The following is a 57,671-nucleotide window of genomic DNA, read 5'->3' on the forward strand; positions in this document are numbered from 1 at the left end:
TCGAGTATCTACCGGCAACCTTTGTCGCCGGTAGCGGCTTGAGTGACTGGAAAATAGGCTATGAGTGGGCCTTGGCGCTCACCGCACTTGCCGCTGCAGCTCTGCTACTTGGCGCAAATAGCTTACCCGAAGGCACCAATGCGGGCTGGCTGGCCGCCGCGGCAATGGCCACCGGCCTCTCAGAGTTATGCTTTACCCTGTATGCCAGCGCGTATGATGTTTTCAATTTGCTAGGTCATCTTTATAAGATGGCGGCTTACGCCATGATCTATCACGCCATCTATTCATCACGCATGACCTACCCCTATCAGCAGCTGAAGGAAATGAGCACCGCGTTGTCAGAAGCTGAGCAACGCTGGCAATTTGCATTGGAAGGCTCTGGCGCAGGGGTCTGGGATTGGAAGCAGGACAGCGATCATGTTTTCTATTCCACACAGTGGAAAGCGACGCTAGGCTTCAAGGAAGATGAAATTGGTAGCAGTTTCGATGAGTGGAAATCGCGCATTCATCCCGACGATATGCCGCGAACGCTTGATGATTTGAAGCAGCACTTCGCAGGACATAGCGCAGAGTATCGCAACGAGCATCGTATGCTGACTCGCAGTGGCGAATGGAAGTGGATTCTTGACCAGGGACGCGTCGTAGAGCGCACTGAAGATGGCCGCCCGCTTCGCATGATCGGCACTCATAGCGATATCGACTGGATCAAAGAGCAGCAACAGCGACTGATTACCAGTCGCGCCCGACTGCGCTCCATTTATCATTCAGCCCCGATCGGCATCATCGTTGCAGATTGCAATGGCATCATCGCAGATGCCAACTCCGCCATGCACAACATGCTCGGAAAGGATGGTACTGAGCTATTCCAGCAGTCGCTATGGGGGTTGTTCTCGCTCGAAGAAGTAAGTCGCATGAAGCGGGCATGGGGTCAGCTACAGCGTGAAGGCGGCAGCTTCCAGGATGAATACCATATGCAGGTCGAGCGCGGACATATGTTCTGGGCTGAAGTGACCCTCACCCCACTCGAAGGCGAAGACCGCACCCTGGTACTGATCAACAATATCGAAGACCGTCGCCGCGCCATCGAGCTGCTGGAAGAAAACGCCACCCTCTATCAGGAAGTCTTCAGCACCGGCAACGCCATCAAGCTACTGATCGATCCGGAACTTGCGGAAATCATTGATGCCAACCCCGTTGCCGCGGAATTCTATGGTTACAGTATTGGCGAAATGTGCGGCATGCCGCTGAGCCGCATCAATGTGCTGGCGAGCCAAGCAATATCCAAGCGCATCCGTGCAGTGGTCAACCGTACCGACAACCACTTTGAAGCCAGCCATCAGCTGGCTAATGGCGAGTTGCGTGATGTCGAGATATTCACCGGCCCAGTGGATTTGAACGGCCGCACTCTACTATTTTCCATCGTGCACGACATTACCGATCGCAAGCGAGCTCAACGCGACCTGCAGACTGCCAATCTCAAGCTGTCACGCCTGTCGGAGAGCCGTAACCAGATTCACCATCTGGCAGAATGCCTGCTGACATGCTCTCAGCTCGATGACATCATCACACAGCTTAACGTACGACTCCCAAGTCTATTCGCAGGCAGTGAGGGTAGCGTGACATTGTCTGTTCCTGATGATGCATACCAGACAATGCACATTAACTGGGGCACGCCACCCACCGAGGCGTGCCTGGTCAGCCATTCATTGAGCGTAGGCGACACCGAAGCCGGCAAGTTCACTCTGCAGATTCCTATCGATGCAGAAAGCCAGGAGCGTTTACGCCCACTAGCGGAAGATGTCTGCCATCTGATCATGCTGGCACTGGCAGATTTACAGCTGAAGCAGGGGCTATCGCACGAGGCACGCAAGGATACGCTCACTCGTCTGTATAACCGCCGCTATCTCGATGAAGTCCTGCCACAGAAGCTTGCCGAAGCGAGTATCGGCAATCCACTGTCGCTGGTAGTGCTGGATCTGGACCACTTCAAACAGGTCAACGACACCTACGGACACGAGATGGGCGATCAGGTGCTGACAAGGCTGGCCACGCTGATTCGTGAATCTCTGCGCAGTTCAGATGAAGCTTGTCGTTATGGAGGTGAGGAATTCGTTATTCTGATTCCCGGTGCCAGTGCCGCCGTCTCACGCGCCAGAGTCGAAGCCATTCTCGCAGCCTTCGGGGAAGAAGTCTTTGAGAGCGAGACTCAACCACCACTGACAGGATTGGGCTTCTCTGCCGGTGTGGCCAATGCACCTCATGATAGCCAGACAACCGATACGTTATTCAAGATGGCCGACAAGGCGCTTTATCAAGCCAAGCGCGCCGGGCGAAAGCGCGTCATTTGCTACAGCAGCCTGCCACCATCACAGGATAGTCTGGCATCTGCGGACAGCTGACCCATTTATTCTAGCGCTTGCAACGACTACGCCGGCCATCATGGCCGGCGTAGTCGTTTTTTACTCTGGCCCTCTCATGGGTTGCGACCTCCCCTCTATCCTGCCGCAACGTGGAGTCCATCGAGTACTTGTCAGTCCCAATCCACACGCGTGGTCTTGCAGCCTAGACAGCGCGCAAAAGTTGCCTGAGCCGGAGTAGCGACCAGCACACGCGCAGTTTCATCAATGTTCTGCCCCATCGCCGCGAAGGGTGCCGAGACAACAAACAGTGCAGCCCCCACCACGGTTGTCGCCAACAACAATGGCCGTCCGATCAAGGCATCCGCCACCATCATGCCAGCACTAGGCGTATCATCGCCCTGCTCGCTGGGTAGCTCGATGGCGTATGCCGGTGTTGCCAGCACCAGAGTCATACCAGCAGCTGCAATTCCCTTGCGCAGGCGCGCGCTTCGCTGAAGAATCATGTGTTTCATACTCAGGTCCCTTGCGTCCGGACGCTCCATGCGTCCCTGTTATGGATCATCACTCCAAGTGCAATATCTGCCATGAATAACGACAGATAACTACCTCGCCAACCAACACATAGCGAGCCGTGCAACCAGGGGCATTGAAACTAGATTAGCGCTCTAGCGACAATACGCCCAGCTCTTGCAGACCACGCTTCTATCAACACCTGTCTCGCGAGCTGTTTTAATGCTCAAGCCTTGATGCCCTTGCCATGCGCGAGCCATCGATCTTTCGGACGCCCAATGACTGACTCATTACCACGTACCACTTTGACATCGCGATTATTCCGCCCTGCTGATCGTCATCTATGGCAACTGGCATGGCCGATTATCCTGTCCAATATCTCGGTACCGCTGCTCGGGCTGGTGGACACCGCAGTAGTAGGTCATCTGGAAGATGCTGTCTATCTGGGTGCCGTCACATTGGGTGCTGTGCTGTTCAGCTTCCTCTATTGGGGCTTTGGATTTCTGCGCATGGGCACGACTGGCATGACGGCTCAGGCCCATGGCCGTGGAGACTACGACACGCTGCGCACCTTGCTCGGGCAAGGCATCATGCTCGCACTGGTGATCGGCGGCTTGTTGCTGTTACTAGGGTCACCGCTGATATCACTAGGCTTGAGCCTGATGGAGGCTAACGAGGCAACACGTGAACTCGCACATGGCTACGCGAGCATTCGCTTGTGGTCTGCTCCAGCGGTGCTGATGAACTATGTAATATTGGGCTGGTTTCTGGGGCTGGGGAATTCTCGTGTCACGCTCGGCATTCTTGTACTGACCAACGCCATCAACATCCTGCTGGATCTGGCCTTTGTGCCGGGGCTGGGCATGACAAGCGATGGCGTGGCACTGGCCAGCGTTATCGCCGACTACTGCGCATCAGGTGCCGGCTTATGGCTAGTCGTCCGCCAACTTGCCCGCATGCCGGGTCACAGCGAGCGTGCCGCACTTTTCTCGCTTGCTGCATGGGGGGAGTTGATCCGCGTCAATCAACACCTTTTCGTACGTACCCTGTGCCTGCTTGGCGCTACTGCTTACTTCACCTCACAAGGCGCGAGCTTCGGTGACAATATACTGGCGGCCAACGCTGTGCTGCTGCAGTTCGTGATGATCACCTCGTATGGCCTTGATGGCTTCGCCCAAGCCGCGGAGTCAGAGGTTGGTCGCGCGGTGGGCCAGAATGACTGGCAGCGCTTCGCTCGTAGCGTCGGTGCAGCAACCCGTTTTTCACTGATGACTGCGACGGGCGCCAGTGTACTACTCTGGCTATGCGGCCCACTCCTGATCGGACTGCTGACTGACCTCCCGGAGGTCCGCGCCCTTGCGATCACCTATCTCCCCTGGATGGTCGCCATGCCATTGGTCGCGGTGTGGAGCTACCTGCTGGATGGCATCTTCATTGGTGCCACCGCCACGCGCGAGATGCGCAATACGTTGGTCATCTCACTAATCGCCTTTGTGGGCCTCTGGCCGTGGCTTGAGCAATACGGCAACCACGGCTTATGGCTGGCCTTCCTGCTATTTACTGGCGTCCGTTCGGCAGTACTCGCCGGCTATTATTTTCATCATCGCCGTCATCGCTGGTGCTGATGGAGGGTTGATACAACGCAGACTCCGCTTCAACACCTTGAAAGACCCGTGGGCTACTCGACCATCGCGCGATACTCACCTGTCGTGAGATAGATTAATGTAAGCATGCCAACCCAACTCCCATACCGATCAAGAAAAAGACTCAGGGAGCATCACATGCTGCAATTCCTATCCCGTCCAGCCGTCAAGCTGGTCGAGCGCTATCTGCCAGACCCTTACATTTTTGTATTGCTCCTGACCTTCATCGCAGCCGTCGCCGCCATGCTGATCGAGCAGCGCTCGCCCGTCGAAGTGATGCGCTATTGGGGCGATGGCTTCTGGAGCCTGCTGACCTTCTCCATGCAGATGCTGCTGGTACTGGTCTCTGGCTTCATGCTGGCCAACACTCCACCAGTCAAGAAAGGGCTTTCAAGGCTGGCCGCGCTGGCAAAATCACCAGGCAGCGCCATCATTCTCGTCACTCTCGTCTCATTGGCCGCCAGCTGGATCAACTGGGGCTTCGGGCTCGTCATCGGGGCATTGTTCGCCAAGCAATTGGCCAAGGTAGTCAGAGTTGATTATCGCCTGCTGATTGCCAGCGCCTATTCAGGCTTCGTGATCTGGCATGCCGGCCTCTCTGGCTCCATCCCACTGACCATCGCGACTGCTGGACACTTCACCGAAGACACCATCGGCATCGTGCCGACATCCGAAACCATCTTTGCCTTCTTCAACGTGGCCATCGTCATTGCGCTGTTGATCATCATGCCGTTGGTCAACCGCGCCATGATGCCCTTCGAGAACGAAAGCGTTTACGTCGATCCAGCACTGCTGGAAGAAAAACCGACCGTTGTCAGCGATCAACCTCGTCCGGCAGAGCGCCTTGAAAACTCGCCCATCCTGGCTTGGGTTATCGGGCTATTCGGGATTGCCTGGCTGGTGGACCATTTTGTATTCCGTGGCGGCGGCCTCAACCTGAACGTGATCAACTTCAGTTTCCTGTTCCTTGCCATCGTACTGCACGGCACACCGCGCAAACTGCTGGACAGCCTGAATGAGGCCATCAAGGGCGGTGCAGGTATCGTCATCCAATTCCCCTTCTACGCCGGCATCATGGCCATCATGGTCCAGTCCGGCCTGGCGGCAACGCTGTCCGAAGGCTTCGTGTCTATCGCGACTGCTGATAGCCTTCCGTTCTGGTCCTTCATCAGCGCCGGTATCGTCAATCTGTTTGTACCTTCCGGCGGCGGACAGTGGGCCGTGCAAGCGCCAGTCATGATTCCGGCCGCTCAGGCACTGGGAGCTGACCTGCCGCGTGTCGCCATGGCCGTGGCCTGGGGTGATGCATGGACCAACATGCTGCAGCCGTTCTGGGCACTACCGGTACTGGCAATCGCTGGTCTGAAAGCCAAGGACATCATGGGCTTCTGCCTCGTCCAGCTGCTGGTCACCGGCGTCATCATTTCACTGGGCCTGACTCTGCTGTAGTCCAGCAGCACGCTTCACACACCACGCAAGCCCGCACGTTGCCCCCGCCCTATTTGCGGGGGCAACGTCGTTCATGGGCTGCTTATATGCCGCAAACGAGGTGCCAAGCCGCTCTGATTCCCTCAGACTAGGGCATACAACGACACTCGAGGCCGTTCCCCGACGGTGACTTGATGCCTCCTGACTCCTGCCCCACCCAAGGACTTATCGATGAGCGACCAGCACCCCGACCAGCATGACGCACTGCCAGGCCAACACCAGCTGATCATGACGGAGCTGATGACTCCTGACATGGCCAACTTCAGTGGCAAGGTTCATGGTGGCGCGATTCTCAAGAAGCTGGATGAAGTGGCATTCGCCTGTGCGAGTCGCTACAGCGGCAACTATGTGGTCACCCTGTCGGTAGACCAGGTTCGTTTCAAGCAGCCCATCCACGTCGGCGAACTGGTGACGTTTCTCGCCTCCGTCAATCATGTCGGCCGCTCTTCCATGGAGATCGGCATCAAGGTGGTTGCCGAATCCATTCAGGGCCGCCTGATTCGCCACACCAATAGCTGCTATCTGACCATGGTCGCAGTGGACCCGGATGGTCACCCCGTACCGGTACCGCCACTGAACCTGGAAACCCAGGAGCAGAAACTGCGCTTCCACAAGGCAGGAATCCGCAAGAAGCTGCGCAAGCAGGCCGAAGAAGAAGAGAAGCGTCAGGAATCGATGGAGTTCTGAGAAACTATCTCAATAGTCAGCGCAAGATGCGGAGTGCAGATGGTCAGCGGCACGGCGATACTTGCCAGAAACCTGCATGACCACGAACTTGGCATAGCGAGATGAGCGATGACGGCAGCATATTCCGAGACCGACAGCGTACAGGCGAACAAGACAGCCGCTGATGAGGCACTATGGCAACGCGTGCTATCGCGCCAGGGGAATCCCGGCGAGACCATACGCTACGGAGTCATCACTACTGGCATCTTCTGTCGTGTTGGCTGCCCGTCGCCCTCTCCTCTGCGTGACAACGTGCGTATCTATCCGGATAACCAGACTGCGCGTGCCGCTGGCTTGCGTGCCTGCCGACGCTGTCATCCGGAGTCAGAACGCGAGGTCGGTGCTATCGAATCCAATCACTGGCTGCTTGCTACCTGTCGTCAACTGGAAGCCGCCATCGCTGCTGGTGAGACCGCGCCATCATTGGCCACGCTTGCGACACGTGCCGGGCTCAGCACCAGCCATCTCCAGCGTCGCTTCAAGACACTGCTGGGCCTGTCACCGGCCGAGTACGCCAGCGGGCTACGACAGCTGCGCTTCCACGATCTGCTTGAACAGGGTAGCAGTGTCACTGACGCCATACTCGCGGCGGGATATCGCTCGACCAGCCGCGCCTATGCCCGCGCGGATGGCATATCGCCAAGCGTGCGTCAGCAAGGGGGCAAAGGTGAAACGTTACTGGGACTCCACTGGCCCTGCAGCTTCGGCGTTCCCGAGCAGCACTGCTGGCTGAGTGCAGGGATCAGTGAACGCGGCGTCGTGGTCATCCAGCTGACAGACAGCCGCGAGGCCGGACAGCAGGCATTGGAAGCCCGTCTGCCAAAAGCCCGTTGGCAGCATATCGATCCTCAGGATGAGAATGGACAATCACTGCATGCGGTACTCGGTGCTCGCCTGCTGGCGCTGTGTGAGCAACCGGAGATCAGTCACGCCTTGTTCCTTGAGCTTCCACTGGATATTCGCGGAACAACCTTTCAGCTCACGGTCTGGCAGCAACTGAATGCCACCTTGAGCGGCAATACACTGACCTATCGTCAGCTGGCCGAAGCGCTCGGACGCCCGACTGCCAGCCGCGCAGTGGCGAATGCCTGTGGCGCCAACCCACTAGCGCTACTGACACCTTGCCACCGTGTAGTGCGCGGCGATGGCGGGTTGGGCGGTTATCGTTGGGGCGTTGAGCTCAAGCAGGCTCGCCTGGTACAGGAAGCTGAAACCACTCTATTACCTGAACCAGAGCTGAAGCCTGAGCGCTAAACCCTCCCTTCTCATAGCGTCATGCAACGCAGTGCCGGTGGCGCCAGCAGTACCTCCCGTACGATCTCTAGCGCATTGGCGAGTGCCTCGCGGCTCGCGGCGGCACTCAGGCATAGGCGAAGTGCCTGTGGTGGCGGCTCATTGCCGACACAGAAAGGTTCAGCACTAGTGACGTGCACACCACGCGCAGCCAACGACTCGACCATTGCCTGACTGCGCTGCCCTTCTGGCAATGCTAGCCACAGATCGAACGAAGAAGGACGTGACGACAACGACCACTCATCCAGCACGGAGCGCGCCAGCCGCTGCCGCGCCCGCACCTCTTCCACCTGCCAAGTAATCAAAGGCGCAGCGTTGCCGCTGGTCAGCCAAGCGCAAACCGTCTCAACCAATAACGGTGCCACCATCCAGCTATGGCTGCGAAGAGTTGCTCCAAGACGTGGAAGCAATGCCGGCGGAATACGTAGAACCCCCAACCGCAAACCGCCTGCCAGAATCTTCGAAGTACTGAAGACATATAGCGTCCGTTCTGGTGCTAGCTGATAGAGCTGCGTGCCACATTCCTCGGGTGGTAGATACTGCACACCATCTTCCAGAATCCAGAAATCGTACTGTCGTGCGAGCGCCACCAGCGCCTCACGCCGCGCGTGCGACAACTGCGCACCGCCCGGATTGTTCTGCTCGGCCATCACATAGACCATTCTCGGCACCTGCTGACGGCATAGACGTGCCAATGCCTCGATGTCCATACCCTCTTCATCCAGCGGTACTCGCAATAGCTTCAGGCCACGCTCGGTGCTGGCGGAAATCAGTCCGGGGTAGGTCAGCGCACCTGCGACCAAAGCTTCACCCGGGGCCAGCAATGCAGACAGCGCCAAGGTAATGCCATTCTGGCCGCCTTGCGTCAGCATCAACTCCTCGGCGGCAACCGGCATGCCCAGCTCCCCCATCCAATTCGCCAGCAGACGCCGCTGACTGTCGCGCCCAAAGGCATTCTGATAGTCGACGCAATGCAGGAGTGCTTCCTGTGACTGGCTGATCGATGTCAGTGCATCTGCCATGCCTTGCTGTCGCGCGGGATGCGGTGGCGGCAGACTCATGGTGAGGTCAATCGTGTCGAGCGACGCCTCGATAGCACCCTTCACATCTGCAAACATGCCAGTGGCAGCACCTGCGCAGAAGACGTGGCCAAAGCTTTCGGTAGAGACACGTTGTGCACTGATGCCTCCGTTGATGTAGGTGCCACTACCGATACGCGCTGTCACCAACCCATGACGCTCAGCCTCAGCATAGCCACGTGTCACCGTACCGACTGTCACACCCAGTGCATCAGCCAGTCGTCGTTGAGGTGGCAATCGTGTGCCTGCCTGCAACTGGCCAGACACGATATCCAGACGAATGGCATCCGCCAGCGCGCGATAACGCGGCATGGTGGGATCAAGCGTGGGCACCCAGATTGTCATGGTGACAAAAAACCTGTTGACGATAATTGTCATCAGATTATGCTCAAAAAGTGGCAGCATCAAGCGTGAATCTACATGAGGCGTTGATCAAGGCCATAAATTGAACCCATACAAATAATATTCAAAGACGCCACCTAGAAATAATATCGCCCAACCCTCCCTCACCCAGCTCTTGCTACCAAGGACACTCATGGAATCCCTCGCCTTTTTGGCACCCGCTACGCTGTACATGTTGTCGATGACACTGACGCCAGGCCCAAATAACGTGATGTTGACGGCATCGGGGGCCAATTACGGCTACTGGCGTACCCTGCCACATATTTTCGGCATCATGATTGGCTGCCTGGTGTTATTCGTTGGCATCGCGCTGGGGCTGGGACTGATCTTCGAGCGCTACCCGATTGTCCAGACACTGCTCAAGGTGCTCGGTAGCCTTTACCTGTTATATCTGGCCTGGAAGATTGCCACCGCACCACCACCTGACTTCAACAGCCAGCAGGATGCGCGACCGATGACCTTCATGGCGGCAGCACTGTTTCAGTTCGCCAATCCCAAAGCCTGGGTGATGGGTATCGCACTGATGGCGGGATTCCTGCCGGAAGATGGCCCGGTATTGCTCAATGCCGTGCTGTTGGCGGGTTTCGCCGAGCTGGTCGCCCTGCCATGCATCTCGCTATGGGCTGGCTTTGGTACTGCCATTGGCCGCCTACTGCGTACCGAGCGTTCCTGGAAGATATTCAATCGCATGATGGGCGTGCTGACTGCTTCCTGCGTCGTTTTCATTCTCCGTTAGTGGCCATGTGCAAGCGCACTTTCGAGCAGGCATGAGATAACACTCAGGCTAATCCATACATCGTACGTGTCGAACACTGTTCGCATTACCACTGGTTTCACGTGCGATGTTCGCTAGACTGTCGAGACGCCTATTCCACGCTCGCACAGGACGCCTTCCCTCATGCTGACCCTCTACGGCGATCGCCGCTCCGGAAACTGCTACAAGGTCGAGCTACTGCTGCATCTCCTCGAACGCCACCACCACTACATCGAAGTCGACATCCTCGCCGGCGATACGCGCACGCCGGAATTCTTGACCCGTAACGTCAACGGCAAGATTCCGCTGCTGGAACTGCATCGTGGTGAAACGCTTTCCGAATCCAATGCCATCCTTCATTACCTTGCTGATGGCAGCGACTATCTCCCTGAAGACCCCTTCTTGCGTGCCAAGGTGCTGCAGTGGCAGTTCTTCGAGCAGTACAGCCACGAACCCTTCATCGCCACCGCACGCTTCATCAACCGCTATCTTGGCTTGCCGGAAGAACGTCGCACAGAATATGAAGCCAAGCAGGAAGGCGGCAATCGTGCCCTTCGCGTGATGGAACATCACCTGAAAGACCATGACTGGCTGGCAGCCGACCAGTTCACGATCGCTGATATTTCACTTTATGCTTATACCCATGTGGCGGACGAGGGAGGCTTCGCGCTTGAAGACTATCCTGCCGTACGCGCGTGGCTCGGACGTGTGGCGGCTCAGCCGAAGCATTTCGATATTCCCCGCGACTGAAGTCACCTCCCTTGCTGACCAACGAACACTTACCCTTTAAAGCTCACCCTTCTCAACAGGTCTACCGATGCTCTCCGTCACCTTTCGCGCCATGACACCCGCCGATCATCCGGCTTTCATGAACATGATGAAGGCCACCACGGGGGTGGTGATCCGCAAGGCAGACGAGTACGCCGCCGTCGCGCGCTATTTGAACCGTAATCCCGGCATGAGCCACCTGGCCTTTGACGGCGATCAACTGGTCGGCTGCGCAATGTCAGGTCATGATGGTAAGCGTGGGTATCTGCAACACGTCATGACAGCGCCACAGGCGCAAAGTCAGGGCATCGCACGAACGCTGGTGGACCGCTGCCTTGAGGCACTGTCTCGCGAAGGAATCGATAAGGTACATCTCGATACCCTGCACGATAATCATCAGGCACACCGCTTTTGGGAGCGGCTGGGCTGGTCCAATCGTAATGCGGAAATCGTACGCTTTTCGCGCCTGCTGGTAGATGACCCCAATGCCTGAGGCAGGCTTTCTTTTCTGATAATTACCGAGCAAGGAGCTCTGACGTGCAATTTCTTGAAAACGATGATCTTGGCAAGCTGATCCTGCGCCTGACACTAGGCGTACTACTGCTGTTTCATGGCCTATCGAAGCTATTGGGCGATGGGGGCACCTTGAGCTGGATTGCTCAGCAGCTGGAAGGCATGGGCATCCCCGGCGTGGTGGCGTATGGCGTCTATATTGGTGAGATAATCGCGCCCATCATGCTGATACTCGGCTATCAATCACGCGTGGCAGGACTCATCGTGGTAGGCAACATGCTGTTCGCCTTTGCCATTGCACACATGAGCCAGCTGATCAGTCTGTCGTCATCTGGCGGATGGGCACTGGAGTTGCAGGGCTTCTATCTCGCGACAGGCCTGGCCGTCGTCTTCCTTGGCAGCGGCCGCTTTGCGGCACAGGAGGACTGATGGCAGCGCCCGTTACCGCCAGCACTTATTGTGAGAACGCTCCGGAACATCCGTTTCACGGGCCGTACCACGATCACGAGTACGGCTTTCCGGTCAGTGATGACCAGGTACTGTTCGAGCGCTTCGTGCTGGAAATCAATCAGGCGGGGCTGTCATGGCTGACAGTACTCAAGAAGCGCGAGGCCTTCCGCAAAGCGTTTGAGGATTACGACATCGCGCGTATCGCAGCCTATGACGATGAAAATCGCGCGCGCCTGCTAGCCAATGCCGGCATTATCCGTAATCGCCTCAAGGTCAACGCCGTCATTCATAACGCCGGTGTTGTGATGGGCCTCAAGGAAACACATGGCAGTTTCATAAAATGGCTGGATGCTCATCACCCGCAGCCATTGCCTGCCTGGGTCAAGCTGTTCAAGCGTACCTTCCGCTTCACAGGCCCCGAGATCGTCAATGAACTCTTGATGAGTTGTGGCTACCTGCCCGGCTGTCACCGCGATGACTGTCCGGTGCAGTCGCGTGTGCTGGCCGCGAAACCACGCTGGGCCGATACCGGCGCTCTTGAGATCATCCACGGCGATGCCTGACGCTGTTGAACCATCCATTACGCAGTACCTCACACCTCTCTCTCACGCTGCATAGGTAGACGAGCATGGACTCCCTTACTCAGGTCTGCCTCGGAGCTGTCGTCGGCGGCGCCGTCATGGCACCCGCCATTCGCCGCCTGCCCAAGGAGCGCTGCGGGACTGCGCTGCGTTACGCCCTACTCGGCGGCGCAGTACTCGGCACCGTTCCCGACCTCGATGTATTTATCAACTACGGCGACGCCGTGGCCAACTACACTCATCATCGTGGTTTCAGCCACTCATTGCTCATCTTGAGCCTAGTAGGACTGGTCCTCGGCTGGGGGCTTTCGCGACGACCACGATTGTTGGTATTGGGGCGTAGTCGACTTATCGTCTATTGCGTCCTGTGCCTCATCACGCATCCGCTACTGGATGCCTTCACGACCTATGGCACCCAGTTGCTGTGGCCATGGCCCAGTCGACCGATCAGTCTCGCTAGCGTATTCATCATCGATCCGCTCTATACCCTGCCGCTGCTGATTACCGGTGTGTGGGTTGCCATCCGTGGTCGAGCAGGGCACCTGTTGAGCGTGGGTCTGGTGCTGTCGAGCCTCTATCTGGGCTGGGGACTGACCGCCAAGAACTGGGTAGATATTCGCATGACACCGGTGCTTGCGCGGCAAGGTTTCAGTGATGCGCCACGCATGATCCAACCGACACCGTTCAATAGCCTGCTATGGCGTGTCAGTATTGTCACTCCGCAAGCAGACCACGAATGGTTAGTCAGTGTATTTGACTCCGACGCTCGGCTGAATCGCTTGGCACGCCGTGACTTCCCACGCCAACCAGCGCTGGATGCCGCTGTTGCAGGCATAGATGATGGCCAGCGCCTGCGCTGGTTTGCGGCTCCCTTCCTGCGTGCGTCGCGTGAGACAACTGACACTGGAGGCGTGATGCTAGCCGTTACTGATACCCGACTCGGCTCACCTGGCTACCACCCGTTCAGCTTCGCATTGGCGCGTGAGACGTCAGCCGGAGAATGGGTGTCGCTAGACGCCAGCCAACGCCTACCTAGCCCACGCGTCGATCGCGCGGCATTTCTTGCCCTATGGCAAGCCATTCGCGACCCTGATACCCGCCAGCATCAGGCAGCACATCCTGCAACGCCGCGTCACGACGCTGGCTGACTTCTGTTGTAGTGTTTGCCCGAACGCAACAAAGCAAAACGCCCGCCATGGTTCCCCATGACGGGCGTTTCTATTGCTACCGCGAGATGAAGCAAGGCGTGCCGATCAGCCTAGATACTTGATCATCACCCCTGCCGCGACCGCTGAGCCGATGACACCCGCCACATTCGGCCCCATCGCATGCATCAGCAGGAAGTTATGCGGATTGTACTCAAGACCCACCTTGTTCGAGACTCGCGCCGCCATCGGCACTGCCGAGACACCTGCCGAGCCGATCAATGGATTGATCGGGGTCTTCGAGACCTTGTTCATCAGCTTGGCCATCAAGACACCACAGGCAGTGCCGATCCCGAAGGCGACGACGCCCAGTGCCAGGATCCCCAGCGTCTCGACCGCGAGAAACTTGTCAGCCTGCAACTTGGAGCCGACCGATAGCCCGAGGAAGATAGTGGTGATGTTGATCAAGGCATTCTGTGCGGTATCCGACAGACGCTCCACCACTCCACACTCACGCATCAGGTTGCCGAAGCAGAACATGCCCAGCAGCGGCGCGGCATCCGGCAATAGCATCGCAACCAGAATCAGCAGCACCAGCGGGAACAGGATCTTCTCGACCTTTGAGACCGGCCGCAGCTGCGTCATGACCAGGCTGCGTTCCTTGGCCGTGGTCAGCGCACGCATGATCGGTGGCTGAATCATCGGCACCAGTGCCATGTAGGAGTAGGACGCGACGGCAATCGCTCCCAGCAGCTCGGGCGCCAACAGGCTCGCCACATAGATGGATGTCGGGCCGTCTGCCCCACCGATGATGCCAATGGCAGCCGATTGCTGCAGGCTGAAATCCATCACGCCCACCGACGTCAACGCGACAGCACCTAACAGCGTCGCAAAAATGCCGAACTGCGCTGCCGCACCGAGAAACAGCGTTTTGGGATTGGCGAGCAACGGGCCGAAGTCCGTCATCGCGCCAACCCCCATGAAGATCACCAGCGGTGCGATGCCGGAAGCGATCGAGACGTTATAGAAACTATAGAGCATGCCATTATTGAAACCGGCATCCAGCGCCATGTTACTGGCCAGCTGCTTGAGTACCATCGGCACTTCGCCATGCAGTGCCTTCTCAACTACGTGACGCGCCTCATCCATCGGTAGGCTTGAGATATTGACGTTAAGCGCCTGAGCCATCGCACTGATCAGTTCAGGCTTGCCCAGATGCGCTGCCTGCTCAGCAGCCGATAGCGCCAGCCCTGCCTCAGGAATATTGGCCAGGATGCCGCCGAAACCGATCGGTACCAACAGCAATGGCTCGAAGTTCTTGCGAATCGCCAGGAACAGCAATAGCAGCCCAATGACGATCATCGCCAGCTGGCCGAAGCTCATGTTATAGAGCCCCGATCCATGCCAGAGGTTAAGTATCTTGTCCATGTCGTGTCGCCTTGCAGATGAACATCACGATCCGGCCCGCATATTACCTGCGGGCCGGACACACCGGCTTACAGGGTGATCAGGGCGTCGCCGACACTGACACTGTCGCCTTCCTTGACCTGCACCTTGGAGACGGTGCCGGCCTGGTGAGCGCGAATTTCGGTTTCCATCTTCATTGCCTCAAGAATGATGACCACATCACCCTCGGCTACGCTGTCTCCGACACTGACATTGACCTTGAAGATATTACCCGCCAACGGTGCATTGACCGGCTCACCCGAGGATGTCGGTATAGTCGGTGCTGTCGCAGGAGTCGTTGCCGCGCCACTCGCCTGTACCTGAGTGATATCCCCTCCCTCAGCAACTTCGACCACGTACTGCTTGCCGTTGACGTTCAAGGTGTAGGTCTGCGGACCACTGACCGCTGCGCCAGGAGTCGGGGCAGATGCCACTGCCGGAACCGCGACCTCACCCGGTGCCTGCGGAGCGGGTTCAAAAGCATCCGGATTACCACGATTACGCAAGAACTTGAGACCAATCTGCGGAAACAGTGCATAGGTCAACACATCATCGGTCTCGCGCTCACCGCCTTCCAGCGTAATGCCCTCTTCGGTGGCCTTGGCCTTGAGCTCTGTACGCAGGCGCTCCATCTCGGGCGTCAGATTATCAGCGGGACGACAGGTGATCGGCTCAGCGCCGTCGAGTACTCGTTGCTGCAACTCACTGTCATAGGCCGCCGGCGCCGCACCATACTCCCCCTTGAGCAACGCCTGAACCTCCTTGGAGATTGACTTGTAGCGCTCGCCCATCATCACGTTCATCACCGACTGGGTGCCAACGATCTGTGAAGTCGGCGTGACCAATGGGATATAGCCCAGATCCTTGCGTACACGTGGAATTTCGGCGAGAACGGCATCCATCTTGTCACCAGCGCCCTGCTCCTTAAGCTGGCTTTCCATGTTGGTGAGCATGCCACCCGGTACCTGCGCGATCAGAATGCGCGAGTCGATGCCCTTGAGACTGCCTTCAAAGGCGGCGTACTTCTTGCGCACCTCGCGGAAGTAACCCGCGATGTCCTCAAGCTTCTCAAGGTCAAGTCCGGTATCACGCTCGGTACCTGCCAGCATCGCGACCACGGATTCCGTCGGACTGTGGCCGTAGGTCATCGACATGGAAGAAATCGAGGTATCGACGTTATCAATGCCAGCCTCAATCGCCTTGAGCGCGGTAGCCGTCGACAGGCCGGTCGTGGCGTGACACTGCATATGAATCGGAATCGACAGACTCGCCTTGAGGCGCGAGACCAACTCAAAAGCGGTGTAAGGCGTCAACAGGCCAGCCATATCCTTGATCGCCAGCGATTGGGCACCCATCGACTCAATCTTCTGTGCCAACTCGACCCACATCTCCAACGTATGCACCGGGCTGACGGTATAAGAAATAGTGCCTTGGGCATGCTTGCCTTGATCAAGCACTGCCTTCAGAGGGCGTTCCAGGTTACGCGGATCATTCATCGCATCGAAGACACGGAATACATCAACACCACTGGTCGCCGCACGCGCGACGAAGGTATCCACCACATCATCGGCATAGTGACGATAGCCAAGCAGGTTCTGTGCACGTAGCAGCATTTGTTGCTGAGTCTTCGGCATTGCCTCTTTCAGCGCGCGAATACGCGCCCAGGGGTCTTCTCCCAGATAGCGAATACAGGCATCAAAGGTGGCGCCTCCCCAGCTTTCAAGAGACCAGAAACCGACGTCATCCAGTTTGGCGGCAATCGGCAGCATGTCATCGAGCCGCATGCGTGTGGCCAGCAATGACTGATGCGCGTCGCGCAGTACAACATCCGTAATGCCCAGCGGTTGCTTATCCATGAGTGATCCCTTGTTCTTTTACTGTAGATATCAAATTCGACCACAGCAGCATGCCAGCCTTGGCGGACATGCTGCTCAATAGGTGGGCAAGGGAGAACACCTGCCCCGTCGATCAGCCCATGATAGAATCGTCGGGCCTACCTGCCTGAATCCACCCAGGTCGCTAGTGTCTATTGCGATCTTGGCGGAAGCGATGGATAGCGGCAGTCATGACAGCGGTCAGTTCACCATCATCCGCTTCCATCGTTGCTGCAGGTGCCTTGCTCGCGCGCGGCGCGGCAGGGGCTGGTTCAGGCGCGAAACGGCCTACCAGCCTGGACATCGCCATCATGGCGACGACCAGCAGACTCAGAAACACGAATACGAACCCCATCCCGAACACCATCAGGTTCAAGCCTTCACCGAGCAGATCATTCTCTTGCATGCCAGTGCCCTCGATACTGTCTTATTGTCGAGCTGTCTAGTTATTGAACAGCCTTGCCGTACATACCTGACTGGTCGTACGTGCCATCGATAGGCGATACAAGACGGACACAGCTATCCGCCGGCAGCCCCTGTCGGTGCGCTCATGCAGTAGCATTAAACGCTTGTTGGTCGCTCTAAAGTGCCTGATTCCACGGCAATTGCAATGACACCATCGTTGACCTCACAAGCCTTCGCGCGGGCCGGCCGCATCGGTATCGCGCCAATGGAAGGCGTAATTGATGACATCACGCGCGAATGCCTGACTGGCATTGGCGGCTATGACTGGTGCGTGACGGAGTTCGTTCGCGTGACTCACGTCAAGTTACCGCCTCGGGTATTCAAGCGTATCTGCCCAGAGCTGCTTGAGGCGTCGCAAACGCATACCGCTCGCACGCTTCACGAGACGCCTGTTGCTTTGCAACTGCTAGGCGCCGATCCGGTTGCACTGGGAATCAATGCCAGTGTTGCCGCGCGATTGGGTGCCCCGAGCGTCGATATCAATTTCGGCTGCCCCGCCAAGACCGTCAACCGCCATGATGGCGGCGCGGCATTGTTGCGCTCACCTGAGCGTGTATTCCGCGCAGTAGAAGGGGTTCGTGATGCCCTCAAGGACACCGGCGTACCGGTCACAGCCAAGATTCGCCTTGGCTTCAATGATCGCCGCCTCGCTCTCGCCTGTGCCCAGGCCGCCCAGGCCGGGGGGGCAACACAACTGGTCGTGCATGGCCGTACCAAACAGGAGGGTTATCGTCCTCCAGCACACTGGGAGTGGATCGGGAAGATCACCTCAGAGCTATCGATTCCGGTCGTCGCCAATGGGGATATCTGGGACATGCACTGTTATTGGCGCGCACGCTCCCTGTCTGGTTGTCGTGATGTGATGCTAGGCCGTGCTGCATTGGCAGACCCCTTTCTCGCCGCGCGTATCAAACACTGGCAGGCCACAGGCGAACGGCTACCTGAGACGAACTGGACACAACGAGCCCAGGTGCTGCTGGCACACGCCGAACGCTGCGCGCATCTGCCGGACAAGGTCATGGTGCCATTGCTCAAACAGTGGATGAACATGATGCGCCAGAGTGGCAACTCTGAGGCAGAAGCGCGCTTCCAGGCCATCAAGCGCCATAAAGGACGCGCAGAATTCTTCTCAGGCCTTGTCGCTGGTACAGCGCTGACACTAGCACCTAGTTTACTGACATCTGTCACGCGGATGCCTGAGCCAGAATCCGAAATCACATTCGCGTGATGGATACGACGCTCTACCCTCTCTTTTACTGAAGATATTCAGCACTGGTTGGAGCAATCACAAAAAAGGCGCCCTTGTGAAAAGGGCGCCCATAGCAATCACCCACCGATGAATAGGCAGGATGTAGAAGTGAATAGACTTTTCTTGCAGACAAAGAAAAACCCGTCTCATCGAGACGGGTTTTTCAATTGGTGCGCCCTGGAGGATTCGAACCTCCGACCGCCTGATTCGTAGTCAGGTACTCTATCCAGCTGAGCTAAGGGCGCTTAAACCTTTAAACTTGTGGCCTGAGTCTCTCAATGAGATTCAACAGGACTTTCTCTTGCCTAGTGCAATGGTGCGCCCTGGAGGATTCGAACCTCCGACCGCCTGATTCGTAGTCAGGTACTCTATCCAGCTGAGCTAAGGGCGCATCTTACTGCATTTGTACCTAATGGTGGAGAGAGAGGGATTCGAACCCTCGATAGGGCTATAAACCCTATACTCCCTTAGCAGGGGAGCGCCTTCAGCCACTCGGCCACCTCTCCTCATCAGGTACGGCGCATATCTTACTCATTTGATTAGGCTTTGTCTAGCCTCTGCGTCAATTTTTTAGCTTCGATGCCAAGCATCTCATACCTAATCAACCACAGGCTCAGGGCTGCGCTAGCCTGAGCAATCTCCCCGCATGAACCAAATCAAGACGATGGCATGCCTGTCGTCGTGTCTCGTTCGAGGGAGCGAGCATATTACCCGACCAGAAGCCGACTGTCTCCCCCTCTGACACGAAAAATTCCATCTTTTTCCCTTACGGAACACCGACTTGAGATCAGGCGTCATCCAAAAGACACGCATGGCATCGTACTCGACGCATCCGCACCTTCAAAGACAAGAACACGAACGCCAGCCATGGGGACAAAATGGCTGGCGTTCGTGTTTGCACTACATCTGGCCTGTGCAGCTATCAGGTGCATCACGCCTTCAGGCGATGGTGTCACCATTATCTTCTTTCTCGCGCTGAATACGCTGATAGATTTCTTCGCGATGAACGGCAACTTCCTTGGGAGCGTTCACACCGATACGCACCTGATTACCTTTCACACCTAGAACGGTAACGGTGATGTCATCACCGATCATCAGCGTTTCACCCACTCTACGGGTCAGGATGAGCATGACTGATCTCCTTGTCAGTAATTCATACGGCTTGGACTGCAACGGGATATGGACGGCGAACGACGGGACGAGCCGAGCACCGCTAAGCATGAGGTCCGGATTATGCGTTATGCGTGCTCCGACGGCCAATGCCACTCTCTCATCACAACCGATAAGCTCGTTGAATGAAAGCGCCCGACCCACCACTCATCTCCCTTGGAAGGGAAGAATGATGAATCGGGCGGCATTCATTCGATTCCTAGTGCTCCGATAGCTTCCCGAGTATCGAGCAACCACTATCTCAACAGATCATAATTAAAATGTTGATAACAATAGCTTTTATCTAAACCCACCGGGGCGCCACACGAGATACCGGACGAAACGGCTAGGCCGTTTCGTCGCTGACAGACTCTGCATCCAAACCAAAGGCAGTGTGCAGAGAGCGTACTGCCAGCTCCATGAACTTCTCATCAATCAAAACAGAAATCTTGATTTCGGAAGTAGACACCATGCGGATATTGATGCCCTCTTCTGCCAATACTCGGAACATCTTGGAAGCTACACCCGCATGAGAGCGCATGCCAACACCGACCAGTGAGACCTTGGCAATGTTGTCATCAGCGCGTAGCTCTCCACCGCCAACCGATGGGATGACCGTCTCGGTCAGAATACGCTGGGTCGTCTTGAAGTCGCTTTTGGCGACGGTGAAGGAGAAATCAGTCGTATTGCCATCCGGAGAAACGTTCTGGACGATCATATCGATTTCGATGTTGGAATCAGCAATCGGGCCCAGAATCTTGGAGGCCACCCCCGGAATATCCGGTGTGTTGAGTAGGGTCAGCTTGGCTTCATTGACGTTGAAGGCGATGCCGGAGATCAGCGGTTCTTCCATGTTGTCTTCTTCCTCAGCGACGATCAGGGTACCCGGGCCATCCTCGAAGGAGGACAGGACACGCAGGGGGACGTTGTACTTGCCAGCGAACTCTACCGCACGGATCTGCAGAATCTTTGAGCCCAGGCTCGCCATTTCCAGCATTTCCTCGACCGTCACCGTTTCCAGACGACGCGCCTTGGAGCACACACGTGGGTCGGTCGTGTAGACACCGTCCACATCAGTGTAGATCTGGCACTCATCAGCCTTGAGTGCGGCGGCCAGCGCAACACCCGTGGTATCAGAGCCGCCACGACCGAGTGTCGTGATATTGCCGTCATCATCAACACCCTGGAAGCCTGCCACCACGACAACCTTGCCACCGTCGAGGTCGGCACGCAGATCATCGGTATCGATGTGCTGGATACGCGCCTTTGTATGGGCACTGTCCGTGCGAATGCCAACCTGGGCACCAGTATAGGAGGTCGCGGCGACCCCTATTTTCTGCAGCGCCATGGCCAACAGGGAAATTGTCACCTGCTCGCCGGTAGAGACCAACATATCCATTTCGCGCGGCGTCGGATCATCATTGATCTCGCTGGCGAGACCGATCAGTCGATTGGTCTCGCCGCTCATGGCAGAGACAACCACGACTATCTGATGTCCTTCATCGCGGAACCGCTTGACCTTCTCGGCGACGGCCTTGATCCGCTCGACTGAGCCGACCGAGGTGCCTCCGAACTTTTGAACGTATAGCGCCATGTGCGTTTCCGTTTTCCGTGTCCGTTTGCGTTGCCTCGCATGACCTGCATGCGAGCCCAAAAAGAGGCCGGGTCTCCTCGTAAGAAGCCCGGCCTTCATCTTGTTACGTTAGCCCAGCTGAGCGTCTACCCAGGCTGGCACACCTGCCAGTGCACCGGGCAATGAGACTGCATCACTACCACCGGCCTGCGCCATGTCAGCACGACCGCCACCTTTGCCACCCACTTGCTCGGCAACGTGGCGTACCAGATCACCGGCTTTGACGCGTGATGTCAGATCATCGGTAACACCTGCGATCAGGCTGACCTTATCGCCATCAGCCACACCGAGCACGAGAATGCCGGAGCCCAGCTTTGACTTCAGATCATCCATCAAGCCGCGCAGCTCCTTACCGGAGACGCCTTCGACCTGCTTGGCCAACACCTTGAGCCCCTGAACTTCAGCGATATCGCCAAGCATATCGCTGGCAGAGGCAGAGGCTAGCTTGGCCTTGAGGCGCTCAAGCTCTTTCTCGAGACCGCGATTGCGCTCCAGCAGGCTAGTAACGCGCTCTTCGACCTGCTCCGGCTTGGCTTTGAGGCGCTCGCCAAGACGCGTCAGCGTCGCTTCCTGCTCAAGGAGGAAATTGCGCGCAGCGCGGCCAGTGATGGCTTCGATACGACGTACGCCAGCAGCGATACCAGTTTCAGCGACGATATGCATCTGACCGATATCACCCGTGCGCTGAACGTGAGTACCACCGCACAGCTCAATCGAGAAGGCATCCGCACCGATAGTCAGCACACGAACTTCTTCACCATACTTGGCATCGAACAACGCCGCAGCGCCACGCGCCTTGGCCTCATCCAGTGTCATGAACTCGATCTGCGTCGCGGCATTGACCAGAATCTGTGCATTGACGATACGCTCAATCTCGGCCAGCTGCTTAGTCGTCACCGCTTCGGAGTGACTGAAATCGAAGCGCAGACGCTCTGCCGTCACAAGCGAACCCTTTTGCTGAACATGCTCGCCCAACACCTGACGCAGGGCTTCGTGCAGCAGGTGAGTCGCAGAGTGGTTACGCACGGAAGCGGCACGCAATTCAGCGTCCACCTGCGGACGCACATGATCGCCAACCTTGAGCGAGCCTTCGACCAACACACCATGATGCAGGTGATGGCCCGTCTGCTTCTGAGTGTCGCTAACCTGGAAACGGCCGCTGTCCAGATGCAGATAGCCGGTATCGCCAGCCTGGCCGCCCGACTCGCCATAGAACGGCGTGGTGTCGAGTACCACGATGCCCTTGGCGTCGGCATCGAGCTGCTCAACGGCATTGCCTTCCGCATCAAACAGCGCCGTGACGGAGGCTTCACCGTCCAGCTGATCATAGCCAGTGAAGGCAGTCTCGCCGTCCAGCTCCAGCTTGGCAGAGTAGTCACCACCGAAATTACTCGCGGCCCGCGCACGGACACGTTGCGCGTCGAGCGCAGCATGGAAGCCAGCCTCGTCGAGCACCAGTTCTCGCTCACGGCAGATGTCTGCCGTCAGATCGTACGGGAAGCCGTAGGTATCATAGAGCTTGAAGATGGTATCGCCGTCGAGTGTATTACTCTCAAGACTCGCGATAGCCTCTTCAAGCAGCTTCATACCGTGTTCCAGCGTGCGTGCGAACTGCTCTTCTTCCTTGAGCAAGACACGCTCGATCTGGGCACGGGCGGCGCGCAACTCCGGATAGGCTTCCCCCATCTCAGCATCCAGCGCAGCCACCAGCTTATGGAAGAAGCTACCACGCGCACCCAGCTTGTGGCCGTGGCGCACGGCGCGGCGAATGATACGACGCAGCACATAGCCACGCCCTTCATTGGACGGCAACACCCCATCAGTAACCAGGAAGGCGCACGAGCGAATGTGATCAGCGACCACGCGCAATGACGGCGTAGCAGTATTGTCGTGCCCGATGATTTCAGCGGCGGCGGCCAGCAAGTTCTGGAACAGATCGATCTCGTAATTGGAGTGCACGCCTTGCATTACAGCCGCTACGCGCTCCAGACCCATGCCAGTGTCGATGGACGGTTTGGGCAACGGATTGAGATTGCCCTCAGCATCACGATCAAACTGCATGAAGACCAGATTCCAGATCTCGATGTAGCGATCACCGTCTTCATCGGGGCTGCCCGGCGGGCCACCTGCGACGTCTTCACCGTGATCAAAGAAGATCTCGGAAGACGGGCCACACGGACCGGTATCGCCCATCTGCCAGAAGTTATCTTCGTCGAGACGCGAGAAACGCGCCTGATCAATACCCATCTCGTTGAACCAGATATCACGTGCTTCGTCATCACTGACATGCACGGTAACCCACAGCTTCTCTTTCGGCAGGCCGAGCTCTTCGGTCAAGAACTTCCAGGCAAACTGAATGGCTTCACGCTTGAAATAGTCGCCGAAGCTGAAGTTGCCTAACATTTCGAAGAAGGTGTGGTGACGGGCGGTATAACCGACATTATCCAGATCATTGTGCTTGCCACCGGCGCGCACGCAGCGCTGCGCCGAGGTGGCGCGCGTATAACCACGCGGATCACGTCCAAGAAAGACGTCCTTGAAGGGCACCATGCCTGCGTTGGTAAACAGCAGAGTCGCATCGTTGTGCGGCACCAGCGAGCTGGAGGGCACAATGGTATGACCATGGTTCGCGTAATAGGTCAGGAAGGCGTTTCTGATTTCTGCGCTTTTCATAGAGGTTCCGTAGCGATGTGCGTAAAGACGCTTCGGGGGTCTTCTGCATGACTTCCGCATGGTTTCAGCATGTTCATCCATGTGGGTATGCATGGAGGTGCAATGAAAAGCATGAAAGAAGGCGCCTGCCCCGTGCCGTCGCAAGACGACCTAGTATAACGCCTGTTCGCGCAAGCTAAAGGGGGGTAAATCGCTTGAAGGCCTGCTTTCCTCGTTCTGGGTAGCGACTGATGGGTACTCTCCTGGAGATAGCCATTGGCGAACAACCCTTGGCAGAAGCAGCATTACTCCTCTCCTTCGTCGCTCCAGGCTGAAGACATGGCATAACGCAACTGCTCATAATCGAAGCCACGCTGGAGAAGAAAGCGCTCGCGTCGTGCGCGTTCTTTCTGTCCTTCGCCCGCAGAAGAGAAGCGACGCGCGAGCGTCTCGCTGGCCAGTTCAAAGAAATCCACCACATCAACATGTCCAAAGACATCCGGCGCAGGGTCACAGGCTTCACGCATCACGGCGTTCAGGGTGTCATTATCGACACCACGCTGACGAAGTTCCTGCTGGATACGCCGCGGCCCTTGCCCTCTGAGCACACGCGTACGTAGGAAACTGGCCGCAAAGCGGGCATCTGACTGCAATCCCTCTTCCGCCATGCGCTCGAGCACTTCATCGATCAAAAGCTCTACATCCAGCTCCGGCGTTTCTTCGCCGTCATCAGCAATCTCCGTCGCTACGCTGGCGGGCTTGAGATAGTCACGGCCTTTCAGGTAGTCGTATAACTCACGACGACTGTGTTCCCGGCGCGCCAACCGAGCGATGGCATCACTGCGTGCACGCCGGTAAGGGCTTGCCTCGCCCGAATCCAGCGACTGGTACTCGGGCCCTGCCATGTCTTCATTGTCGTCGTGCATGATCGCACCTATTCAGTCCTGAGCGAGGGGGAAATCTGATGCATTCAAACGCACAGCGCCCGCCTCCGAAAATCGGGGCAGGCGCTGATATAGCACAGAAGGCATCGTGAGTACCGTACCTCCGTGCTGGAGCACTTCAAGCGCTCACCAAAAGTGCTTAGTCGAGATCGAGGTCGTCTTCGCTCTCGGCGACGGCAGCCGCAGCCTCTTTCGGGTCTTCCTTGGTCTCTGGCGCTGCAAGCAACTGGGCGCGGATCTGGGTTTCAATCTCTTCCATGATCGCGGGGTTGTCTTCCAGGTACTGCGCAGAGTTGGCCTTGCCCTGGCCAATTTTGCTGCCCTGATAGCTATACCAGGCACCAGCCTTGCCGACCAGGCCACACTGCACGCCCAGGTCAATCACCTCACCGGCATGATAGATACCCTTGCCATAAAGAATCTGGAACTCGGCCTGCCGGAACGGAGGAGCAACCTTGTTCTTGACGACCTTGACGCGGGTCTCATTACCCGTCACTTCGTCGCCCGACTTCACGGAACCCGTGCGGCGGATATCCAGACGCACACTGGCGTAGAACTTCAGTGCATTACCGCCAGTCGTGGTTTCCGGGCTACCGAACATCACACCGATCTTCATGCGGATCTGATTGATGAACACCACCATGCAGTTGGCATTCTTGATGTGGCCGGTGACCTTACGCAGCGCCTGAGACATCAAACGTGCCTGCAGACCAACGTGAGAATCGCCCATCTCGCCTTCGATTTCGGCGCGCGGCGTCAGAGCTGCGACCGAATCGACGATGATGACGTCAACACCGCCAGAGCGCACCAGCATGTCGACAATTTCTAGCGCCTGTTCACCAGTATCCGGCTGAGAGACCAGCATCTCGTCCAGATTGACGCCCAGCTTCTCGGCATAGGACGGATCCAGTGCGTGCTCAGCATCGATAAAGGCACATACCTTGCCCTGCTTCTGCGCCTGAGCGATGACGGACAGTGTCAGAGTCGTCTTGCCTGAAGATTCCGGACCATAGATTTCCACTACACGGCCAAGCGGCAGACCACCGATACCGAGTGCAACATCCAACCCGAGCGAGCCGGTGGAGATCGACGGCATGGCCACACGTGGGGCATCGCCCATGCGCATGACGGCGCCCTTGCCGAACTGGCGCTCGATCTGGGACAGCGCCGCGTTCAGCGCCTTGGTGCGATTGTCGTCCTGTGCCATGTGGCCTCCTGTCGGACGGCGGTGCCACACGGGCAGCCACCTGGAATGAGGAAATACTGAAGCTGAAAATATGAAAGCTGAAAATACTGAGCTTACGGCGCTGAAATGACAGCACTGCAGCATAAGAGCTCTATCGCCGCTGCAAGCCTAGTGGATCAAGCATTGTGGCAAAACCCTGTATACATGGACAGTATAATGCCGCAAGTTGCCTCACTCTGCCAGTCCAGTGATGCGCTTTTTCAGGCAAGAGTCTCAACACTTAGCCTTGCATTGCCTGCACCCGCCGAATCAAGCCTTGCAGAGCTACGCGTACGGCCGCCTTTCGTACCGCCTCACGATCGCCAGAGAAGCGATAATGCTCAGCTTGTTGCTGTGTTTCACTGCCCCATGCCAACCATACAGTGCCTACCGGCTTCTCCTCGCTACCTCCCTCCGGCCCTGCCACACCGCTGATGGCGACACCAAGCCCTGCGCCACTATCGCGACACGCACCGCTAACCATTTCGCACACGACCACCTCAGAGACAGCCCCATGGCTCAGCAGTGAAGCGTTGCTAACGCCCAACAGGCGCTGCTTGGCGGCGTTGGAGTACGTCACGTAGCCGCTCTCAAAATAACCGGAGCTACCCGCAATAGCGGTAATCGCGGTACTTACTCCACCTCCGGTACAGGACTCGGCAGTGGTGACATATAGGCCTTGAGACAACGCCAACGTCTGCAGCCGCTCAGCCAGCTCATTGATAGAAGCACTGATGATGGACGCCTCGGATATGACGGTAGATGGCTCGCGCACGATAAGCTCCCGTATTGACTGGTCAGTAAACAGAGAATAGTGGACGGCGCATCACAGGCATTGGAGCCAGCCACGCCAGTCCGTAGAATATCTCGGCATCCAGTATGCCTCGCTCTCGCATGTCATTTTCAACATGCCCTTTTGAGCAGTGTGCCTTTTTCACCATTGCAGTGCAGTCAAGGAAGTCCATGGTCATGGCCAAGAACAGCGCCCCGCAAATGACGCCGATGATGACGCAGTACATGAAGATCAAGCGCGAGCACCCCGGCGTGCTGCTGTTCTATCGCATGGGCGATTTTTATGAACTATTTCATGACGATGCCAAGCGTGCCTCTCAATTGTTGGACATCACGCTGACCGCACGTGGCAGTTCCAACGGCGCACCGATCCCGATGGCGGGTGTGCCCTATCACAGCGCTGAAGGCTACCTAGCACGGTTGGTAAAAATGGGTGAATCAGTCGCCATCTGCGAACAGATCGGTGATCCCGCCACCAGCAAAGGCCCGGTCGAGCGCAAGGTTGTACGTATCGTCACGCCCGGCACTTTACATGACGAGGCGCTGCTGGACGCCAGCCGCGATAATCTTCTGGTCGCGCTGCATCGTGATGGCGAGACCTGGGGGGTAGCCGCTCTGGAGCTCTCCTCTGGCCGCTTCAGCGTACTGGAAGTCGAAGGCGATGAAGAGTTGCTGACAGAAATCCAGCGCATGTCGCCTGCCGAGATCATGGTCGGCGAGAACCGCACACTCCCTGCGAGCCTCTCTTCACGTCCCGGTCTAACGCGTCAGAGTGACTGGCATTTTGATCATGAGACCGCGCTGCGCCTGCTCTGTGATCAATTCGGCGTTCAGGATCTCAATGGATTCGGCTGCAGCCATCTGACACGCGCCGTCACCGCTGCCGGCGCCCTGCTGGATTACGCTCGCGATACCCAGCGTACGGGCCTGCCTCACGTCACTGCGCTGAGCGTCGAAAGCCGTGACGACTCGGTCGTGATCGATGCCGCCAGCCGTCGGAATCTCGAGATCGACACCAATCTCGGCGGCAGTAGCGAAAACACGCTCGCCAGCGTACTGGACGTGACATCGACAGCAATGGGTTCGCGACTACTCAAGCGCTGGCTGAACCGCCCGTTGCGCGATCAGCTGCAGGTCGGTTTGCGCCAGGCAGCCGTGCAACGACTGATGGATGGTGATTATCCACAGGAGCTGCACGGCTTGCTCAAGCGGATCGGTGATGTGGAGCGCATTCTCGCGCGTGTCGCTCTGCGCAGCGCCCGCCCACGTGACATGGCGCGTCTACGCGACGGCCTCAATGCGCTACCAGAGCTGCGCGCCGTGCTGGCCAGCATCGACAAGGGTAGTGCCATCGATGAGCTACGCGATGCGATTCGCCTGTTCCCGGCGCTGTCTGCCATGCTCAGCGAGGCGCTGGTCGAGAATCCACCAGTCGTCCTGCGCGACGGCGGTGTGATCGCCGATGGTTATGATGACGAGCTGGACGAATACCGTGGCCTCTCCGAGAACGCTGGCCAATACCTGATCGCCATGGAAACCCGCGAGCGCGAACGCACTGGTATCAGCAGCCTCAAGGTCGGCTACAACCGCGTGCATGGCTATTTCATCGAGCTGCCACGCTCCCAGTCAGCGCAGGCACCAATCGACTATATCCGTCGCCAGACACTCAAGAATGCCGAGCGCTTCATCATCCCGGAGCTCAAGGAATTCGAGGATAAGGCCCTGTCTGCCAAGTCCAAGTCATTGGCGCGTGAAAAGCTGCTCTATGAGCACCTGCTCGATGACCTGAATACCGAACTGGACGGCCTGCAACAGACCGCCCGAGCGCTTGCCTCACTGGATGTCCTCAACGCCTTCGCCGACCGCGCGACGGCGTTGGATTTCGTGCGCCCACAGCTTACTGCCACGCCAGGTATCGATATCGAGAGCGGACGCCATCCCGTCGTCGAGCATGTCAGCGATCATCCCTTCGTGCCCAACGATGTGCGCTTTGATGAGGCACGCCGCATGCTGGTGATCACCGGCCCCAACATGGGGGGTAAGTCGACCTACATGCGCCAAACAGCATTGATCGCGCTGCTGGCCTATACCGGAAGCTTCGTGCCAGCCACACGTGCCTCCATCGGCCCGCTGGATCGCATCTTTACACGCATCGGCTCCTCGGATGATCTAGCCGGTGGTCGCTCCACCTTCATGGTCGAGATGACCGAGACCGCCAGCATCCTGCACAACGCGACCGACGAGAGCCTGGTACTGATGGATGAGATCGGTCGTGGTACCTCGACGTTTGATGGTCTGTCACTCGCTTGGGCCAGCGCTGAGCATCTTGCGCGCGCGCGCGCCTTCACGCTGTTCGCGACACACTACTTCGAGATGACGGCACTACCCGAACATGCTGATGGGGTCGCCAACGTTCACCTGACCGCCGCCGAGCACGGTGATGGCATCGTCTTTATGCACCGTGTCGAGGAAGGCCCTGCCAGCCAGAGCTACGGTCTGCAGGTTGCCCAGCTGGCGGGCGTCCCGCAGAGCGTGATCCACCGAGCGCGCGAGAAGCTCACGAGCCTGGAGCAGCAGGAGGTCGATCGTCCGCCAGTCGCACGGGCCGATGCACAAGGCCAGCCGGTACCCCAACAGAACGACCTGTTTGCCGCCCCACCGCATCCGGTCGTTGAAGCACTGGAAAACCTCGACCCAGATGACCTGAGCCCCAAGCGAGCACTGGAGCTTATCTATGAATGGCGACGAGCCAAATAAGCCTTGCCAGGCAGTGTAAAGACTCGACAGTGCCCACTGGGCATAGCACCATTCCAAAACGATCCGCCTGAGCAGATTGCGAGGGCGGCAGAGCGCTACTAGAATGGCGCCTTATAACATACGCGCCGCTTATAACCTGAAACCATGATTCCGCTCAGACGGCACATGGTCGGCGCCAGGACCACGACCTACGATAGAGACGCCGACCCGCGTCAGGAGATCTGCATGGCATTCATCGTCACCGAGAACTGCATTCGCTGCAAATACACTGATTGTGTGGAAGTTTGCCCAGTGGATTGCTTTTACGAAGGCCCAAATTTTCTGGTGATCAACCCGGATGAGTGCATCGACTGTGCACTGTGCGAGCCAGAATGCCCAGCTGAAGCCATCTTCTCTGAAGACGAAGTACCGGAGAATCAGAAAGAATTCATCGAGCTGAATGCTGACTTGGCTGAGGTGTGGCCGAATATCAGCGAGAAGAAGGATGCCATGCCTGAAGCCGAGAAGTGGGACGGTGTCGACGGTAAGCTGGAATATCTGGAGCAGTAAGACCAGTACCTGTCCTGATCAGGTGCTGGCAGGAGGTTCCACTAAAAACGGCAGCCCTTTGGCTGCCGTTTTTATATCTGCCTTCGAGATCATAGACACAAAAAAGGGCGACCCCGTAAGGTCGCCCGCTCCAAGCGTGTCCCTGTCGATCCCTCCTGGATCGTATTCCTGAGTGCTGTCCCTGCCCTTCACAACATCCTGTCGCTCGGAGCGCACTGTCACGCATGGTGGGTATTGCGGCACTGCTTGCGCAGCTGTCCCACCGCAATACCCGATTCCACTATTTTGCCTGCCCTGCTGTCGTGCTCATGCATTGCCTGGCATCCTGCCAATACTGCTCCCTGTCTTGCTTCAGCTTACAGCCTCATGACGCTCCATGATCTAACAAACCCCTGTCGCGGCATCCTGCCGGTGAGATGCTGTAGCTGTCTGCCTCGTCTACCCTGACGCGGATGATGTCCCGTCATCCGTCACTCCTGTGAAGGCGAGCGTCCTACTTGCATGTCCGAGCGATTCGGTTCAAATGATTCGCTCTCGACCTTCCCTGTCGTAATGGACCTTCCTGGTCCTGACGCCTTCTCCGGCGCCTGCTCTACCATCCATGATCCCTGACCCTACCCTGTCAACTCCCAAGACACGGCGGACATACAGATTCTGCCACCGACATCCTTGCCGGTTCCTTTTACACTGAACATCCTGTTCAGTGACGCCAGACTTCCTGTCCGACTGATGACTCTGCACGTGCTACTAATCCCGTTTGCATCCTGCCGAGACTGCGGTGTCCCGCCGCACCCTCAAATCCATGACGCTATTTTGGTCAGCTATGGGCCGCGTGGCAACTACTCCCAATAGCTAAAACGCTTAATGCTAATAAAAAATTAGTTACTAAAAATACATTTAAAATCAATAGATTGAATAGAAACATACGTTCGCATTCGTAAGCTTCTGGTAGCAACTGTACTGATTATCCTTCGACACTTGTAGGAAAAGGCTTACACGACATGACCAATGAAGTAGTGAACTTCTTTCTCGACTGGGGATCATGCCAGCATAGGCAGTGCATGAGATGCATGACGGGGCCGTACCCGAAGGTACGGCCCCGTCATGGAGCGATAGCCAGACCTGCACTATCCTCGCCAGCAATCACACTGGCTTACGGCGTCGACTTACTGGCCCTTGATCTCTTTCAGGCCGTTGTAAGCCACGTCGCCCAACTGCTGCTCGATTACTAGCAAGCGGTTGTACTTGGCAACACGATCAGAGCGGCACAGTGAGCCAGTCTTGATCTGGCCTGCACAGGTACCGACTGCCAGATCGGCAATGGTGGTGTCTTCGGTCTCGCCACTACGGTGAGAGATGACGGCCGTAAAGCCTGCGTCCTGCGCCATCTTGATAGCATCCAGCGTCTCGGACAACGAGCCAATCTGGTTGAACTTGATCAGGATGGAGTTACCGATACCTTCATCGATGCCGCGCTTGAGGATGCGAGTATTGGTGACGAACAGATCGTCGCCGACCAGCTGAACCTTGTCGCCCAGCTTGTCGGTCAGCGCCTTCCAGCCAGCCCAGTCGGACTCGTCCATGCCATCTTCAATGGAGACGATCGGATACTCTGCTGCCAAGCCTGCCAGATAGTCGACAAAGCCCTGCGCGTCGAAGGACTTGCCTTCGCCAGACAGATTGTACTGACCGTCCTTGTAGAACTCGGAAGACGCACAGTCCAACGCCAAGGTCACGTCAGTGCCCAGTGCATAGCCGGCATCGCTGACGGCCTGCTTGATAACCGCCAGCGCCTCAGCGTTGGATGCCAGGTTGGGTGCAAAGCCACCTTCATCACCCACCGCCGTGCTCAGGCCACGGGTTTGCAGCACTTTCTTAAGCGCGTGGAATATCTCGGCACCGGTGCGCAGTGCTTCACGGAAGTTCGGCGCGCCAACCGGCTGAACCATGAATTCCTGGATGTCGACATTGTTGTCGGCATGCTCACCGCCATTGATGATATTCATCATCGGTACCGGCATGGAGTATTTGCCCGGCTGGCCGTAAAGCTCAGCGATGTGGGCGTAAAGCTCGATTCCCTTGGCCTGCGCCGCTGCCTTGGCAGCCGCCAGAGAGACCGCGAGGATGGCATTGGCACCCAGCGACTCCTTGTTCTCGGTACCATCCAGCGCCAGCATGGCATCGTCCAGCGCACGCTGGTCCAGTGCGTCCATGCCGATCAGACGCTCACGAATCGCGCCATTGACAGCCTCGACTGCCTTCAGAACGCCCTTGCCCAGATAACGGCTTTTGTCGCCATCACGCAATTCCAGCGCTTCACGCGAACCAGTGGAGGCACCAGAGGGCGCGCAGGCGCTGGCACGCTGGCCGCCTTCAAGCACAACCTCGGCCTGCACGGTCGGGTTACCACGGGAATCGAGCACCTCAAGGGCGCGGATTTCGACGATATTGGCCATCTTGTGTCGTCCTCTACACGGGGGGATTGAAACACCACGACGGGCATCTTGCCCATTGTGCAAAAAGGCCGTTCACACAGTGTGAACGGCCCGTAGTCATCCTTAGCGAATAGCCAGCGGCGCAAAGCCCTTGACCAGCGCATCCAACGATTGCAGCTGGCGCAGGAAGGGCTCGAGCTGATCGAGCGGCAGAGCACAGGGCCCGTCACACTTGGCATTGTCCGGATCAGGGTGCGCCTCGAGGAACAGGCCTGCCAGACCCAGTGCAACACCAGAGCGTGCCAGATCAAAGACCTGTTCGCGACGGCCGCCAGCAGAATCAGCGCGCCCACCTGGGCGCTGCAACGAGTGGGTGACATCGAACAGCACCGGCAACCCAGTGTCCTTCATCTCGGCCATGCCGAGCATGTCGACCACCAGATTGTTGTAGCCGAAACTGGAGCCACGCTCACACAGCAGGATTTTATCATTGCCCGCTTCACCGCACTTGGCGACGATATGGCGCATTTCATGCGGTGCGAGAAACTGCGGCTTCTTGATATTGATCACTGCACCGGTGCGTGCCATCGCGACGACCAGATCTGTCTGGCGCGCCAGGAAGGCCGGCAGCTGAATGACATCGGCGACTTCTGCCACGGCCGCTGCCTGCTCCGGTTCATGCACATCGGTGATGATCGGCACGCCAAAGCGCGACTTGATCTCAGCCAGAATCTCGAGCCCCTTCTCCATCCCCGGACCGCGATAGGAATGCATGGAGCTACGATTGGCCTTGTCGAAGCTCGCCTTGAAGACATACGGCATGCCAAGGCGAGTCGTCACCTCGACATACTGCTCTGCCACCTCAAGCGCCAACTCGCGGGACTCCAGTACATTCATGCCGCCAAAAAGCGTCATCGGACGATCATTGGCGACCTTGAGGCCAGCAAATTCGATCACGCGCTGTTCGTTGTGCATCAACTCACTGCTCATCGACCTTCCTTCCTGAAGTTACCCCAGGGCGCGCAGGCAGTGGCCCGCGCATCCTGATGAATCGATTACTCGCCGCGAGTACGCGCGGCCTTGTGGTTCAGAGCCGCGTTCACGAAACCAGTAAACAACGGGTGACCATCACGTGGCGTGGAGGTGAACTCCGGGTGGAACTGACAGGCCACAAACCACGGGTGATCCGGCAATTCGACCATCTCGACCAGCGAGTTATCGACGCTACGACCAGAGAAGATCAGCCCCTTTTCTTCCAGTGCAGGCACGAACTGATCGTTGACTTCATAGCGATGACGATGACGTTCGATGATCTCATCACTGCCATAAGCCTGATGTGCTTTAGAGCCATTGAGCAGACGACAGGCCTGACCACCCAGACGCATGGTGCCGCCCATATCGGACGCCGCATCGCGAGTCTCGATCTTGCCTTCCGGTGTCAGCCATTCAGTAATCAGACCCACTACCGGATGCTGGGTATCGTGCGTGAATTCGGTCGAGTTGGCGTCTGCCCAACCTGCCACGTTACGCGCAAATTCGATGACCGCGACCTGCATACCCAGACAGATACCCAGATACGGCACCTTGTTTTCACGTGCGAAACGCGCAGTGGCTATCTTGCCTTCCACACCACGCTCACCGAAGCCGCCCGGCACCAGAACGGCATCTTTACCAACCAGACGATCGGTACCGTTGCGCTCGATCTCCTCGGAATCGATGAAGTCGACGTTGACCTTCACCCGCCCCTGAATGCCGGCATGAATCAGCGCCTCATTCAATGACTTGTAAGCGTCGAGTAGCTCCATGTACTTGCCGACCATCGCGATATTGATGGTTTTGAGCGGATTGAGTTTGGCGTCGAGCACCGCGACCCACTCGGACATGTCGGCTTCACCGGCTTCCAGACGCAGCTTGTCACACACGATCTCGTCGAGACGCGCTTCGTGCAGCATCAATGGAATACGATAAATGGTGTCGGCATCCTGCAACGAAACCACTGCGCGCTCTTCGACGTTGGTGAACAGCGAGATCTTGCGACGCTCACTCTCTTCGATCTCGACTTCGCTGCGGCAGATCAGGATATCCGGCTGGATACCGATGGAACGCAGCTCCTTGACGCTGTGCTGGGTCGGCTTGGTCTTGGTTTCACCGGCCGTCTTGATGTACGGCACCAACGTCAGGTGCATGAAGATGGCACGTTCAGCACCCAACTGAGCACGCATCTGGCGAATGGCTTCCAGGAACGGCAGGGATTCGATATCACCGACGGTGCCACCGATCTCGACCAGCGCCACGTCGTAGCCTTCGCCACCGGCGATGACACGCCGCTTGATCTCATCGGTGATGTGCGGAATGACCTGCACGGTTCCACCGAGATAGTCGCCACGACGTTCCTTGCGCAGCACGTGCTCGTAGACACGGCCCGCAGTGAAGTTGTTACTCTGGGTCATCCGCGAGCGGATAAAACGCTCATAGTGACCGAGATCCAGATCTGTTTCCGCGCCATCTTCGGTGACAAAGACTTCGCCGTGCTGGAACGGACTCATGGTGCCCGGATCGACGTTGATGTACGGATCCAGCTTGAGAATAGTGACTTTGAGGCCGCGGGCCTCGAGGATAGCCGCCAGCGAAGCGGATGCGATGCCCTTGCCAAGCGAGGACACAACGCCGCCCGTCACGAAGATAAATCGTGTCATGGAAACCTGCCGAAAACGTGAGCTGTAGGAGAGACCCGGGGGAACGGATCAGGATGGGTCGCCAGTCTAGCGGAAAGGTGCCGCCGGCTCAATTTGATTGCCCATTGTGACCGCCACATCGTGACATCGCCCTCTCCCCATCAAGACGCATCAGGCCCGCCATGGCGGGCCTGAACGCTTTCAGCCTCTGGTCGACTCAGACTTCGAGGAAATCGAGAATCCCTTCCGCAGCACGACGTCCTTCATCGATGGCAGTGACGACAAGATCAGAGCCACGCACCATATCGCCACCGGCGAACACCTTGGCATTGGTGGTCTGGAACGCAAGACGATCAGCACTGGTCGCGATACGACCGCGCTCATCGACACCGATGTCGAAATCGGCGAACCATGGCGCGGGGCTGGCCTGAAAACCGAAGGCCACGATGACGGCATCAGCCGGCAGGATCTCCTCGGAGCCCGGCACGACCTCCGGGCGTTGACGCCCGTTGGCGTCCGGCTCACCCATGCGGGTACGCACGACCTTGACGCCTTCGACCTTACCCTCGCCGACCACTGCCACTGGCTGGCGATTGAACAGAAAGTCGACGCCTTCCTCACGAGCATTGGTCACTTCACGACGCGAGCCAGGCATGTTCGCTTCATCGCGACGATAAGCACAGGTGACCGACGCAGCATCCTGCCGAATGGCGGTACGGTTGCAGTCCATGGCGGTATCGCCACCGCCGAGCACCACGACTTTCTTGCCCGCCATCGACACATAATCCGCTGGGTCTTTCTCGAAGCCCAGGCAGTGATTGACGTTGGCAATCAGGTAGTCGAGTGCCTTGTGGACACCCGGCAAATCTTCGCCCGGAAATCCCCCACTCATGGCACTGTAAGTCCCCATGCCAAGGAAGACGGCATCGTACTCTTCGAGCAGGGCATCAAAGCTGATATCACGTCCAATCTCGGTATTGAGGCGGAATTCCATGCCCATTTCTTCGAAGATTGCGCGACGCTGAGTCATTACGCCCTTCTCAAGCTTGAACTCCGGAATACCGAAGGTCAGCAAACCACCAATTTCAGGGTGACGATCATAGATCACTGGACGCACGCCATTGCGGACCAGAATGTCTGCCGCCCCGAGTCCAGCTGGGCCCGCACCAATGATGGCGACACGCTTGTCAGTCCAACTGACCTTGGACATGTCGGGACGCCAACCCATCGCAAAGGCGGTGTCGGTGATGTACTTCTCGACCGAGCCGATAGTGACAGCACCGAAGCCGTCATTCAGAGTGCAGTCGCCTTCGCACAGACGGTCCTGCGGGCAGACACGACCACAGACTTCCGGCAATGAGTTGGTCTGGTGTGACAACTCAGCAGCCTCGAGGATGTTGCCCTCAGAGACCAATTTCAGCCAGTTGGGAATGTAGTTATGAACCGGGCATTTCCACTCGCAGTAAGGGTTGCCACACTCGAGGCAGCGATGCGCCTGACTGGCAGCCTCTACCGGCTTGAATTCGGTATAGATCTCATTGAACTCGCGTGCACGCACGCGGGCATCTTTCTTCTGCGGGTCCTGACGACCCACATCGATGAACTGAAAGTCGTTGGCAAGCTGATTGGCCATGATGAATCCTCTTTCATAATCCGGGCACCGTCGCGGTGCAGGCCCTCACCTGCAAGGAGCACAGGCGAGGGGCGCGATCACTCCGGCTGACGCCGAGACTGGTCGAGCAGGCCATTGAGGCTTGCTGCCTTGGGCTTGACCAGCCAGAAGTGACGCACGAAGTCAGGGAAGTCGCGCAGGATGTTACGCCCGCGCTCGGAGCCGGTTTCAGCCACGTACTCCTCGATGACTTCGCGCAGGTGGCGACGATAGGCCTCCATGGCTTCGGTATTGATGCGGTGGATTTCCACCAGCTCGTGGTTGTACTTGTCGACGAAGTCGCGACCTTCATCCAGCACGTAGGCAAAGCCGCCCGTCATGCCGGCACCGAAGTTAATACCCGTTTCGCCCAGCACACAGACCAACCCACCCGTCATGTACTCACAGCAGTGATCACCCGCCCCTTCGATAACCGCATGCGCGCCAGAGTTACGCACACCGAAGCGCTCACCCGCGGTGCCCGCGGCGTATAGCTTGCCGCCGGTAGCGCCATACAGACAGGTATTACCGATAATTGCAGTCTTGTGGCTTTCAAAGCGCGAACCACGCGGCGGAACGATGGTCAGCTTTCCGCCGTTCATGCCCTTGCCGACATAGTCGTTGGCATCGCCTTCCAGATACATATCGAGGCCGTGGGCATTCCAGACACCAAAGCTCTGCCCTGCCACGCCAGTCAGGCTCACCTTCAACGGTGACTCAGCCAGACCCGCCTCACCGTAACGCTTGGCGATTTCACCAGAGATGCGCGCTCCGACCGAACGATCACAGTTTGTGACGCGGAAACTGAAATCGCCTCCGCTACGGCTCTCAATCGCCGATTCCATCGCCGCCAGCATTTCGAGGTTCTTGGCACCTGGATCATGCGGCTCATTGCGGCTGACCTGACAGAACTGCGGCGCATCGCTCGGCACCGAGTCGTTACCCAAGAGCGGAGTCAGGTCAAGGCGACGCTGTGCGTTGGTCTCACCTTCCAGCACTTCGAGCAGATCGGTACGGCCGATCAGGTCAGTGATCTGGCGTACGCCCAGCAACGCCATCAGTTCGCGCACTTCCTCGGCGATAAAGCGGAAGTAGTGCTTGACCATCTCGACGGTGCCACGGAAGTGCTCATCACGCAGCGCCTGGTGCTGAGTCGCGACGCCGGTCGCACAGTTGTTCAGGTGACAGATACGCAGGTATTTGCAGCCCAGCGCAACCATCGGCGCGGTACCGAAACCGAAACTCTCGGCACCCAGAATTGCCGCCTTGACGACATCGAGCCCGGTCTTGAGGCCGCCATCCGTCTGCAGACGAATCTTGTGACGCAGCTGATTGATGCGCAGCGCCTGATGCACCTCGGGCAAGCCCAGCTCCCACGGAGAACCGGCATGCTTGATCGAGGTGATCGGGCTGGCTGCGGTGCCACCGTCGTAGCCGGAGACGGTGATCAGATCCGCGTAGGCCTTGGCCACACCTGTCGCGATGGTGCCGATACCCGGTTCGGAGACCAGCTTGACCGACACCTGCGCCGTCGGATTGACCTGCTTGAGATCAAAGATCAGCTGCGCTAAATCCTCGATAGAGTAGATATCGTGGTGCGGCGGTGGCGAGATCAACGTCACCCCCGGCACCGCATAGCGCAAACGTGCAATCAGATCATTGACCTTGCCGCCCGGCAGCTGACCGCCCTCGCCAGGCTTGGCACCCTGCGCAACCTTGATCTGCAGCACTTCGGCATTGACCAGATATGCAGGCGTCACGCCAAAGCGACCAGAGGCGATCTGCTTGATCTTGGACGAACGAATCGTGCCGTAGCGCGCCGGATCTTCACCGCCCTCACCGGAGTTGGAGCGGCCACCCGCTTCGTTCATTGCCTGTGCCAGCGCCTCATGGGCTTCTGGCGACAATGCCCCCAGCGACATGCCTGCGCTATCAAAGCGCAGCAATAGTGACTCGACGGGCTCAACATCACTCAGCGGTAGCGGCTCAGCGACCGGCTTGAGGCGTAACAAGTCACGAATGGTCGTTACAGGGCGCTCATTGACCAGTCGCGCGAATTCTTTCCACTTGCCATAGTCGCCTTGCTGCACGGCTTCCTGCAGCTTCATGACGACGTCAGGGTTGTAGGCGTGGTACTCACCGCCGTGGACATACTTGATCAACCCGCCTTGCTTGATGCGCTTGCGCGGCAACCAGGCTTCACGGGCCAATAGCTCCTGCTGGAACTGCAGCTCGGCAAAGCCGGCACCTTGAATACGCGAGGCCATCCCGACGAAGCACATGTCCATGACTTCACTATTGAGGCCAACTGCCTCGAACAGCTGTGAGCCGCGATAAGAGCCAATGTGCGAAATACCCATCTTGGACAGGATCTTGTACAGCCCCTTCTGCATACCCTTGCGATAGTTCTCGCGGGCATCCGCCGGGTTGCCTGACAGCTCGCCGGTGCGATGCATATCTGCCATCACCTGATAGGCAAGATACGGATAGACGGCGGTAGCACCCACACCGAATAGCACTGCCATCTGATGAGCATCACGGGCGTAGCCTGTTTCGATCACTAGATTGACACGCGGGCGCAACGCCAAGGCGCCAAGGTGGTGATGGATGGCCCCTGTCGCCAGCGCCGCATGAACCGGCAGCTGGCCTTGCTCCAGACCGCAATCGCTGAGCACGAGAATGACCTTGCCTGCACGCGCAGCATCTTCTGCCTCCCGGCAGATACCCATCAACGCCTGCTTGAGAGAATCCTTGAGCGGGTCGTAGTGCAGCTTGATCGTCTGCGACGCGAAGGCCGCGTCTTCTTGAGTGACCAGCGCATTGAACTTGCGCGGTGACAATACCGGCGTGGTCAGGATCAAACGATGGGCGTGCTCTGGTGTCGCCTCGAAGATGTTGAGTTCGGCACCACAACAGGTCTCCAACGACATCACTATCGCTTCGCGTAGCGGATCAATCGGTGGATTGGTGACCTGTGCGAATTTCTGGCGGAAGAAATCGGTCAGCACACGATTCTGGCGCGACAGCACAGCCATTGGTGTGTCATCGCCCATTGAGCCGACAGCTTCCTGACCACTTTCAGCCAGCGGACGCAGCAACTGATCGCGCTCCTCGAAACTGACCTGGAACATCTTCTGATAGACGTCCAGCTTGTCGGCCTCCATCGGCTGGAAACGCGCCAGCTCAGTCAGCGCAGACTCAAGATAGTTGGCATTCTCACGCAACCAGCGCTTGTAAGGATGTGCGACTTTCAGCCGTGCGCTGACCTGATCAGTATGCAGCACTTCGCCGGTCTCGGTATCGATACCCAGCACTTGGCCAGGCCCGACACGCCCCTTGGCGACGACATCTTCCGGCTTGTAATCGTAGGTGCCGATCTCGGAGGCCAGAGTGATGAAACCATTGCGCGTGATAACCCAGCGCGCAGGCCGCAAGCCATTGCGGTCCAGCATGCACACCGCGTGACGACCATCAGTCAGCACGATACCTGCCGGGCCGTCCCAAGCTTCCATATGCATGGAGTTGTATTCATAAAAGGCACGCAGATCGGAATCCATCTGCTCGACGTTCTGCCACGCCGGCGGCACCATCATGCGAATGGCACGATAGATATCCATGCCACCCGTCAGCAGCACTTCCAGCATGTTGTCCATGCTGGAGGAGTCGGAACCGACCGTGTTGACGATTTCATCCAGCTCAGCGATTTCGGGTAGCTGCGGGGAGACAAAGTTCTCCTTGCGCGCATTGGCCCAACCGCGGTTCGCCTCGATGGTATTGATCTCGCCGTTATGCGCCAGGAAGCGGAACGGCTGAGCCAACGGCCAACGGGGCGCAGTATTGGTCGAGAAGCGTTGATGAAAAACGCAGATGGCAGTCTCGAGACGCGGGTCGCCCAGATCCTTGTAGAAGCGCGGCAGATCCACCGGCATCACCAAGCCCTTGAACGAGATGACCTTGCCAGACAGTGAACAGACGTAGAAATCTTCTTCACCCTTCAAGGCCTGCTCGGCACGGCGACGCGCCATGAACAGATCAACATTGAACGCCTGATCGGAACGCTCATCAGAAGCTCCCACGAAGACCTGGCGGATACGCGGCAAACATTCACGCGCCATCGGGCCGCAGACGCTGTCATCCACCGGCATGTCACGCCAACCCAACACTTCAAGATTACGCGCACTCAGTGCTGCTTCGAATGCCTGGCGAGCAGCCTGCTCACGAGCATCATCATCCGGCAGGAACAGCGTACCTACGGCATAGCGCTCACCCAGCTCAAGCCCAAGGCTCTCTTGGGCGATCTGGCGCATGAAACCATCCGGCATCTTGAGCAACAAACCACAGCCATCGCCGGTCTTGCCATCCGCAGCAATGCCACCACGGTGTGTCATGCAGGTCAGGGATTCTATTGCGGTCTGCAGGAGTTCATGGCTGGGCTGCCCTTCCATATGGGCAATCAGACCGAAGCCGCAGTTATCGCGGAACTCTCCCGGTTGGTGGAGACCTTTGTTCATGGGCGTGCCTCACGGAGAAATCGTATGTCCAGATGCTTTTCAGAAAGCATTTTCCAGGTTATATTTATCGGTTATCTTTATTTTTATACCTGCCGATATTGGCGCCATCAGTGTCGCTCTGCGACGCCAGATTTCCCTCGAGCATATCCCTCAGCTTCCCGCCTGCGCAATTCTCCACAAGTCGTCCATCTCGGAAAAAACCTGACAAAACCGCAAGTTATAAGCGTACTCGTCAAAAAAACCCTGCAAGCTCAAGTGCTTAGCTAGTAGTCATGCCGCACGACTTTCGCCTTGCAACTTTAGTCTCGGAATAATAAAAAACAGCGTTTTTTATCGCCTCGCCCCATACCGATTACGCATACGGCATACCAATACAGGAATATTGTGCAATCCCTCCTCCCTCTATCAGCCCCCCCCCTAGATAGCAAAAAGGCCGCCACCCTCAGGTGACGGCCTTCCTCATGATGCAGCAAGAGCATGCATGTTCAAGCAGGCGTGGCAGCACTTCGCGGCCAGTGCTCCAGCATCTCGTTGAGCATGCTCGCAGGCACTTTCTCGGTAATTACCGCACGACCGACATGCTCAAGCAAAATCAGGCGCAAGCGGCCGTCGACATTCTTCTTGTCCAACTGCATGTGGCGCAGAAAATCCTCGACCCCCATATTTTCTGGCACGGCAACTGGCAAGCCAGCCCGATCGATGATGCGTGTCACACGCTCGACATCAGTACTGGAAAGCCAGCCCATGTGCGCCGATAGCTCAGCCGCCATCAACATGCCGGTGCCTACTGCCTCACCATGCAACCAGACGCCATAGCCCTGATCAGTCTCGATGGCATGCCCGAAGGTGTGACCGAGGTTAAGCAAGGCTCTTACGCCTTGCTCGGTTTCATCCTCGGCAACCACCTCAGCCTTGATGGCACAGCTACGGCGAATGGCTTCACCCAATAGCGTCTCATTGAGACCCATCAAGGCGTCCATGTTGTCTTCAAGCCAGCACAGGAAGCTCTCATCCCACAGCAGACCGTACTTGATGACCTCAGCCATGCCAGCCGACAGTTCACGCACAGGAAGCGTCTTAAGGCTTGAGGTATCAATCAGGACCAGACGCGGCTGCCAGAAGGCACCCAGCATGTTCTTGCCACGCGGATGATTGACACCCGTTTTACCACCCACCGAGGAGTCCACCTGTGATAACAACGTCGTCGGCACTTGGATAAAGGCGGCCCCGCGCTGATAGCAGGCCGCCGCAAAGCCAGTCATGTCACCAATCACACCACCGCCCAACGCAATCAGGGTACAGCGGCGATTGAAACCAGCTTCCAGCAGTGCATCCCAGATAAGCCCGATGCTGGCCATGTGCTTGGTCTGTTCACCATCCTCGAGAATCACCTCTCGGACATCAAGCCCCTCGCCCAGCGATGCCTTGAGCGCCTCCAGATACAGCGGCGCAACGACAGTATTGGTGACGATCATCACCTGACGCCCCGCAAGATGCTCGCGAATCAGGTCGCCACGCGCCGTGAGACCAGGGCCAATATGAATCGGGTAACTACGCTCTCCGAGCGCGACATCAAGTCGATGAGCAGGAGCCTGGGACATCAAAATTCTCCTTGCGGCCGGCGTCAACCCGGCACGTGCAGCGGGTCGGCCAGCGCTTTGATACGCCGCCGAATCTCATTGGTGACGGCCCGAGGGCTACGTCGATCAGTACGCACGATGATATCGGCGGTATCGCGATAGAGCGGATCTCGCACCTCGAACAGCCTTTTGAGCACACGGCCGGGGTCATCTTGCTGCAGCAATGGTCGATTGCGATCACGCCCCGCACGCTTGAGCTGCTGCTCGACGGGCGCGTAGAGATACACGACGGTTCCGCGTTCGCGTAACACCCGACGGTTAGCCTCCGCCATGATGGCACCGCCCCCCGTCGCCATGACCACGCCATTCAGTGCCGTCAGCTCGTCAATCACTGACTGCTCACGCTCGCGAAAGCCCGACTCGCCCTCGACATCAAAAATCCACGGAATATTGGCACCGCAGCGGTCTTCAATCACATGGTCGCTATCGCAAAATTCACGATGCAAGTCGGCCGCCAGCAGGCGGCCGATAGTGCTCTTGCCGGCCCCCATAGGGCCGACAAGGAATACATTGGGAATCACAAGCATCAGCGCACCGTCAGGCCGTCCTCGATGATCTTAGGAGTAATGAATACCAGCAATTCTACCTTCTCATTGGACTCTTCGGTATAGCGGAAGAGGTTTCCAATCACTGGGAGGTCGCCCAGGAAGGGAGTCTTGAACACGCTACGGATCTGCTCAGAGGTCAGAATACCCCCCAGCACGACCGTTTCGCCATCATTGACCAGTACCTGAGTCTCAATCTCGTTGGTATCGATTGCCGGTTCACCATTGAAACTATCATCCGAGACATCATCATTGTTGATCAACAGATCCATGATGATGCGGTTATCCGGCGTGATCTGCGGAGTCACCTCGAGTGCCAATACTGCTTCCTTGAATTCGATATTGGTCGCACCGCTGGACGTCGCTTCCTCATAGGGAATTTCTTGACCCTGCTTGATCACTGCCTTCTTCTGATTGGCAGTAATGATCTTGGGCTGAGAGATGGTCTGGCTCTTACCTTCACTTTCCAGCGCCGACAATTCAAGATCCAGCAGGATATCGCCGGATAAGTATCCAAAGCTGAAAGTACTGCCCGGATTGCTGTCATCCCCCAGGTCAACACTTAAACCGCCACCATCAGAAGTCCCGGACGATGCACCACCAAGATCCAACTTCCCAGTATTGTTGGCAGATATTCCCCAGTTGACCCCAATCTCGCTTGAAACGCTGCTACGTGCAATCACGATACGCGCCTCGATCTGTACCTGACGTACCGGGATATCCAGGTACTCAAGCGTGCCGCGGATTTCTTCGAGCGTGTCGCGGGTATCCTGGATCAGCATGGTATTGGTCCGCTCATCAACCATCACGCGACCACGTTCCGAGAGCAGGCCAATGCCGCCCTCCCCGCGCAACAGCGCCGCCAGATCAGCTGCCTTGGCATAACGTACCTGAACATATTCGGTCGTCATCGGCGCCAATTCCTTGACCTGCTGATTCGCCTCAAGCTCTTTGCGCTCAAGCGCAGCCAGTTCTTCTGCTGGCGCCACCATCAGCACATTACCCATACGACGACTGGCCAAGCCATTGGACTTGAGCACCAGGTCCAGCGCCTGATCCCACGGCACTTCCTTGAGGTTCAAGGTCACGTTGCCCGTCACGTTGTCACTGGCGACGAGGTTGAGCCCAGTGAAGTCAGCAATGATCTGCAGCACAGAGCGCACTTCAATGTTCTGGAAGTTGAGCGAGATCTTCTTGCCGGTATACGGGAACTTGTCCTTGATCCGCTCGGCCTGCTCTTCACGCGTCAGTGGCTTGACCTCAAGGACCAGTTCATTACCCGCCTGCGTCGCGATCTGGGTGTAGTAGCCACTGGCATCAACCACAAGACGAACACCATCACGGGTGCGCTGCGGATCGATACGGGTCACGGGCGTTGCAAAATCACCCACGTCCAGCACCTGATTCAGCTCAGGCGGGAGTTTGACGCCCTTGAGGTCGACATAAATCTTGCGACCCCGCTCTGTTACACGAGACTCGACGTTGGAGCGATTGAAGTTGAGCACGACACGCCCTTCGCCTTCGGTCCCACGACGGAAATCAATACCACTGATAGAAGGCTCACTAGCTACTTCGAGCGCATCATTGGAAGCAGTTGGAGCATTGTTCTGCGCAGCGACAGAAGATTGAGTCGCTACTGGGCCGCCTTGCTCACCGATGATGACATAGAGGCTATTGCCTTCGGTGCGCGTGACATACGGTTTGGATTGATTCAGCTTCATGACCAGGCGCGTCCGCGAGCCCGCTTCAAGGGCCACCAACTCATCCACGCCATTGAGGCCCAGATCAAAGCGACGCTTCTCAAGCTGGCTGTGGGTATCCATCAGGTCAATAGTGATACGCGGCGGAGTCTCGATACGATAGCCTTTGACTTCCGGTACGCCACCGGCAAAGTCGAGTTTGAGTTCCATGCGATCACCGCCCAGCGAGGTGAACTCCAGGTCCTTCAGCGTCGAGGCTGCCAGCGCCGCATTCGCCATCAAAGTACCGAAGGCCACAAGCCCCAGCAGACTCATTTGTTTCAATCGCGTCATGTTCCCTAGTCCCCTGTCTCGCTATGACTGCGCTCAGCCTTGGAGCTGAGCGCGCCTTATTCTTATCGAAGCGTAATGGTGTCGGTCGCTGTCCCTTGAAGGTCGACCGCTCGTCTTCCGTGACAATATGCCTGGCTGCCTACTCTATCGACCTTAACCGCCCTTCTGCACGGGCTCCGCCAGCGCCATCGCCCGAGTGCGCTCAATCCAGCCGCCCTGACCATTGGGCACTATCTCTATCATATCGAGCTGCGTATCGCCGATGCGGACAATTCTGCCAAAATTACTACCCATATGATTCCCGACCCGAACGCGCTGCACTTCCTGCGCTGGCGTCAGGATCAGCGCAGAACGCGTGCCGTCGACATCCAGAGTGCCTACCATGCTGAGTTGCTCCATCGGCCAGGCTTCAAGAGGTTCACGCGCACGATCCAGATCCGGACGCACACCGTTATCCACTGCAGTAAGTTCTTCTTCCGGCTCTGGCAAACGAGATTGGAACGGGCTACGAGCATCAGCCATGTCATAGGTGACCGGATGATACACGGGCTGAGGCGGTAGCTCCTGGACCTGCCCGGAAGGACGCCCCCTCAAAGACTCAAGCTCCCCTTCAAGAGCTGACAACTGCGGATCTCCGCAACCTACCAACATTGTCAGCAGTAGCGCACTCCCAATCACACATTCTCGACGATTCATCAGGCTCATTTCTTGCCTCCCGATGCAGCCGTCGTCTGACGGTAATTATAAGTCTTGGCCAATAGCGACAGCTCAAGCTCATCACTCTCGCCTATCGGCGTGAGAATGAAATCATGCAACGTGACTATGCGTGACAGCCCAGCAACGCCGGAAATAAAGGCGGCAATACGATGGTAGTCACCGCGCACCTTGATATCGAAAGGCTGCTCAACATAGAAATCTCGATTCTCGGCTGGCTTGAGACGGATATACTCCACTTCAAGCTGGTTGCTGATAGCAGCCTCACTGATATCATCGAGCAGTGCTGGAACTTCAGCGTCGGTAGGCAACATTTCCAGCAGTTGCTCCATCCGCGTTTCAAGTTCTTTCATCTGCTCGCGCATTGCCGGCAAATTGGCTGCCTTGAAGGCCTTGCTCTCGAACTGCCTCAGCAGCTGGCTTTCCTGAGCCCGTAGTTTCTCAAGCTCTTCTGCTTTCGGAGCCGCCAAGAACCAGTGAGACACCCAGAACAGCGCACTCAGCACTATCAGCGCTAGTACTGCCTGTAGCGTAATCGGCCAGATGCCCGCTTCTTTCAGGTCAAGATCACGAAAGTCGGTAGACTTGAGGCGACGAACTTCGGCATCGATAAAACTCATTGCCGGCCTCCTTTCTTGGCGGCTTTCGTTTCAGGATCACTAATCGCGGATGACATGGGTCGCTCCGGAATCATGATATTGAAGCTGCGCTGGTCATCATCATTGCTCTGCACATCAGAAAGCGTGGGTGTACCAAAGATTTCTGATGATGCCAGCGTGCGCATGAGGCCGGAGACCTGTCGCGTACTTTCAGCAGTACCGCTGGCCTTAATCTGACGGCCGCCGCGACTGATGCTCTGATACCAGGCGCCGTCAACCAGCGTCGATACCAGCTGATTGAAGACACGCACCGTCTCGGGACGCGAGAATTGTAGACTGCGTATCAATTCAATCTGCGCCAGCATCTGGGTTCGACGCACTTCTATATCTTCGACTTCCTTGATATCACGATTAAGTCGCGCCATTTCCTTCTCGATATAGGCGTGGCGCTGCTTTTGCGCCTCGAGCTGGCTCTGGTAGTTCTCGCTCATGCCGTATCCAGCACCAATGCCCACGATCGCAGCCATCGCCAGTACGCCAAGAAAGCGCTTGCTGCGCATCTCGCGTCGCTCTTCACGCCACGATAGTAAATTGATCTCGATGGTCATGGCCGCTTCCTCATTGCCAGGCCACATGCCGTTAGCATCGCAGGCGCATCCCCTGCCAGTGCCTGAATATCAACACGCGGGTTAACGCTCATATGAGTGAACGGGTTGGCCATCATCACCTCGAGCCCCGTCTGCTCCGCGAGTGCTTCTCGCAGCCCAATAATCGCCGCAGTGCCGCCGCCCAGCAAAATGCGCTGAACCTCTCGGCGCTTTCCGGCGGTGTAGTAGAGCTGAAGAGAACGGACAATCTGCTGCATGAGGGTATCGCGGAACGGACCCAGCACTTCGCTGTCATAGGTCTCGGGCAGACCGCCACGTTTCTTGGCAAGGCCTGCCTCATCATTGGAGAGGTCAAAGCGGTTCATGATTTCGTCGGTCAACTGACGACCACCGAACACGGCGTCACGGCTATAGACGATGCGCCCGTTCTGGATGACATGGAATGCCGTCATGGTCGCACCGATGTCGACCACGGCGACGCACTCTTCGTTATCGTAGGTCGGCGGCAGCTGATGGCGTAACTCGCCAAAGGCACGCTCAAGCGAGAATGTCTCGACATCCACCGCAGCAGGTTCGAGACCCGCTTGAACCAAAGCAGATGTCAACTGATCTACATCCAGGCTACGACATGCCACCAGCAACAGATCCTGTTGTTCAGGATTACGGGGATTGATTCCCAAATGCTGGAAGTCGAACGCAACATCGTTAAGTGGGAAAGGGAAGTGCTTCTCGGATTCAAGCGCAATGCGTTGCTCGATCTCGTCATCAGCCAGATTGGCGGGAAAGCTCAGCGTCTTGGTGATGGCAGCACTGGCCGGCACAGCTACGACAGCACGCTTCGAGCGCGGCTGGGCTTGCTCAACAGCGCGCTTTATGGCCATCACGACTTCGTCCATGTCACGAATTCGACGTTCGACGACAGCGCCTTCTTTAAGCGGGCGCACAGCATAGCTATCGATCTGGTAGCGATTCCCTTGCCTGGACAGCTCCAGGAGCTTGACCGTAGCCGATGTGATATCGACCCCAATCAGTCCCTTGCCGGCAGATTTAAGTCCCAGCAATTGGCATTCCCCTGCTTTGATGACGATCCTGCCAGACTAGCTGGCCGCCGGTTCCTGGACGACGTCTCCGCGACATCCCTCTATCATTCCAAGATGTTACATTATGTTTCCAAGAATAACACAACAGACGCGGAAGTCGGGGTTCAACGCTGGCCGCATCTGGGCCCGCTACTTATAATGCTCCAGCAATGGAATTGCCAACCCCCGCGCAGCCACTCGCTTCCCATTACTCACGGATCCTGTCTTGCCCATGAAGCTATTAAGACGACTATTTTCGCCAGTGTTCTGGCTGCTGATGTCACTGTGTGCCGCGGGACTGCTGGCCATTGTCGGCGCCACTCTCTATTTCGCGCCAGGCCTGCCCGATGTTCATCAGCTTCAAGACACCAAATTGCAAACACCACTGCGCATCTACACGCGCGACGGCAAGCTGATCGGTGAATATGGTGATCAGCGGCGTATTCCTGTGACCTACGACGAAATACCCAAATCTTTCGTCGACGCACTGCTCGCCGCAGAAGACAGTAATTTCTTCTCGCATCCGGGCATCGATCCGAAAGGCCTGGCGCGCGCTGCGGTTCAGCTAGCCTCCAGCGGCAGCATCCAGTCTGGTGGTAGTACTATCACCATGCAGGTGGCTCGTAACTACCTGCTGACGCTGGACCAGACCTTCACGCGCAAGATTCGGGAAATCCTGCTGTCATTGCAGATGGAGCAGATTCTCTCCAAGCAGCAAATCCTCGAGCTCTACGTCAACAAGATATTCCTGGGTCACCGTGCCTACGGGATCGCGGCAGCAGCACGCACCTACTATGACAAGTCTCTGGATGAGCTGACGCTCGCCGAGCAAGCTATGCTCGCCGGCCTACCCAAGGCACCGTCCAGCTTCAATCCGCTGACCAACCCTCAGCGCGCCTTGATCCGTCGCAACTGGATTCTGCTACGCATGAAAGACCTGGGCTACATTGAAGCGCAGGCCTATGAAGAAGCCGTCGAGGAGCCGATCACTGCAGCCCGCCACTACACGAAGCCAGAAGTAGAGGCGCCTTATGTCGCTGAGATGGCAAGGAGCTTTGCGGTTGATCGCTTTGGCGACAAGGCCTACACCGATAATGTCCGCATCACTACAACTCTCGACAGCACGCTGCAGCCACAAGCACGTGACGCACTGATAAAAGGCCTGATTACCTATGACACGCGCCATGGCTGGAGAGGTGTTGAGGAGTCAGGCATTTCTGCCTCGCTGGCAGAAGCACAGGACCAGACTGATCAGGCCGGACTCGAAGAAGAACTGTCCAAAACGCCGGAAGTTCTTGAAACTGCCAAGCAAGCTGCCAAAAAGAGCGAAAAGCGCATCGAGGGCATCGATCGTGATGTCTCAAACTGGTTGAAAGTGCTGGATCGCACACCAGATTACGGCCCGCTAAAGGCTGCGATTGTGGTGGAAAGCGACGGCAAGCAGATGAAGGTGCTGCTCGATGATTCGACCGTGGCCACCCTCGACTGGGACGGCCTCAAGTGGGCGCGCGAGTACAAGAGCGCCAAGTGGCGCGGCGGCGTACCAGGCTCGGCAGCCGACATTGCCAAGTCAGGTGACCTGGTACGTGTCATCAAGCAAAAAGATGGCTACCGTCTCGGCCAGTTGCCGGATGCCCAATCGGCCATTGTGTCACTGGATCCTGAAAGCGGTGCCATCCTTGCGCTGCAAGGCGGCTTCAGCTATTCCGCCAGCAAATTCAACCGTGCCATCCAGGCACGTCGTCAAGCAGGCTCCATCTTCAAGCCCTTCGTCTATCTTGCCGGGCTTGAGGAGGGTGACATGTCGCCCGCGACCATCATCAATAACGCCCCGGTCGTCATGAAGGATGGCGGCAAGTTATGGCGGCCGGAGAATGCCGGCGGCAAGTTTACCGGCCCTACACGTATACGGGTTGGCCTATATCGCTCATTGAATCTGGTGTCTATTCGCTTGCTGCAGACTGTCGGCCTCGACAAGACCCTCGACTTCCTGGTCAAGCTGGGCTTCAAGCGCGATGAGCTACCCAATGGGCTGTCGCTGGCACTCGGCAGTGCGTCGCTGACACCTCTCGAGATGGCACGAGGCTACGCGCTGCTCTCCAATGGTGGCTTCCGCGTCGAACCCTGGTATATCGATACCGTAACGCGTGGTGATGATGATATCGATTACGAAGCGCATCCCGCTGTAGCCTGTTCCAATTGCTCGCCGGGCATGGTGACCGTCAATCGTGATGGACGTCAGTACCCCTTGGCCGAGCGTGTTGTCTCGCCGGAAGCCATGTACCTGATGCGCGACATGATGCAAGACGTCATCAAGCGTGGGACTGGCCGTGGCGCTCTAGCACTGGGTCGTGATGACCTGGCAGGCAAGACCGGCACCACCAACGACCAGCGTGATGCCTGGTTCTCCGGCTTCAACAGCAACCTGGTCGCCACGGTCTGGGTCGGAAAGGACTCAAACGATACGCTAGCGGAATATGGCGCGCAGGTAGCACTGCCCATCTGGGTCGACTACATGCGTGGCGCCCTGAAAGACATGCCATCAGCTACCATGGAACGTCCCAGCGGCATCGTGACAGCGACCATCGACCCAGATACCGGCAAGCGTCTTCATAGCGGACAGGGTGGCATTAGCGAGCTGTTCCGCAAGGACCATCTACCGCCGTATCAGGAACGCACCATGCGCAAAGAACTGGAAGAACAAAGTGGATCGGAAGGCACCGGAACTTTCGAGGCCATCTTCTGATCTGATCCACACAGCGCATGCCAGTCGAAGTCATCTGATTGGCGGCGAGTCTCGAGAAGAGCGGCCACTGGTCGCTCTTCTTTCATCTCAATAGCGTCATTTTTTCAATGATGATGTCATGCCCCTCAACCATGTCCGGAGTCCGCATGCTTCACCCATTGCCCGCACTGCGCATGACTGCACTGCTGTGCCTGGCCCTGCTTCCGCTGCAAAAGGCCGTCGCCGACGATAGTCTGTTTTATGCTCCACCGCCCGCCAGCGAAGACTCCGAACCCTTCAGTGGTCAAGCGGAGCTGGGATTCACCAAGCTTTCCGGCAATTCCAACAGTGAAACGCTGCTGGGCAAGGCGAGCCTGTCCTGGCATCTCAGACCCTGGACACATACCTTCCGCATGGAAGCGAAACATGTCTCCAGCGGCGATGAGACCACCACCGAGCAGTATCTGGTTGGCCAGCGCGAGCGCTACGACCTCGGTCAGAATCGCTATGCTTTCGGTCTGATGCGCTGGGAGAAAGAGCGCTTCTCCGGCTATGACGACCAGGTTACCTCCATTGGTGGCTACGGCATCCGGCTACTTTCTGGCCCTGAGCATATCCTCTCGGTCGAGGCGGGGCCTGGTTATCGCTACGACAACATCACGGACGGCGATCACGAGAACTACATCCTTGGCTACTCAGCCATGGACTACCGCTGGCAGCTGTCAGACACCTCAAAATTCGAGCAACAGTTCTCGATGGAAGCCACGCGTGACAACGTGATCAGTCGCAGCTATACCGCACTGACCGTCTCCATCAATGCCAGTCTTGCACTGAAGCTCTCCCACGAGATCAAGAACAACACCAGCCCGCCAGATGATACCGATGCCAAGACGGATACCACGACGGCGGCTTCCATTCTTTACAGCTTCTGATCAATGTCTCACTTGATGAATTCTTGTCACAAATCGCCAACGTTGCATTGACCATTAAATGCGGCCGGCAGAGATCGTGACACTAAAGCAGCCAACAAAAAGCCCTCGCCGGAAATTCCGACGAGGGCTTTTTCATGTCAATTCAGCTAACAGGCCCTTACTTCACCTATCACTGTTCAACCATGCACTCGGCTATGCACTGAGTCGTGCGCTTAACCATAGACCTGATCAGTATTGGTCAGCGGATAGTGCGCCGGGTACGGCTTGCGTGCCACACCGGAATCAATCGCAGCCTGTGCCACAGCAGCCGGCAAACGTTCGAGCAGACGCGTGTCCATCGGAGTCGGGATGATATAGCCCGGGCCAAATTCAAGACTATCGATCTCGTAGGCATCCAACACTGCCTGAGGGACCGGCTCACGAGCCAGGTCTTTCAGAGCATGCACGGCTGCCAGCTTCATCTCTTCATTGATGCGCGTTGCACGTACGTCCAGTGCGCCACGGAAGATGAACGGGAAGCCCAGTACGTTGTTGACCTGGTTCGGGTAGTCAGAACGGCCTGTCGCCATGATGACATCCGGGCGTGCTTCACGTGCGATGTCCGGATGAATCTCCGGGTCCGGGTTGGAGCAGGCAAACACGACCGGCTTGTCAGCCATCTTCTTGAGCTGATCAGCCTTGAGCAAGTTCGGGCCTGACAAACCAACGAACACATCGGCACCGTCGATAGCATCATCAAGCGTACGCAGCTCAGTCTCAGTCGCGAACATCGCCTTGTATTGATTCAAGTCATCACGACCGCTGTGAATGACACCTTTTCGATCGAGCATGAAGATGTTCTCGACCTTGGCACCACTGGCGACCAGCAGCTTCATGCAGGCGATAGCAGCTGCGCCAGCACCCAGGCACACGATACGTGCATCTGCCAGCGTTTTACCCGCAATATCCAGTGCGTTGAGCATGCCGGCGGCGGTGACGATGGCCGTGCCGTGCTGGTCATCATGGAAGACCGGAATGTTGCACTGCTCGATCAGCGCCTGCTCGATTTCAAAGCACTCCGGCGCCTTGATGTCTTCCAGATTGATGCCACCGTAAGTGATCGCGATGCGACGAACGGTATCAATGAAGGCTTGCGGGCTTTCGGCATCAATTTCGACATCAACAGAGTTGATACCAGCGAAACGCTTGAACAACACCCCCTTACCTTCCATGACAGGCTTGGAAGCCAGCGGGCCCAGATTGCCCAGCCCCAGAATGGCTGTGCCATCAGAGATGACGGCAACCAGGTTGCCCTTGCCAGTGTACAGGTAGGCATTTTCCGGATCGGCAGCAATCTCGCGACACGGCTCGGCAACGCCCGGGCTGTAGGCTAGCGCCAGATCCTTGGCAGTTTCGGTCGGCTTGGTCAGCTCGACGGACAGCTTTCCAGGAATCGGTTCAGCGTGATATTGCAGTGCTGCTTTCTTCATGGCATCAGACATGCGTGTCATCCGGTATTTTGACTGGGTTGGCTGCCTCCAGAATATAGAAAAACGCACCTCCGAACAACCGACGCAACTTGCTGTTATAAAAGGATTTAAAACGATAGTTTAAAATAAAATTTTAGCCATTCGTCTAACGTTATGGATGAGGCGCTCATCCATAATCCTTTCCTTATCACTGGTAATGAATAACGCACTAATCTGCTCAATTCCAGGCCATTTCTCGCTAGAAATACCTGCCTTCTGCTGGCAACGCGCTCAGTATGAATGATCCATGCGGGTTGATGCAGAGCGAAGGTCGCACTAGTGCTAAAATGGAAACAATTTAGCTAGCCTGTGCAGCGTATAACTCTTCTTAAGCAGGTATTACCTTGTACGATTCCCCGTAATCCACCTGAGCCACCTAGACGGGCAGCCCAACACACGGGCACAAAAAAACCCGCTCGCAAGCGGGTTTTTTGTTCACGCCACGAGGACATGAAAGCGACAAGCAGCTGAGGGATCAGCGCTTGATGGCAGCACCGAAACGCTTGTTGAAGCGCTCAACGCGACCACCGGTGGTAGCCTGCTTCTGCTTGCCGGTGTAGAACGGGTGGCACTCAGAGCACACGTCAAGCGCGAAAGTCTGCTTGGCCGTGGAACTGATTTCGTGCTGCGCGCCGCAAGAACAAGTAGCGGTCTGGCGCTGGTAGTCCGGATGGATACCCTGTCTCATGATGTGTAGCCTCAAGTCGCTGTGCACCGCCACCTGATCACTTGCCAGGCACCGTACACGGGTTTTGGATGATAACCGGTCTTTCCGCCGACTCCGACGGAAGGCCGCGCATTTTACCAGCCATCTGCCGCAAGACCAAACTTTGTACCGTTTATTCGTGGCAACACTCTGTAGACTGCATGGTGCCTCTCGACCTTCACAACTGGATGTTCCGCGTGCCTGACACTACCGACAAGACTGCTGCTTACCTGCCGGGGCGTGTGCTGGGCATTGCGATTCCCGGACCGCTACGCGATCTGTTCGACTACCTTCCTGCGCGCAATCCTCCTCGTCATGGCTGGCAGGCAGGCCTGCGCGTGCGTGTCGAATTTGGGCGGCGTCAACTCGTCGGCGTGATTGCCGAGCTACGCACGGAGTCGAGCTTCCCGATGGAGAAGCTCAAGCCTGTCACTGAAGTCATCGACGATGAGCCGCTACCTGCTGACTGGCTATGGCTGTGCCGCTTCACCGCTCGTTATTACCAGCACTCGCTGGGCGATACCTTTGCGCAAGCCATGCCCTCTCTATTGCGGCAGGGCCGTGTGCTGGAAGCACGTACCCGAGAACGCTGGCATCTGACAGACAAGGGCCGCGCCACTGAACCGGCCAGCCTGGGTCGCGCGACGCGTCAGATCGCACTCCTGGAGCTACTGGCCCAGCATCGCCATGGTCTAGTCCATACTGCTATCACTGCCCAGGGTTTTACTCGCCAGCAGCTGGAAACCCTGCGTGGCCGTGACTTGATTACCTCTCTCGAAGAACCCGTCACCGGCACTCGCCCTGAACACGCACATAAAGGGGTACTCGCCGAACCTGATCTCTCGCTCAATGATGAACAGGGACGCGCGCTGGCACGTCTCCACGAAGGGCTTGGTCACTTCAGTCCGACGCTACTGGAAGGCGTCACCGGCTCCGGCAAGACAGAGGTCTATCTGCAACTGATCGAGGCCGTGCTGGACCGCGGCGGTCAGGCGCTAGTGCTGGTGCCTGAAATTGGCCTTACGCCTCAGACGCTGGAACGCTTTCGCAGACGCTTCCACGTCCCGCAGGTCATGCTGCATTCAGGTGTCAGTGACGGCGAGCGCCTCGATGGCTTTGAAGCCGCGCGCAGTGGACGGGCGCGCATCGTGATTGGCACGCGCTCCGCGATCTTCACCCCCATGGCCAAGCTTGGCGTCATCATTGTCGATGAGGAGCACGATGGCTCCTTCAAGCAGCAGGATGGATTGCGCTATCACGCTCGTGACCTGGCATTGGTGCGCGGCAAGCAGGAAGGCATTCCCGTGGTGCTGGGCAGCGCCACGCCGTCACTCGAGAGTCTGCGTCACGCTCGCGAGGGACGCTTCGTACATCTGCATTTGTATCAGCGTGCCGGTCGCAGCCAACCCGCACGTTTGCATCCGATAGATCTCCGCGGGCGCATGACGCTTGGCGGTCTCTCGACCCAGAGCCTTGAGGCCATCGAGACGCGTCTTACCCAGGGCGATCAGGTGCTGGTATTCATCAATCGCCGCGGCTTCGCACCGACCCTCACCTGTCATGCCTGTGGCTGGCTGGCCGAGTGCGATAATTGTGATGCACGCATGACATTGCATCGCCATCCACCTCAGCTGACATGTCATCACTGTGAGCGTACCCGTCCGCTGCCCGATGCTTGTCCTGCCTGTGGCAGCGGTGATGTACGCCCGCAAGGAGCCGGTACCGAACGCACCGAAGAGCTATTGGGCGAAAAATTCCCCGACGTGCCGGTGCTGCGTATCGATCGCGATAGCACGCAGCGCAAGGATGCGATGAGCGAGGCACTCGCCGTGATACGTCGCGGCGAGCCGTGCCTGTTGGTCGGAACACAGATGCTGGCCAAGGGCCATCACTTCCCACATGTCACGCTGGTCGTCGTGGTCAACGCCGACAGTGGCCTATATGCCGCCGACTTCCGTGCACTGGAGCAATCGGCCCAGCTGCTGATACAGGTCGCCGGACGTGCGGGGCGTGCCGAACGCCCCGGCGAAGTGCTGATTCAGACACGGCACCCCGAAGACCCTAACCTGCTGACACTGATTCAGGCCGGCTATCCGCAGCTGGCCAGCGAATTGCTCGAAGAACGACGCGTTGCGCAATTGCCTCCTTATAGTCATCTGGCGCTATTGCGCGCTGAAGCGCCGGATCAGCAACAAGTAGAGCAATGGCTGCTCAAGATTGGCGCCGCGCTTCGCCAACATCTGACAGATTCCAGCCTGCGCGTGGACTGCCTTGGACCGGTACCGGCACCAATGGAGCGTCGACAGAACCGATATCATGCGCAGTTGTTGTTGCGCGCCGATAAACGTGGCGCCTTGCACGAAGCCGCTGCCTGGTTAGTGACCCTGTGCGAGAAGGACCGTGACGCCCGTCGCCTGCGCTGGTCACTGGACATAGATCCCATCGGCATGGCGTAAGTCATGCCATTGATCGCCGATTGATCGCGATGTGATTGCCCGCGGCGGTTTAAGCAAGACGCCGGATCGGTGATAATGACACCCATAGTGCATTCCTATCCGCACCCCCCTACTGCATCGCAGGCCTACCGCCTGCAGCTTCTGTCACCGTCATGCCGGCGATGGAAGCGCGATCTGAGCCGTGAAGAGACTGATATTCCATGAAAGAGACGATCATCGAACTGCTGGGCCAGGCCCTGGACTCCCTCAAGGCTGACGGCACAATCCCGAGCGATGCCAGCCCGCAGATCAAGGTCGATCCGACCAAGGACAAGACCCACGGCGACTACGCCAGCAATCTGGCGATGATGCTGTCCAAGGCTGCTGGCATGAAGCCGCGCGATCTGGCTGAAAAGTTGATTGCCGCA

The 57,671-nt window shown here is 57.4% G+C and carries 43 protein-coding genes and 3 tRNA genes (2 of these 46 cut by a window edge); 18 read left to right on the forward strand and 28 right to left on the reverse strand.

The window, feature by feature from the left end:
* Positions 1 to 2,399: the 3' portion of an MASE3 domain-containing protein gene (locus tag CFN46_RS12245; RefSeq protein ID WP_088743680.1), read on the forward strand. 529 nt of this gene lie to the left of the window's left edge; only the last 2,399 of its 2,928 coding nucleotides appear in the window; its start codon lies off the left edge, out of view; the stop codon is at positions 2,397 to 2,399.
* 131 nt (positions 2,400 to 2,530) lie between these two features.
* On the opposite strand, the gene CFN46_RS12250 is transcribed toward CFN46_RS12245, so the two are convergent.
* Positions 2,531 to 2,872: a hypothetical protein gene (locus tag CFN46_RS12250; protein ID WP_211242407.1), complete on the reverse strand. Its 342-nt coding sequence runs from the start codon at positions 2,870 to 2,872 to the stop codon at positions 2,531 to 2,533.
* 276 nt (positions 2,873 to 3,148) lie between these two features.
* Between CFN46_RS12250 and CFN46_RS12255 the strand changes: the two genes are divergently transcribed.
* The 4 genes from CFN46_RS12255 to CFN46_RS12270 all read left to right on the forward strand — a co-directional run bounded on the left by CFN46_RS12255 (position 3,149) and on the right by CFN46_RS12270 (position 7,981).
* The gene (locus tag CFN46_RS12255; RefSeq protein WP_088743681.1) at positions 3,149 to 4,495 is read left to right on the forward strand and encodes an MATE family efflux transporter; all 1,347 of its coding nucleotides are present in this window, start codon (positions 3,149 to 3,151) and stop codon (positions 4,493 to 4,495) included.
* Positions 4,496 to 4,651: 156 nt separating this feature from the next.
* The gene (locus CFN46_RS12260) at positions 4,652 to 5,962 is read left to right on the forward strand and encodes a short-chain fatty acid transporter (RefSeq protein WP_088743682.1); all 1,311 of its coding nucleotides are present in this window, start codon (positions 4,652 to 4,654) and stop codon (positions 5,960 to 5,962) included.
* 210 nt (positions 5,963 to 6,172) lie between these two features.
* Positions 6,173 to 6,688, forward strand: a complete 516-nt coding sequence (locus tag CFN46_RS12265; protein ID WP_088743683.1) for an acyl-CoA thioesterase — start codon at positions 6,173 to 6,175, stop codon at positions 6,686 to 6,688.
* A 108-nt stretch (positions 6,689 to 6,796) separates the two neighbouring features.
* Positions 6,797 to 7,981, forward strand: coding sequence for a bifunctional transcriptional activator/DNA repair enzyme AdaA (locus CFN46_RS12270; protein ID WP_088743684.1), 1,185 nt, complete (start codon positions 6,797 to 6,799; stop codon positions 7,979 to 7,981).
* An 11-nt stretch (positions 7,982 to 7,992) separates the two neighbouring features.
* On the opposite strand, the gene CFN46_RS12275 is transcribed toward CFN46_RS12270, so the two are convergent.
* Positions 7,993 to 9,444 (reverse strand): PLP-dependent aminotransferase family protein, encoded by a 1,452-nt coding sequence (locus CFN46_RS12275; protein ID WP_088743734.1) that lies wholly within the window; start codon positions 9,442 to 9,444, stop codon positions 7,993 to 7,995.
* 190 nt (positions 9,445 to 9,634) lie between these two features.
* Between CFN46_RS12275 and CFN46_RS12280 the strand changes: the two genes are divergently transcribed.
* The 6 genes from CFN46_RS12280 to CFN46_RS12305 all read left to right on the forward strand — a co-directional run bounded on the left by CFN46_RS12280 (position 9,635) and on the right by CFN46_RS12305 (position 13,715).
* Positions 9,635 to 10,237 carry a LysE family translocator gene (locus tag CFN46_RS12280; RefSeq protein WP_088743685.1) on the forward strand — a complete coding sequence of 201 codons (603 nt, stop codon included), beginning with the start codon at positions 9,635 to 9,637 and terminating at the stop codon, positions 10,235 to 10,237.
* A 162-nt stretch (positions 10,238 to 10,399) separates the two neighbouring features.
* Positions 10,400 to 11,005 carry a glutathione S-transferase family protein gene (locus CFN46_RS12285; protein ID WP_024951783.1) on the forward strand — a complete coding sequence of 202 codons (606 nt, stop codon included), beginning with the start codon at positions 10,400 to 10,402 and terminating at the stop codon, positions 11,003 to 11,005.
* Between the two features lie 67 nt (positions 11,006 to 11,072).
* Complete coding sequence (locus CFN46_RS12290; RefSeq protein WP_217897823.1) at positions 11,073 to 11,516, forward strand: GNAT family N-acetyltransferase; 444 nt, start codon at positions 11,073 to 11,075, stop codon at positions 11,514 to 11,516.
* A gap of 44 nt (positions 11,517 to 11,560) precedes the next feature.
* A complete protein-coding gene (locus tag CFN46_RS12295; RefSeq protein ID WP_088743686.1) occupies positions 11,561 to 11,965 on the forward strand; it encodes a DoxX family protein in 405 nt (134 codons plus the stop codon).
* Positions 11,965 to 12,549 (forward strand): DNA-3-methyladenine glycosylase I, encoded by a 585-nt coding sequence (locus tag CFN46_RS12300; protein WP_024951786.1) that lies wholly within the window; start codon positions 11,965 to 11,967, stop codon positions 12,547 to 12,549. Before CFN46_RS12295 ends, CFN46_RS12300 begins: the two co-directional genes overlap by 1 nt.
* 65 nt (positions 12,550 to 12,614) lie before the next feature.
* The gene (locus CFN46_RS12305; protein WP_088743687.1) at positions 12,615 to 13,715 is read left to right on the forward strand and encodes a metal-dependent hydrolase; all 1,101 of its coding nucleotides are present in this window, start codon (positions 12,615 to 12,617) and stop codon (positions 13,713 to 13,715) included.
* Between the two features lie 105 nt (positions 13,716 to 13,820).
* Here CFN46_RS12305 and CFN46_RS12310 read toward each other — a convergent pair whose 3' ends face one another.
* The 3 genes from CFN46_RS12310 to CFN46_RS12320 all read right to left on the reverse strand — a co-directional run bounded on the left by CFN46_RS12310 (position 13,821) and on the right by CFN46_RS12320 (position 17,438).
* A complete protein-coding gene (locus CFN46_RS12310; RefSeq protein ID WP_088743688.1) occupies positions 13,821 to 15,140 on the reverse strand; it encodes a sodium ion-translocating decarboxylase subunit beta in 1,320 nt (439 codons plus the stop codon).
* 68 nt (positions 15,141 to 15,208) lie between these two features.
* The gene (gene oadA, locus CFN46_RS12315) at positions 15,209 to 17,014 is read right to left on the reverse strand and encodes a sodium-extruding oxaloacetate decarboxylase subunit alpha (protein WP_024951788.1); all 1,806 of its coding nucleotides are present in this window, start codon (positions 17,012 to 17,014) and stop codon (positions 15,209 to 15,211) included.
* Between the two features lie 163 nt (positions 17,015 to 17,177).
* Positions 17,178 to 17,438, reverse strand: a complete 261-nt coding sequence (locus CFN46_RS12320) for an OadG family protein (RefSeq protein WP_088743689.1) — start codon at positions 17,436 to 17,438, stop codon at positions 17,178 to 17,180.
* A 204-nt stretch (positions 17,439 to 17,642) separates the two neighbouring features.
* Here CFN46_RS12320 and CFN46_RS12325 point away from each other — a divergent pair, with 204 nt between their 5' ends.
* Positions 17,643 to 18,725, forward strand: coding sequence for a tRNA-dihydrouridine synthase (locus CFN46_RS12325; protein ID WP_246116600.1), 1,083 nt, complete (start codon positions 17,643 to 17,645; stop codon positions 18,723 to 18,725).
* Positions 18,726 to 18,914: 189 nt separating this feature from the next.
* Here CFN46_RS12325 and CFN46_RS12330 read toward each other — a convergent pair.
* The 9 genes from CFN46_RS12330 to CFN46_RS12370 all read right to left on the reverse strand — a co-directional run bounded on the left by CFN46_RS12330 (position 18,915) and on the right by CFN46_RS12370 (position 27,124).
* Positions 18,915 to 18,991: transfer RNA gene (locus CFN46_RS12330), tRNA-Arg, on the reverse strand.
* A gap of 69 nt (positions 18,992 to 19,060) precedes the next feature.
* Positions 19,061 to 19,137: transfer RNA gene (locus tag CFN46_RS12335), tRNA-Arg, on the reverse strand.
* 22 nt (positions 19,138 to 19,159) lie between these two features.
* A tRNA-Ser gene (locus CFN46_RS12340) sits at positions 19,160 to 19,252 on the reverse strand.
* Positions 19,253 to 19,685: 433 nt separating this feature from the next.
* Entirely contained in the window at positions 19,686 to 19,877 is a 192-nt protein-coding gene (csrA, locus tag CFN46_RS12345; RefSeq protein WP_024951791.1) for a carbon storage regulator CsrA, read from the reverse strand.
* Between the two features lie 364 nt (positions 19,878 to 20,241).
* Positions 20,242 to 21,489 (reverse strand): aspartate kinase, encoded by a 1,248-nt coding sequence (locus CFN46_RS12350; protein ID WP_024951792.1) that lies wholly within the window; start codon positions 21,487 to 21,489, stop codon positions 20,242 to 20,244.
* Between the two features lie 108 nt (positions 21,490 to 21,597).
* Positions 21,598 to 24,201: an alanine--tRNA ligase gene (gene alaS, locus CFN46_RS12355; protein WP_024951793.1), complete on the reverse strand. Its 2,604-nt coding sequence runs from the start codon at positions 24,199 to 24,201 to the stop codon at positions 21,598 to 21,600.
* Between the two features lie 284 nt (positions 24,202 to 24,485).
* Positions 24,486 to 25,106, reverse strand: a complete 621-nt coding sequence (locus tag CFN46_RS12360; protein WP_246116599.1) for a regulatory protein RecX — start codon at positions 25,104 to 25,106, stop codon at positions 24,486 to 24,488.
* A 157-nt stretch (positions 25,107 to 25,263) separates the two neighbouring features.
* Positions 25,264 to 26,331, reverse strand: coding sequence for a recombinase RecA (recA, locus tag CFN46_RS12365; protein ID WP_024951795.1), 1,068 nt, complete (start codon positions 26,329 to 26,331; stop codon positions 25,264 to 25,266).
* Positions 26,332 to 26,590: 259 nt separating this feature from the next.
* Complete coding sequence (locus CFN46_RS12370; protein ID WP_246116598.1) at positions 26,591 to 27,124, reverse strand: CinA family protein; 534 nt, start codon at positions 27,122 to 27,124, stop codon at positions 26,591 to 26,593.
* 194 nt (positions 27,125 to 27,318) lie between these two features.
* Between CFN46_RS12370 and mutS the strand changes: the two genes are divergently transcribed.
* Together mutS and fdxA are read left to right on the forward strand one after the other, a co-directional pair.
* Positions 27,319 to 29,898 (forward strand): DNA mismatch repair protein MutS, encoded by a 2,580-nt coding sequence (gene mutS, locus CFN46_RS12375; RefSeq protein WP_024951797.1) that lies wholly within the window; start codon positions 27,319 to 27,321, stop codon positions 29,896 to 29,898.
* Between the two features lie 225 nt (positions 29,899 to 30,123).
* Positions 30,124 to 30,447, forward strand: coding sequence for a ferredoxin FdxA (fdxA, locus tag CFN46_RS12380; RefSeq protein ID WP_024951798.1), 324 nt, complete (start codon positions 30,124 to 30,126; stop codon positions 30,445 to 30,447).
* A gap of 1,166 nt (positions 30,448 to 31,613) precedes the next feature.
* Here the strand turns inward: fdxA and eno are convergent.
* The 12 genes from eno to pilM all read right to left on the reverse strand — a co-directional run bounded on the left by eno (position 31,614) and on the right by pilM (position 48,919).
* Positions 31,614 to 32,903, reverse strand: coding sequence for a phosphopyruvate hydratase (eno, locus tag CFN46_RS12385; protein WP_024951799.1), 1,290 nt, complete (start codon positions 32,901 to 32,903; stop codon positions 31,614 to 31,616).
* 102 nt (positions 32,904 to 33,005) lie between these two features.
* Positions 33,006 to 33,872, reverse strand: a complete 867-nt coding sequence (kdsA, locus tag CFN46_RS12390; RefSeq protein ID WP_024951800.1) for a 3-deoxy-8-phosphooctulonate synthase — start codon at positions 33,870 to 33,872, stop codon at positions 33,006 to 33,008.
* A 65-nt stretch (positions 33,873 to 33,937) separates the two neighbouring features.
* On the reverse strand, positions 33,938 to 35,578 hold the full coding sequence (locus tag CFN46_RS12395) for a CTP synthase (RefSeq protein ID WP_035159518.1): 1,641 nt from the start codon (positions 35,576 to 35,578) through the stop codon (positions 33,938 to 33,940).
* Positions 35,579 to 35,774: 196 nt separating this feature from the next.
* Positions 35,775 to 37,190: an FAD-dependent oxidoreductase gene (locus CFN46_RS12400; RefSeq protein WP_088743690.1), complete on the reverse strand. Its 1,416-nt coding sequence runs from the start codon at positions 37,188 to 37,190 to the stop codon at positions 35,775 to 35,777.
* Positions 37,191 to 37,267: 77 nt separating this feature from the next.
* A complete protein-coding gene (gene gltB / locus CFN46_RS12405; protein ID WP_088743691.1) occupies positions 37,268 to 41,719 on the reverse strand; it encodes a glutamate synthase large subunit in 4,452 nt (1,483 codons plus the stop codon).
* A gap of 485 nt (positions 41,720 to 42,204) precedes the next feature.
* Positions 42,205 to 43,320: a 3-dehydroquinate synthase gene (aroB, locus tag CFN46_RS12415; RefSeq protein WP_088743692.1), complete on the reverse strand. Its 1,116-nt coding sequence runs from the start codon at positions 43,318 to 43,320 to the stop codon at positions 42,205 to 42,207.
* A gap of 23 nt (positions 43,321 to 43,343) precedes the next feature.
* A complete protein-coding gene (gene aroK, locus CFN46_RS12420) occupies positions 43,344 to 43,886 on the reverse strand; it encodes a shikimate kinase AroK (protein WP_024951803.1) in 543 nt (180 codons plus the stop codon).
* Entirely contained in the window at positions 43,886 to 45,937 is a 2,052-nt protein-coding gene (locus tag CFN46_RS12425; protein ID WP_088743693.1) for a type IV pilus secretin PilQ, read from the reverse strand. Before CFN46_RS12425 ends, aroK begins: the two co-directional genes overlap by 1 nt.
* 153 nt (positions 45,938 to 46,090) lie before the next feature.
* Positions 46,091 to 46,642, reverse strand: a complete 552-nt coding sequence (locus CFN46_RS12430) for a pilus assembly protein PilP (RefSeq protein WP_024951291.1) — start codon at positions 46,640 to 46,642, stop codon at positions 46,091 to 46,093.
* A complete protein-coding gene (locus CFN46_RS12435) occupies positions 46,639 to 47,271 on the reverse strand; it encodes a type 4a pilus biogenesis protein PilO (protein WP_024951290.1) in 633 nt (210 codons plus the stop codon). The genes CFN46_RS12430 and CFN46_RS12435 overlap by 4 nt, the downstream gene beginning before the upstream one ends.
* The gene (locus CFN46_RS12440; protein ID WP_024951289.1) at positions 47,268 to 47,858 is read right to left on the reverse strand and encodes a PilN domain-containing protein; all 591 of its coding nucleotides are present in this window, start codon (positions 47,856 to 47,858) and stop codon (positions 47,268 to 47,270) included. The genes CFN46_RS12435 and CFN46_RS12440 overlap by 4 nt, the downstream gene beginning before the upstream one ends.
* A complete protein-coding gene (gene pilM, locus CFN46_RS12445; RefSeq protein ID WP_088743694.1) occupies positions 47,855 to 48,919 on the reverse strand; it encodes a type IV pilus assembly protein PilM in 1,065 nt (354 codons plus the stop codon). Before pilM ends, CFN46_RS12440 begins: the two co-directional genes overlap by 4 nt.
* Positions 48,920 to 49,169: 250 nt before the next feature.
* Between pilM and CFN46_RS12450 the strand changes: the two genes are divergently transcribed.
* Positions 49,170 to 51,683: a penicillin-binding protein 1A gene (locus CFN46_RS12450; protein WP_088743695.1), complete on the forward strand. Its 2,514-nt coding sequence runs from the start codon at positions 49,170 to 49,172 to the stop codon at positions 51,681 to 51,683.
* Positions 51,684 to 51,829: 146 nt separating this feature from the next.
* Positions 51,830 to 52,594, forward strand: coding sequence for a YdiY family protein (locus CFN46_RS12455; RefSeq protein ID WP_035159073.1), 765 nt, complete (start codon positions 51,830 to 51,832; stop codon positions 52,592 to 52,594).
* A 212-nt stretch (positions 52,595 to 52,806) separates the two neighbouring features.
* On the opposite strand, the gene CFN46_RS12460 is transcribed toward CFN46_RS12455, so the two are convergent.
* Positions 52,807 to 54,075 (reverse strand): malic enzyme-like NAD(P)-binding protein, encoded by a 1,269-nt coding sequence (locus tag CFN46_RS12460; protein ID WP_024951286.1) that lies wholly within the window; start codon positions 54,073 to 54,075, stop codon positions 52,807 to 52,809.
* Positions 54,076 to 54,577: 502 nt separating this feature from the next.
* Positions 54,578 to 54,790 carry a 50S ribosomal protein L31 gene (gene rpmE / locus CFN46_RS12465; protein WP_024951285.1) on the reverse strand — a complete coding sequence of 71 codons (213 nt, stop codon included), beginning with the start codon at positions 54,788 to 54,790 and terminating at the stop codon, positions 54,578 to 54,580.
* 215 nt (positions 54,791 to 55,005) lie between these two features.
* Between rpmE and CFN46_RS12470 the strand changes: the two genes are divergently transcribed.
* Both CFN46_RS12470 and argS read left to right on the forward strand, forming a co-directional pair.
* Positions 55,006 to 57,264: a primosomal protein N' gene (locus CFN46_RS12470; protein ID WP_024951284.1), complete on the forward strand. Its 2,259-nt coding sequence runs from the start codon at positions 55,006 to 55,008 to the stop codon at positions 57,262 to 57,264.
* A gap of 200 nt (positions 57,265 to 57,464) precedes the next feature.
* A protein-coding gene (gene argS / locus CFN46_RS12475; protein WP_088743696.1) for an arginine--tRNA ligase crosses the window boundary here: on the forward strand, positions 57,465 to 57,671 show its 5' portion. It continues 1,479 nt past the right edge of the window; 207 of the gene's 1,686 nt are visible here — the first part of the coding sequence; it begins with the start codon at positions 57,465 to 57,467; the stop codon falls past the right edge of the window.

It is taken from the genome of Cobetia sp. QF-1 (assembly GCF_002213105.1).
In the GTDB taxonomy this organism is placed as follows: Bacteria; Pseudomonadota; Gammaproteobacteria; order Pseudomonadales; family Halomonadaceae; genus Cobetia; species Cobetia crustatorum.

What these genes read in the sequence shown, in the direction of transcription:
- CFN46_RS12400 (WP_088743690.1), bottom strand. Translation starts at nt 37,190, where the DNA reads ATGGCCAATCAGCTTGCCAACGACTTTCAGTTCATCGATGTGGGTCGT.
- gltB (WP_088743691.1), bottom strand. Translation starts at nt 41,719, where the DNA reads ATGAACAAAGGTCTCCACCAACCGGGAGAGTTCCGCGATAACTGCGGC.
- CFN46_RS12285 (WP_024951783.1), top strand. Translation starts at nt 10,400, where the DNA reads ATGCTGACCCTCTACGGCGATCGCCGCTCCGGAAACTGCTACAAGGTC.
- CFN46_RS12310 (WP_088743688.1), bottom strand. Translation starts at nt 15,140, where the DNA reads ATGGACAAGATACTTAACCTCTGGCATGGATCGGGGCTCTATAACATG.
- CFN46_RS12255 (WP_088743681.1), top strand. Translation starts at nt 3,149, where the DNA reads ATGACTGACTCATTACCACGTACCACTTTGACATCGCGATTATTCCGC.
- aroK (WP_024951803.1), bottom strand. Translation starts at nt 43,886, where the DNA reads ATGCTTGTGATTCCCAATGTATTCCTTGTCGGCCCTATGGGGGCCGGC.
- CFN46_RS12275 (WP_088743734.1), bottom strand. Translation starts at nt 9,444, where the DNA reads ATGACAATCTGGGTGCCCACGCTTGATCCCACCATGCCGCGTTATCGC.
- CFN46_RS12435 (WP_024951290.1), bottom strand. Translation starts at nt 47,271, where the DNA reads ATGAGTTTTATCGATGCCGAAGTTCGTCGCCTCAAGTCTACCGACTTT.
- CFN46_RS12250 (WP_211242407.1), bottom strand. Translation starts at nt 2,872, where the DNA reads ATGAAACACATGATTCTTCAGCGAAGCGCGCGCCTGCGCAAGGGAATT.
- CFN46_RS12430 (WP_024951291.1), bottom strand. Translation starts at nt 46,642, where the DNA reads ATGAGCCTGATGAATCGTCGAGAATGTGTGATTGGGAGTGCGCTACTG.
- CFN46_RS12325 (WP_246116600.1), top strand. Translation starts at nt 17,643, where the DNA reads ATGACACCATCGTTGACCTCACAAGCCTTCGCGCGGGCCGGCCGCATC.
- recA (WP_024951795.1), bottom strand. Translation starts at nt 26,331, where the DNA reads ATGGCACAGGACGACAATCGCACCAAGGCGCTGAACGCGGCGCTGTCC.
- alaS (WP_024951793.1), bottom strand. Translation starts at nt 24,201, where the DNA reads ATGAAAAGCGCAGAAATCAGAAACGCCTTCCTGACCTATTACGCGAAC.
- fdxA (WP_024951798.1), top strand. Translation starts at nt 30,124, where the DNA reads ATGGCATTCATCGTCACCGAGAACTGCATTCGCTGCAAATACACTGAT.
- CFN46_RS12305 (WP_088743687.1), top strand. Translation starts at nt 12,615, where the DNA reads ATGGACTCCCTTACTCAGGTCTGCCTCGGAGCTGTCGTCGGCGGCGCC.
- CFN46_RS12425 (WP_088743693.1), bottom strand. Translation starts at nt 45,937, where the DNA reads ATGACGCGATTGAAACAAATGAGTCTGCTGGGGCTTGTGGCCTTCGGT.
- mutS (WP_024951797.1), top strand. Translation starts at nt 27,319, where the DNA reads ATGGCCAAGAACAGCGCCCCGCAAATGACGCCGATGATGACGCAGTAC.
- CFN46_RS12360 (WP_246116599.1), bottom strand. Translation starts at nt 25,106, where the DNA reads ATGCACGACGACAATGAAGACATGGCAGGGCCCGAGTACCAGTCGCTG.
- csrA (WP_024951791.1), bottom strand. Translation starts at nt 19,877, where the DNA reads ATGCTCATCCTGACCCGTAGAGTGGGTGAAACGCTGATGATCGGTGAT.
- eno (WP_024951799.1), bottom strand. Translation starts at nt 32,903, where the DNA reads ATGGCCAATATCGTCGAAATCCGCGCCCTTGAGGTGCTCGATTCCCGT.
- CFN46_RS12460 (WP_024951286.1), bottom strand. Translation starts at nt 54,075, where the DNA reads ATGTCTGATGCCATGAAGAAAGCAGCACTGCAATATCACGCTGAACCG.
- CFN46_RS12260 (WP_088743682.1), top strand. Translation starts at nt 4,652, where the DNA reads ATGCTGCAATTCCTATCCCGTCCAGCCGTCAAGCTGGTCGAGCGCTAT.
- CFN46_RS12300 (WP_024951786.1), top strand. Translation starts at nt 11,965, where the DNA reads ATGGCAGCGCCCGTTACCGCCAGCACTTATTGTGAGAACGCTCCGGAA.
- CFN46_RS12440 (WP_024951289.1), bottom strand. Translation starts at nt 47,858, where the DNA reads ATGACCATCGAGATCAATTTACTATCGTGGCGTGAAGAGCGACGCGAG.
- CFN46_RS12290 (WP_217897823.1), top strand. Translation starts at nt 11,073, where the DNA reads ATGCTCTCCGTCACCTTTCGCGCCATGACACCCGCCGATCATCCGGCT.
- CFN46_RS12395 (WP_035159518.1), bottom strand. Translation starts at nt 35,578, where the DNA reads ATGACACGATTTATCTTCGTGACGGGCGGCGTTGTGTCCTCGCTTGGC.
- CFN46_RS12350 (WP_024951792.1), bottom strand. Translation starts at nt 21,489, where the DNA reads ATGGCGCTATACGTTCAAAAGTTCGGAGGCACCTCGGTCGGCTCAGTC.
- rpmE (WP_024951285.1), bottom strand. Translation starts at nt 54,790, where the DNA reads ATGAGACAGGGTATCCATCCGGACTACCAGCGCCAGACCGCTACTTGT.
- CFN46_RS12280 (WP_088743685.1), top strand. Translation starts at nt 9,635, where the DNA reads ATGGAATCCCTCGCCTTTTTGGCACCCGCTACGCTGTACATGTTGTCG.
- CFN46_RS12270 (WP_088743684.1), top strand. Translation starts at nt 6,797, where the DNA reads ATGACGGCAGCATATTCCGAGACCGACAGCGTACAGGCGAACAAGACA.
- kdsA (WP_024951800.1), bottom strand. Translation starts at nt 33,872, where the DNA reads ATGAGCAGTGAGTTGATGCACAACGAACAGCGCGTGATCGAATTTGCT.
- CFN46_RS12450 (WP_088743695.1), top strand. Translation starts at nt 49,170, where the DNA reads ATGAAGCTATTAAGACGACTATTTTCGCCAGTGTTCTGGCTGCTGATG.
- CFN46_RS12320 (WP_088743689.1), bottom strand. Translation starts at nt 17,438, where the DNA reads ATGCAAGAGAATGATCTGCTCGGTGAAGGCTTGAACCTGATGGTGTTC.
- CFN46_RS12455 (WP_035159073.1), top strand. Translation starts at nt 51,830, where the DNA reads ATGCTTCACCCATTGCCCGCACTGCGCATGACTGCACTGCTGTGCCTG.
- CFN46_RS12265 (WP_088743683.1), top strand. Translation starts at nt 6,173, where the DNA reads ATGAGCGACCAGCACCCCGACCAGCATGACGCACTGCCAGGCCAACAC.
- oadA (WP_024951788.1), bottom strand. Translation starts at nt 17,014, where the DNA reads ATGGATAAGCAACCGCTGGGCATTACGGATGTTGTACTGCGCGACGCG.
- aroB (WP_088743692.1), bottom strand. Translation starts at nt 43,320, where the DNA reads ATGTCCCAGGCTCCTGCTCATCGACTTGATGTCGCGCTCGGAGAGCGT.